This window comes from Hyphomonas johnsonii MHS-2, assembly GCF_000685275.1.
Taxonomy (GTDB): Bacteria; Pseudomonadota; Alphaproteobacteria; order Caulobacterales; family Hyphomonadaceae; genus Hyphomonas; species Hyphomonas johnsonii.
Genome location: NZ_ARYK01000006.1, coordinates 114,258 through 169,241, shown reverse-complemented (window position 1 = coordinate 169,241; position 54,984 = coordinate 114,258). Strand labels below are relative to the sequence as shown.

The 54,984-nt window shown below is 63.5% G+C and carries 58 protein-coding genes and 1 other RNA gene (2 of these 59 running past the window's edge); 24 read left to right on the top strand and 35 right to left on the bottom strand.

Annotated elements, in window-relative coordinates; all coding sequences use genetic code 11:
* Positions 1-1,985, bottom strand: partial view of a response regulator gene (locus HJO_RS13015; protein WP_084141990.1) — the 5' portion only. It extends 607 nt beyond the left edge of the window; 1,985 of the gene's 2,592 nt are visible here — the first part of the coding sequence; it begins with the start codon at positions 1,983-1,985; its stop codon lies beyond the left edge, outside the window.
* 200 nt (positions 1,986-2,185) lie between these two features.
* On the opposite strand from HJO_RS13015, the gene HJO_RS13010 reads away from it, so the two are divergent.
* The 3 genes from HJO_RS13010 (at position 2,186) to HJO_RS13000 (ending at position 5,705) form a co-directional block, all read left to right on the top strand.
* The gene (locus HJO_RS13010) at positions 2,186-4,087 is read left to right on the top strand and encodes a DUF885 domain-containing protein (RefSeq protein ID WP_035617528.1); all 1,902 of its coding nucleotides are present in this window, start codon (positions 2,186-2,188) and stop codon (positions 4,085-4,087) included.
* A gap of 4 nt (positions 4,088-4,091) precedes the next feature.
* Positions 4,092-4,736, top strand: coding sequence for a YceI family protein (locus tag HJO_RS13005; RefSeq protein ID WP_051618591.1), 645 nt, complete (start codon positions 4,092-4,094; stop codon positions 4,734-4,736).
* 69 nt (positions 4,737-4,805) lie between these two features.
* Positions 4,806-5,705 (top strand): TerC family protein, encoded by a 900-nt coding sequence (locus HJO_RS13000; RefSeq protein ID WP_241764746.1) that lies wholly within the window; start codon positions 4,806-4,808, stop codon positions 5,703-5,705.
* A gap of 10 nt (positions 5,706-5,715) precedes the next feature.
* On the opposite strand, the gene HJO_RS12995 is transcribed toward HJO_RS13000, so the two are convergent.
* Positions 5,716-6,765, bottom strand: a complete 1,050-nt coding sequence (locus tag HJO_RS12995; RefSeq protein WP_035617526.1) for a flagellar motor switch protein FliM — start codon at positions 6,763-6,765, stop codon at positions 5,716-5,718.
* A 384-nt stretch (positions 6,766-7,149) separates the two neighbouring features.
* Positions 7,150-7,566 (bottom strand): RNA polymerase-binding protein DksA, encoded by a 417-nt coding sequence (gene dksA, locus HJO_RS12990; RefSeq protein WP_035617524.1) that lies wholly within the window; start codon positions 7,564-7,566, stop codon positions 7,150-7,152.
* Positions 7,567-7,880: 314 nt separating this feature from the next.
* On the opposite strand from dksA, the gene HJO_RS12985 reads away from it, so the two are divergent.
* The gene (locus HJO_RS12985) at positions 7,881-9,116 is read left to right on the top strand and encodes a hypothetical protein (RefSeq protein ID WP_156945635.1); all 1,236 of its coding nucleotides are present in this window, start codon (positions 7,881-7,883) and stop codon (positions 9,114-9,116) included.
* A 4-nt stretch (positions 9,117-9,120) separates the two neighbouring features.
* On the opposite strand, the gene HJO_RS12980 is transcribed toward HJO_RS12985, so the two are convergent.
* The 3 genes from HJO_RS12980 to flbT are packed head-to-tail and all read right to left on the bottom strand — an operon-like array spanning position 9,121 to position 10,480.
* Entirely contained in the window at positions 9,121-9,771 is a 651-nt protein-coding gene (locus HJO_RS12980; RefSeq protein ID WP_035617520.1) for a MarC family protein, read from the bottom strand.
* A gap of 11 nt (positions 9,772-9,782) precedes the next feature.
* The gene (locus HJO_RS12975; protein WP_035617518.1) at positions 9,783-10,094 is read right to left on the bottom strand and encodes a hypothetical protein; all 312 of its coding nucleotides are present in this window, start codon (positions 10,092-10,094) and stop codon (positions 9,783-9,785) included.
* Positions 10,094-10,480: a flagellar biosynthesis repressor FlbT gene (flbT, locus tag HJO_RS12970; protein WP_035617517.1), complete on the bottom strand. Its 387-nt coding sequence runs from the start codon at positions 10,478-10,480 to the stop codon at positions 10,094-10,096. The genes HJO_RS12975 and flbT overlap by 1 nt, the downstream gene beginning before the upstream one ends.
* Before the next feature lie 422 nt (positions 10,481-10,902).
* Here flbT and HJO_RS12965 point away from each other — a divergent pair, with 422 nt between their 5' ends.
* Together HJO_RS12965 and HJO_RS12960 are read left to right on the top strand one after the other, a co-directional pair.
* Positions 10,903-11,778 (top strand): AAA family ATPase, encoded by an 876-nt coding sequence (locus HJO_RS12965; RefSeq protein WP_035617515.1) that lies wholly within the window; start codon positions 10,903-10,905, stop codon positions 11,776-11,778.
* A 108-nt stretch (positions 11,779-11,886) separates the two neighbouring features.
* A complete protein-coding gene (locus HJO_RS12960) occupies positions 11,887-12,990 on the top strand; it encodes a helix-turn-helix transcriptional regulator (protein WP_035617513.1) in 1,104 nt (367 codons plus the stop codon).
* Positions 12,991-12,997: 7 nt separating this feature from the next.
* Here the strand turns inward: HJO_RS12960 and HJO_RS12955 are convergent, their stop codons facing one another.
* Entirely contained in the window at positions 12,998-13,777 is a 780-nt protein-coding gene (locus HJO_RS12955; RefSeq protein WP_084141984.1) for a DUF2270 domain-containing protein, read from the bottom strand.
* Positions 13,778-13,840: 63 nt separating this feature from the next.
* Positions 13,841-14,599, bottom strand: a complete 759-nt coding sequence (locus HJO_RS12950) for a hypothetical protein (protein WP_035617511.1) — start codon at positions 14,597-14,599, stop codon at positions 13,841-13,843.
* A 122-nt stretch (positions 14,600-14,721) separates the two neighbouring features.
* On the opposite strand from HJO_RS12950, the gene HJO_RS12945 reads away from it, so the two are divergent.
* The 3 genes from HJO_RS12945 to HJO_RS12935 all read left to right on the top strand — a co-directional run bounded on the left by HJO_RS12945 (position 14,722) and on the right by HJO_RS12935 (position 17,669).
* On the top strand, positions 14,722-15,903 hold the full coding sequence (locus tag HJO_RS12945; RefSeq protein WP_035617508.1) for a vWA domain-containing protein: 1,182 nt from the start codon (positions 14,722-14,724) through the stop codon (positions 15,901-15,903).
* A gap of 66 nt (positions 15,904-15,969) precedes the next feature.
* On the top strand, positions 15,970-16,893 hold the full coding sequence (locus HJO_RS12940) for an alpha/beta fold hydrolase (RefSeq protein WP_035617506.1): 924 nt from the start codon (positions 15,970-15,972) through the stop codon (positions 16,891-16,893).
* Positions 16,890-17,669, top strand: a complete 780-nt coding sequence (locus HJO_RS12935; RefSeq protein ID WP_035617504.1) for a crotonase/enoyl-CoA hydratase family protein — start codon at positions 16,890-16,892, stop codon at positions 17,667-17,669. The genes HJO_RS12940 and HJO_RS12935 overlap by 4 nt, the downstream gene beginning before the upstream one ends.
* Before the next feature lie 3 nt (positions 17,670-17,672).
* Here HJO_RS12935 and HJO_RS12930 read toward each other — a convergent pair whose 3' ends face one another.
* Both HJO_RS12930 and HJO_RS12925 read right to left on the bottom strand, forming a co-directional pair.
* Entirely contained in the window at positions 17,673-18,293 is a 621-nt protein-coding gene (locus tag HJO_RS12930) for a GNAT family N-acetyltransferase (protein WP_035617502.1), read from the bottom strand.
* A 3-nt stretch (positions 18,294-18,296) separates the two neighbouring features.
* Positions 18,297-19,244 carry an energy transducer TonB gene (locus HJO_RS12925; RefSeq protein ID WP_035617500.1) on the bottom strand — a complete coding sequence of 316 codons (948 nt, stop codon included), beginning with the start codon at positions 19,242-19,244 and terminating at the stop codon, positions 18,297-18,299.
* A gap of 235 nt (positions 19,245-19,479) precedes the next feature.
* On the opposite strand from HJO_RS12925, the gene HJO_RS12920 reads away from it, so the two are divergent.
* A complete protein-coding gene (locus tag HJO_RS12920) occupies positions 19,480-20,733 on the top strand; it encodes a TCR/Tet family MFS transporter (RefSeq protein WP_035617495.1) in 1,254 nt (417 codons plus the stop codon).
* Positions 20,734-20,798: 65 nt separating this feature from the next.
* Here the strand turns inward: HJO_RS12920 and HJO_RS12915 are convergent, their stop codons facing one another.
* The gene (locus HJO_RS12915; protein WP_035617494.1) at positions 20,799-21,083 is read right to left on the bottom strand and encodes a hypothetical protein; all 285 of its coding nucleotides are present in this window, start codon (positions 21,081-21,083) and stop codon (positions 20,799-20,801) included.
* 145 nt (positions 21,084-21,228) lie between these two features.
* On the opposite strand from HJO_RS12915, the gene HJO_RS12910 reads away from it, so the two are divergent.
* Both HJO_RS12910 and HJO_RS12905 read left to right on the top strand, forming a co-directional pair.
* Positions 21,229-21,759: a D-glycero-alpha-D-manno-heptose-1,7-bisphosphate 7-phosphatase gene (locus HJO_RS12910; protein ID WP_035617493.1), complete on the top strand. Its 531-nt coding sequence runs from the start codon at positions 21,229-21,231 to the stop codon at positions 21,757-21,759.
* Positions 21,756-22,448 carry an aspartate/glutamate racemase family protein gene (locus HJO_RS12905; protein ID WP_035617492.1) on the top strand — a complete coding sequence of 231 codons (693 nt, stop codon included), beginning with the start codon at positions 21,756-21,758 and terminating at the stop codon, positions 22,446-22,448. Before HJO_RS12910 ends, HJO_RS12905 begins: the two co-directional genes overlap by 4 nt.
* On the opposite strand, the gene HJO_RS12900 is transcribed toward HJO_RS12905, so the two are convergent.
* The 6 genes from HJO_RS12900 to HJO_RS12870 all read right to left on the bottom strand — a co-directional run bounded on the left by HJO_RS12900 (position 22,445) and on the right by HJO_RS12870 (position 26,424).
* A complete protein-coding gene (locus HJO_RS12900; protein ID WP_035617490.1) occupies positions 22,445-22,882 on the bottom strand; it encodes an EVE domain-containing protein in 438 nt (145 codons plus the stop codon). The genes HJO_RS12905 and HJO_RS12900 overlap by 4 nt on opposite strands.
* 61 nt (positions 22,883-22,943) lie before the next feature.
* On the bottom strand, positions 22,944-23,762 hold the full coding sequence (locus HJO_RS12895) for a heme-dependent oxidative N-demethylase subunit alpha family protein (protein WP_084141980.1): 819 nt from the start codon (positions 23,760-23,762) through the stop codon (positions 22,944-22,946).
* Positions 23,763-23,767: 5 nt separating this feature from the next.
* On the bottom strand, positions 23,768-24,394 hold the full coding sequence (locus HJO_RS12890) for a class I SAM-dependent methyltransferase (RefSeq protein WP_035617488.1): 627 nt from the start codon (positions 24,392-24,394) through the stop codon (positions 23,768-23,770).
* Entirely contained in the window at positions 24,391-25,110 is a 720-nt protein-coding gene (locus tag HJO_RS17840; RefSeq protein ID WP_051618587.1) for a hypothetical protein, read from the bottom strand. The genes HJO_RS12890 and HJO_RS17840 overlap by 4 nt, the downstream gene beginning before the upstream one ends.
* A 126-nt stretch (positions 25,111-25,236) precedes the next feature.
* Entirely contained in the window at positions 25,237-26,037 is an 801-nt protein-coding gene (locus HJO_RS12875; RefSeq protein WP_035617486.1) for a sulfite exporter TauE/SafE family protein, read from the bottom strand.
* A 48-nt stretch (positions 26,038-26,085) separates the two neighbouring features.
* A complete protein-coding gene (locus tag HJO_RS12870; protein ID WP_035617484.1) occupies positions 26,086-26,424 on the bottom strand; it encodes an ArsR/SmtB family transcription factor in 339 nt (112 codons plus the stop codon).
* A gap of 67 nt (positions 26,425-26,491) precedes the next feature.
* On the opposite strand from HJO_RS12870, the gene HJO_RS12865 reads away from it, so the two are divergent.
* From HJO_RS12865 to HJO_RS12855, 3 genes are all read left to right on the top strand, one after another.
* Positions 26,492-27,355 (top strand): MBL fold metallo-hydrolase, encoded by an 864-nt coding sequence (locus HJO_RS12865; protein ID WP_035617482.1) that lies wholly within the window; start codon positions 26,492-26,494, stop codon positions 27,353-27,355.
* 61 nt (positions 27,356-27,416) lie between these two features.
* Positions 27,417-28,319 carry a DMT family transporter gene (locus HJO_RS12860; RefSeq protein ID WP_035617480.1) on the top strand — a complete coding sequence of 301 codons (903 nt, stop codon included), beginning with the start codon at positions 27,417-27,419 and terminating at the stop codon, positions 28,317-28,319.
* Positions 28,319-29,113: a peptidoglycan recognition protein family protein gene (locus HJO_RS12855; RefSeq protein WP_035617477.1), complete on the top strand. Its 795-nt coding sequence runs from the start codon at positions 28,319-28,321 to the stop codon at positions 29,111-29,113. The genes HJO_RS12860 and HJO_RS12855 overlap by 1 nt, the downstream gene beginning before the upstream one ends.
* Here HJO_RS12855 and HJO_RS12850 read toward each other — a convergent pair.
* Positions 29,041-29,982 (bottom strand): YihY/virulence factor BrkB family protein, encoded by a 942-nt coding sequence (locus HJO_RS12850; protein WP_035617475.1) that lies wholly within the window; start codon positions 29,980-29,982, stop codon positions 29,041-29,043. The genes HJO_RS12855 and HJO_RS12850 overlap by 73 nt on opposite strands.
* A gap of 67 nt (positions 29,983-30,049) precedes the next feature.
* Between HJO_RS12850 and rnpB the strand changes: the two genes are divergently transcribed.
* Positions 30,050-30,432: RNase P RNA component class A (gene rnpB, locus HJO_RS17885), an RNA gene on the top strand.
* Positions 30,433-30,438: 6 nt separating this feature from the next.
* On the opposite strand, the gene HJO_RS12845 is transcribed toward rnpB, so the two are convergent.
* The 3 genes from HJO_RS12845 to HJO_RS12835 all read right to left on the bottom strand — a co-directional run bounded on the left by HJO_RS12845 (position 30,439) and on the right by HJO_RS12835 (position 32,614).
* Positions 30,439-30,840, bottom strand: a complete 402-nt coding sequence (locus HJO_RS12845; protein WP_035617473.1) for a hypothetical protein — start codon at positions 30,838-30,840, stop codon at positions 30,439-30,441.
* A gap of 3 nt (positions 30,841-30,843) precedes the next feature.
* On the bottom strand, positions 30,844-31,800 hold the full coding sequence (gene pip / locus HJO_RS12840) for a prolyl aminopeptidase (RefSeq protein ID WP_035617470.1): 957 nt from the start codon (positions 31,798-31,800) through the stop codon (positions 30,844-30,846).
* A 154-nt stretch (positions 31,801-31,954) separates the two neighbouring features.
* Entirely contained in the window at positions 31,955-32,614 is a 660-nt protein-coding gene (locus HJO_RS12835) for a DUF2959 domain-containing protein (protein ID WP_051618584.1), read from the bottom strand.
* 117 nt (positions 32,615-32,731) lie between these two features.
* On the opposite strand from HJO_RS12835, the gene HJO_RS12830 reads away from it, so the two are divergent.
* The 3 genes from HJO_RS12830 to HJO_RS12820 all read left to right on the top strand — a co-directional run bounded on the left by HJO_RS12830 (position 32,732) and on the right by HJO_RS12820 (position 35,765).
* Positions 32,732-33,664: an RnfABCDGE type electron transport complex subunit D gene (locus tag HJO_RS12830; RefSeq protein WP_206741854.1), complete on the top strand. Its 933-nt coding sequence runs from the start codon at positions 32,732-32,734 to the stop codon at positions 33,662-33,664.
* Positions 33,654-35,042 carry a DUF2330 domain-containing protein gene (locus tag HJO_RS12825; RefSeq protein ID WP_084141978.1) on the top strand — a complete coding sequence of 463 codons (1,389 nt, stop codon included), beginning with the start codon at positions 33,654-33,656 and terminating at the stop codon, positions 35,040-35,042. Before HJO_RS12830 ends, HJO_RS12825 begins: the two co-directional genes overlap by 11 nt.
* Positions 35,043-35,147: 105 nt before the next feature.
* Positions 35,148-35,765, top strand: coding sequence for a TetR/AcrR family transcriptional regulator (locus HJO_RS12820; protein ID WP_156945633.1), 618 nt, complete (start codon positions 35,148-35,150; stop codon positions 35,763-35,765).
* A gap of 5 nt (positions 35,766-35,770) precedes the next feature.
* On the opposite strand, the gene HJO_RS12815 is transcribed toward HJO_RS12820, so the two are convergent.
* Genes HJO_RS12815 through HJO_RS12805 form a run of 3 tightly spaced genes read right to left on the bottom strand, consistent with a single transcriptional unit; the run spans position 35,771 to position 38,567 of the window.
* Entirely contained in the window at positions 35,771-36,793 is a 1,023-nt protein-coding gene (locus HJO_RS12815) for a threonine aldolase family protein (RefSeq protein WP_035617465.1), read from the bottom strand.
* Between the two features lie 35 nt (positions 36,794-36,828).
* Positions 36,829-37,581, bottom strand: a complete 753-nt coding sequence (locus HJO_RS12810) for an SDR family oxidoreductase (RefSeq protein WP_035617463.1) — start codon at positions 37,579-37,581, stop codon at positions 36,829-36,831.
* Positions 37,578-38,567, bottom strand: a complete 990-nt coding sequence (locus tag HJO_RS12805; protein WP_035617461.1) for a calcium/sodium antiporter — start codon at positions 38,565-38,567, stop codon at positions 37,578-37,580. The genes HJO_RS12810 and HJO_RS12805 overlap by 4 nt, the downstream gene beginning before the upstream one ends.
* Before the next feature lie 201 nt (positions 38,568-38,768).
* Here HJO_RS12805 and HJO_RS12800 point away from each other — a divergent pair, with 201 nt between their 5' ends.
* Positions 38,769-39,242, top strand: a complete 474-nt coding sequence (locus tag HJO_RS12800; protein WP_035617457.1) for an NUDIX domain-containing protein — start codon at positions 38,769-38,771, stop codon at positions 39,240-39,242.
* Between the two features lie 358 nt (positions 39,243-39,600).
* Here the strand turns inward: HJO_RS12800 and HJO_RS12790 are convergent, their stop codons facing one another.
* The 7 genes from HJO_RS12790 to HJO_RS12760 all read right to left on the bottom strand — a co-directional run bounded on the left by HJO_RS12790 (position 39,601) and on the right by HJO_RS12760 (position 48,126).
* A complete protein-coding gene (locus HJO_RS12790) occupies positions 39,601-40,308 on the bottom strand; it encodes a CDP-alcohol phosphatidyltransferase family protein (RefSeq protein WP_162173830.1) in 708 nt (235 codons plus the stop codon).
* A gap of 37 nt (positions 40,309-40,345) precedes the next feature.
* Positions 40,346-41,461: a ferritin-like domain-containing protein gene (locus HJO_RS12785; protein WP_035617454.1), complete on the bottom strand. Its 1,116-nt coding sequence runs from the start codon at positions 41,459-41,461 to the stop codon at positions 40,346-40,348.
* Positions 41,462-41,587: 126 nt separating this feature from the next.
* Entirely contained in the window at positions 41,588-43,078 is a 1,491-nt protein-coding gene (locus HJO_RS12780; protein ID WP_035617449.1) for an inorganic phosphate transporter, read from the bottom strand.
* A gap of 109 nt (positions 43,079-43,187) precedes the next feature.
* Positions 43,188-43,661 (bottom strand): NUDIX hydrolase, encoded by a 474-nt coding sequence (locus tag HJO_RS12775; RefSeq protein ID WP_051618581.1) that lies wholly within the window; start codon positions 43,659-43,661, stop codon positions 43,188-43,190.
* A gap of 112 nt (positions 43,662-43,773) precedes the next feature.
* Positions 43,774-45,819, bottom strand: coding sequence for a pyrroloquinoline quinone-dependent dehydrogenase (locus HJO_RS12770; RefSeq protein ID WP_051618579.1), 2,046 nt, complete (start codon positions 45,817-45,819; stop codon positions 43,774-43,776).
* A 72-nt stretch (positions 45,820-45,891) separates the two neighbouring features.
* Positions 45,892-47,766, bottom strand: coding sequence for an excinuclease ABC subunit UvrC (gene uvrC, locus HJO_RS12765; RefSeq protein WP_035617445.1), 1,875 nt, complete (start codon positions 47,764-47,766; stop codon positions 45,892-45,894).
* 39 nt (positions 47,767-47,805) lie between these two features.
* The gene (locus HJO_RS12760) at positions 47,806-48,126 is read right to left on the bottom strand and encodes a hypothetical protein (RefSeq protein WP_156945630.1); all 321 of its coding nucleotides are present in this window, start codon (positions 48,124-48,126) and stop codon (positions 47,806-47,808) included.
* Between the two features lie 270 nt (positions 48,127-48,396).
* Between HJO_RS12760 and HJO_RS12755 the strand changes: the two genes are divergently transcribed.
* The gene (locus HJO_RS12755) at positions 48,397-49,608 is read left to right on the top strand and encodes a pyridoxal phosphate-dependent aminotransferase (RefSeq protein WP_035617440.1); all 1,212 of its coding nucleotides are present in this window, start codon (positions 48,397-48,399) and stop codon (positions 49,606-49,608) included.
* Positions 49,609-49,629: 21 nt separating this feature from the next.
* Here the strand turns inward: HJO_RS12755 and HJO_RS12750 are convergent, their stop codons facing one another.
* Positions 49,630-50,685, bottom strand: coding sequence for a PAS domain-containing sensor histidine kinase (locus HJO_RS12750; RefSeq protein WP_035617439.1), 1,056 nt, complete (start codon positions 50,683-50,685; stop codon positions 49,630-49,632).
* 231 nt (positions 50,686-50,916) lie between these two features.
* Here HJO_RS12750 and HJO_RS12745 point away from each other — a divergent pair, with 231 nt between their 5' ends.
* Entirely contained in the window at positions 50,917-51,381 is a 465-nt protein-coding gene (locus HJO_RS12745; protein ID WP_035617438.1) for a Dps family protein, read from the top strand.
* A gap of 56 nt (positions 51,382-51,437) precedes the next feature.
* Positions 51,438-52,019 (top strand): manganese efflux pump MntP, encoded by a 582-nt coding sequence (locus HJO_RS12740; protein ID WP_241764745.1) that lies wholly within the window; start codon positions 51,438-51,440, stop codon positions 52,017-52,019.
* Positions 52,020-52,226: 207 nt separating this feature from the next.
* On the opposite strand, the gene HJO_RS12735 is transcribed toward HJO_RS12740, so the two are convergent.
* The gene (locus tag HJO_RS12735) at positions 52,227-53,132 is read right to left on the bottom strand and encodes a LysR family transcriptional regulator (protein ID WP_035617436.1); all 906 of its coding nucleotides are present in this window, start codon (positions 53,130-53,132) and stop codon (positions 52,227-52,229) included.
* 112 nt (positions 53,133-53,244) lie between these two features.
* Between HJO_RS12735 and HJO_RS12730 the strand changes: the two genes are divergently transcribed.
* Entirely contained in the window at positions 53,245-53,712 is a 468-nt protein-coding gene (locus HJO_RS12730) for an SAM-dependent methyltransferase (RefSeq protein ID WP_035617434.1), read from the top strand.
* On the opposite strand, the gene sigJ is transcribed toward HJO_RS12730, so the two are convergent.
* Both sigJ and HJO_RS12720 read right to left on the bottom strand, forming a co-directional pair.
* The gene (gene sigJ, locus HJO_RS12725; RefSeq protein ID WP_035617431.1) at positions 53,703-54,584 is read right to left on the bottom strand and encodes an RNA polymerase sigma factor SigJ; all 882 of its coding nucleotides are present in this window, start codon (positions 54,582-54,584) and stop codon (positions 53,703-53,705) included. The genes HJO_RS12730 and sigJ overlap by 10 nt on opposite strands.
* Positions 54,581-54,984, bottom strand: partial view of a hypothetical protein gene (locus HJO_RS12720; protein WP_035617429.1) — the 3' portion only. The gene runs 139 nt beyond the window's last position; only the last 404 of its 543 coding nucleotides appear in the window; its start codon lies beyond the right edge, outside the window; the stop codon is at positions 54,581-54,583. Before HJO_RS12720 ends, sigJ begins: the two co-directional genes overlap by 4 nt.

The window sequence follows — 54,984 nt, the reverse complement described above, 5'->3', positions numbered from 1 at the left end:
GGCTGGAAGATCTTGTCCATCACTTCGCGCGACATGCCGTGACCGGAGTCTTCCACTTCGATCAGCATGTAGTCGCCGTCGTCGACATAGGCGAAGCCCTTGGCATGGGCGTCCTTGCCGGTGGCCCGCGCCGTGCGGATCGTCAGCTTGCCACCATTATTGTGGCTGATCATGGCGTCGCGCGCATTGGTGGCGAGGTTGATGATCGCGGTTTCCAGCTGGTTCTTGTCGGCCTTGATGTGCGGCACGTCGCGGCCATGCTTGACCTCGAGTTCGACGCGTTCGTCGAGAATCTGGCGCAGCAGGATCGAGAATTCCGACAGGAAGTCGGTCACGTTGAAGATCTCACGCTTGAAGGTCTGCTGGCGTGCATAGGCGAGCAGCATGCGGACGAGGTCCTTGGCGCGGATCGAGAATTCGTGGATCGATTTCAGGTTGTTGTAGGACGGGTCACCCACCGGGTGGCTGGTCATCAGGTCCTCATTGTTGAGGATGATGCCCTGCAGGACGTTGTTGAAATCATGGGCGACACCGCCAGCGAGCTGGCCGATGGCCTGCATCTTTTCGCCATGCGCCAGGCGCAGTTCCAGCTGGCGCTGTTCGGTAATGTCGATGACATAGGCGACCGACGGGCGGCCATTGCTGTCGAGCGTGACGAACACGTTGACGTGGCGCGGGTCGCGGCCGGCGAGCTTCAGGCCGACCGGCTTGTCGATGGCATCGATCAGCGAGGCGTTCAGGGTCTCCTGGCCTTCCTCGGCGACGAACAGGTTCGAGAACCGGCCACCGGGGGTTGCTTCGCCGCCTGTCATTTCCATCAGGGCGCGGTTGGCATCGAGAATGATCGCTCCGTCGACCCCGTCACCTTCAAGGCGCACGGCGCCGAATGGTGCGTCATCGAACATCGGGTCGCCGTCAGGGCGCGGCGGGCGCGACGAGGAGGCGAAGTTCAGCCGCTCTTCCTGGCCGTTCATGACCTGCTGGTTGGCAAGGATGATCGTGCGGCCGGCGGCTTCAGCGCCGCGGCCTGCCCAGGTCGTGATGGCCTGGACGGGCACTTCGACGCCGTCACGGGCGCGCAGCTGGATGTCGGCCCGGCCGGGCGCACCGGACTTGCGGTCGCGCGCCAGCATTTTCACGAATTCCGGGCGCATGATGTCATCGATACGGATGTTCTTGGCCGTTTCCGGCAGGCCGAGCAGCTCGCGCAGCCAGTTATTGGCATAGGTGATGGTGCCATCCGGGCGGGCAGCGAAGAAGCCCATCGGCGCATCTTCGACATAGAGGGATTTCAGGTCGGAGGCGCCGGTCGCCTCCTGCTGGCCGGCAATGCGGCGGATACGCCACAGCACGCGGGCCCGTGGCAGCGGCGACACACCGACCTCGAACTGGGCCGGCACCTGTTCCGCGCCGATCGTGATCGGCGGCAGCACTTCGCGGCGGGCGAGGCCTGCCTTGGCCGCCTTGGACAGGCGGTAAACCGGCGCGGCAAGGCCCGGGTTGGCGCCGAACAGGCGATCGACTGTCACCGGCGCGCCGTCGGCCTGGCCGACCATCAGCGCAAGGCGGCTGAGATCATGGTAGGATTCGTTTGCCGCGACGGGTGCGCCGCCCTGGTCGGCGATGAGAACGGATTCATCAAGCGCTTCGATCCAGCCGAAACGGGGCATGTTGGCCTGCACGGCCCGCGCAGCCGATCCGCGCTCCGGGAAGAGACCGAGGAATCGACCGGCACCGCGGACGCTCCACAACAGGAACACGAGACCGCCGGATGCCATCGAAATCAGCAGGATCGGGCCGGGCGCACCGGACGCTTTCGGCCAGGCCAGCGCCACGCTGGCCGCCGCGATCGAGACCAGCAGGCAGCCCCAGAACAGCAGCTGCATCACGTCGAACCGTCCCCGCAACGCATTGAACCCGTCCGTCACGGACGGGTCTGCGTCGTCAATGGGCTGGTCGGCCTGCGTCAGTTCCAGGGAATCCATTCGCGTCACGTCTCCTGCCGCCGACTCACAAGACACCAAGTCGGAACCACTGTACACCAATCCTGCAGGTTGAGCCGACGACTCACCTGTTGCAGAATCCTAGTCGACTTACATTGCCACATCAAAGGTTAACGAAACCGAAAAAAGCGTTAATTCTCACTGTTGAAATCGCACTAACTTCATCGAATTCGGAGCCACTCATGAACCGTACAGCCGCTTCCGTTGCTGCCCTCCTTCTCCTGTCGGCCTGTGCCGGCCAGACGCCGCCTGCGACCGCCCTTGCAGGCAACGCAGCGGATACCGGCGCTCCCCTGCCCACCCACAGCGAAAGCACGCCCTCGGCCACCGAGGTCGAAAGCGCCGCGCTGAACGCCTGGTTCGAGGTCAAGTTCAAGGAAATGCTCGCCCGCAGCCCGATGAACCAGACCTATCTCGGCATCAAGGACGATTACGACAAATGGGATGACGCGTCCGACGCGCATGCGCGAGAAGACCTTGCATTGCAGCAGGCAATGGTGGCCGAAATGAAGGCCTCGTTCGATTTCGACAAGCTGGACCCGCAGGCGAAACTGTCGTGGCGCCTGGCAGAGTACGAACTGGCGCGGGAAGAGGCCGCCTTTCCTTTCCGCGATCACACCTACCTCTTCAACCAGATGTTCGGCGTGCAATCGGAAATCCCGGCCTTCCTGATCAACCAGCACAAGGTGTCCGGCGCCAGCGATGCCGAAGCCTATGTCTCACGGCTGGAGGGAATCGCAGCCTATCTCGGCCAGAATGTCGCCAATGCCCACGCGGCCGCCGAAAAGGGCATCCAGCCGCCGCGCTTTGTCTATGACTATGTCCTGTCCGATTCGCGGGGCGTGATCACCGGCTATCCGTTCACGACCGACGTGGCCGATGGCTCCGAAGACAGCCCCCTGATGAACGACTTCCGCACAAAACTGGCCACGCTGGAAAGCACGGACGGTGTCACCCCGGATGAGGCTGCTGCACTGCTGGCCCGTGCGGTGGATGCGCTGAAGACATCGGTGGGCCCGGCCTATGAGGCCGCGATTGCGGAAATGGAAGCGCAAGCTGCTGTGGCGACGACAGATGACGGGGCATGGAAGCTGCCGGACGCCGACGCCTATTACGCGATGCGCCTGAAGCAGATCACGACGACCGACATGAGCGCCGACGAGATTCACGATCTCGGCCTTGCCGAAGTCGCCCGCATCCAGGACGAGATGCGCGGCATCATGGTCAAGGTCGGTTTCGACGGCACGCTGAAGGAGTTCTTCGAGTTTACCCGCACCGATCCGCAATTCTTCAAGCCGAATACGGAGGAAGGCAAAGCGGAATACCTGGCCGAGGCCACCGCCGCCATCGACAAGATGCGTGAAGACCTGCCGATGGTGTTCAAGACCTTCCCCAAGGCCGACATGATCGTGAAAGCCGTCGAGCCCTTCCGCGAACAGTCCGCCGGCAAGGCGTTCTATTCCCGCCCTGCCCCGGATGGCAGCCGGCCCGGCACCTATTACGCCAACCTCTATCGCATGCAGGACATGCCGACCTACCAGATGCAGGCCCTCGCCTTCCATGAAGGCATTCCGGGCCACCACATGCAGATTGCCATGGCGCAGGAACTGGAAGGCATTCCGAGCTTCCGCAAGTATGGCGGCTACACGGCCTATACCGAAGGGTGGGGCCTGTATTCGGAGCTGCTGCCGAAAGACATGGGCTACTACACGGACCCCTATGATGATTTCGGGCGGCTCGCGATGGAAATCTGGCGTGCGGCGCGACTCGTCGTGGACACGGGCATTCATGACAAGCGCTGGACGCGTGAACAGGCCATCCAGTACCTGATGGACAATACGCCGAACCCTGAAGGCGACTGCCGCAAGGCCATTGAGCGCTATATCGTGATGCCGGGACAGGCGACCGCCTACAAGATCGGCATGTTGAAGATTGTCGAACTGCGCGAAATGGCCAGGGCCGAACTTGGCGACAAGTTCGACATCCGCAGCTTTCACGATGTTGTGCTCAGGGACGGTGCGGTTCCGCTGGATATCCTCGAACAGAATGTGCAGGCTTGGGTGGCTGAAACCAAAGGGACCTGAGATCATGCGGCATGGATGGCTGAAGGCGGGCGTCGTGGCGTTCGGGCTGGTCTCGCTCGGATCGTGCGCGTCGCTCGTCGCCCCGTTGCTGAAGCCCGCCGTCAGCACGGACCTCACCAAGGTGGCGGCCGGCGATTATGCGCTGGACCCTGCGCACGCGGCCCTGCTGTTCCGGATCAACCATCTTGGCTATTCCGACCTGATCGGCCGGTTCGAAACCTTCGATGCGAGCCTGACAGGCGACGCCGCCGATCCGGCACAGGCCCGGGTCGAGGCGACGGTCGACATGACCTCGCTCGACATTGCCAATGACAGCTTTGCCGAGGAACTGATGGGGCCGGACTGGTTTGATGCCGCGGCCTTTCCGCAAGCCGTGTTCAGATCGACCGCCATCAGCGTGACGGGCCCCACGACCGCCGATGTGACGGGAGACCTGACGCTGCACGGGACGACCTTACCGGTGACACTGCAGGTCACGTTCAATGGCGCTGCCCATGACCAGCTGCGCGGCGCCGAGGTTGCCGGCTTTTCGGCGACGACCGAGATCGACCGGACAGCGTTCGGCGTCAGCAAGTATTCCGGGTTGGTGACCGATACCGTGGGCATCGAGATCCAGGCCGAATTCGTGAAGCAATCATCGGGGTCCTGATGACCGGCTCTTGATTGCGACCGCTGAATGTTCCTTACAGGAGTTGGATACAACTCCGGGGGGCGGCGCATGCTGAACGAATTCATCCACGAAGTCTTTTCGATATCGGGCCTTTTCACACTGCTCATGCTGCTGCTGCTGCAGGCGGTACTGGGCTTCGACAACCTGCTTTACATCTCGATCGAGTCCAAACGGGTGGGCGAGGCGCAGGCGCCGATGGTCCGGCGCTGGGGCATCGGGCTGGCGATCATCTTCCGCATCGTCCTGCTGTTCATTGTCGTGGGCCTGTTTGACGCCCTCGCCGCACCGCTGATTTCAGCGCATTGGCCCGGCTTCTTCGAGGGGTCTTTCACGTTCCAGAGCCTGATCACGCTCGCGGGCGGCTCGTTCATCATCTACACGGCGGTCAAGGAGATCAATCACCTGCTGACGGTCGAATTCATCGAGCACAGTGAGGGGGGACGACCGAAATCGGTGTTCCAGGCGATCTCGATGATCGTTGCCATGAACCTGGTCTTCTCGTTTGACTCGATCCTCTCGGCCATGGCGATTGCCAATGAAAGAACGGTCGATGCTGCGGGCCATATCAGCGTGCATTACGATGTCTGGCTGATGACGATCGCGATCGTGGTTTCAGGCATCGCGATGGTGCTGATGGCGGACGCCGTTGCCGACTTCCTGAAAAAGAACAGGATGTACGAGGTTCTCGGCCTGTTCGTGCTCTTCCTCGTCGGCGTGCTGCTCGTGACGGAGGGCGCGCACCTTGCCCACCTCACGCTGTTCGGCTTTGCGATCGACGCGATGAGCAAGTCCAGCTTCTACCTGGTGATCTTCGTGCTCGTCGTGACCGATATCATCTCGACAAACTACCAGAAGCGCCTGTGGGTGCAGAGGGAAGCGGAGCTTCTCGGGAACGGCACGGAGGCGGCATCGCGCGATGCCGCCGAGGCACACATGCGCGGCGACTAGGCCGGTCGGCCTAGCCGAGGTCGCGGATCGCCGGGCCGCGCCGGGTGATCCGCAGGGCCATCTGGGCGCCCTTGCGGCCGATCTGGGCCTCGGCTGCGACCGGCCCGTTACGGCCGCCCGACAGCAGTTCCACCGGCTGGTCGGCAGGCAGGCCGAGCAGCAGGGTTGAGCCTGCCTTGAGGTCCGAGAGGCGTGACAGCGGCACGCTGAGACTGGCGATGCGCGCCGTCAGGACGGCGGTCACACCGGCAGCAGCGGCGACTGGCGCGGGTGTGGCAGGGGTGCGGTGCGGGTGTGGTTCGGGGGCGGCAAGGCCGCCCGCAGGCGCGCTGTCGAAGAGATCGTCAGCCGCAAGGATAAGTCGCGCGCCCATCCGTCCGTGATCCAGCCTGATGTCGAGGTCGATGATGTCGGCGGCGCCCGGTCGGGCGAGCGCGGCGGCGAAATCAGCATCCGTCTCGATGCGCGCAAAGCTGAGCGACGGCGAAATCGCCGTGCCCAGTGGGCGCACCAGGCCTTCAAGCAGGGCGCCGTCGAGCGGTGTCAGTTCACGCGGCGCAGAGTCGGTGGGCTGGCCGCCGCAGGCCGTTTCGATCAGCGCGCCGGACAAGGGGGCGCTGAGGCTGAGCATGGCGACGATTTCGCCGGACGGTGCGGCGAAGCAGGCGATCGCCCGTCCGATCTCGTCGGCGTGCGTGGCAAGGCCCGCCAGGAACGAGCCCTCCCCTGTTCCGGCCACCGTGGCAGCAGCCCGCAGGCCGCAGCGCTGGCGCAGGGCCAGCGACAGGCGGGCGGCAAGGCGCATGGCGTCTTCCGGGATGGCTGTGCTGGTGGTGGGCGCAGCGGGCGCGTGGAAGTCCGGGATGTCCTTGGGCGTGATCGCGACCGGCTCGGGCGGCGGCGGATCGTCAGGCATGTCCGAAAGGTCCGGCCGCAGCAGCGCTTCGATCTCGGCCGGGCTGAGCTTGTTGCGGACAAGCGGTGCCTCGGCGACGGGACTGAAGCCTTCGAAACTGGTCGGCATGTCAAGCATGATGGCGGTTTCACGTCTCGGCGACATGTCCCATCCGTCATCGGAAGCGTGAGGCAGAGGCCTGTCCATGAGCGCGGTACGGAATCCTTAAGAAGCCAAACGCCAGTCTGGCCCAGAGAGAGTTAACGGGTGGTTAGGACTTTCGGGCTGGTAGCCGCATTTACTGCGGTTCGCCTTCGCCGGATACGGAAAACCTTAACCGATTACGCCACGGATTTAAGCAAGCGAAGATTGCATTAAGCTCCTGATTACCATCAGGTAAGGGAACATTTGGACCTTGATGCGATCATGTCTTCAACGCTCGGGGTACAATGCACTTCGCCGCGGCGTTGGGTTGATGGGCAAAAAAGCGGCGGTACTTCCAGGATTGGAGGGCCGCCGCTTTGATATGCGGAAAGCACAGGCAGGCGCCTAGTCGTCGCGCAGCGTGCGCTCCTTGCGCTCGTGACGCTCCTGCGCCTCAAGGCTCAGCGTGGCAGTCGGGCGGGCTTCGAGGCGGCGCAGGCCGATCGGTTCGCCGGTCGCTTCACAAAAGCCATAGGTTCCATCGTTGATGCGGCGCAGTGCGCTGTCGATCTTCGAGATCAGCTTGCGCTGGCGGTCACGCGTGCGCAGCTCCAGGGCCTTGTCACTCTCCGCAGAGGCCCGGTCGACGACATCGGGAAGAGATCCGGACTCGTCCTGCAGGTTGTGAATTGTCTGTTTGGCGCCGTCGAGTATTTCGGCTTTCCAGTTCTCGAGCAACCGGCGGAAAAAGGCCAGTTGACGCTCGTTCATGAATTCCTCGTCTTCTGACGGACGGTAGTCGTCTGATAGTTCTATCGTCATAGCAGACACCTTTCACCAGGATTGGCCCGATATAGATCGGCAAGTGATTCACCGCAATTGGCATAGCTGAGATAATAAAGCCAATAATTTCAGAAGATTGCGCCTAAATCACACAAATTTCATGATATTATTACCCTCACTTAATGCCATTCGGCCCGCAAACCGGCTGCAATTTGCAGGCCGAGGCTTGATCTTTAGACCAACGCCGCGCTCAATGGAGTTTCGCCCAGAGTGCAGCTTTCGCAACGGTTCCACTGCCCATGGCCCGCCGCCGAAAAAGATCGATACGTTCTTCCGGCTGGATGCAGGCGGTGATGTTCAATTCACTGTTGATCCTGATTCCGGTGATCGCTGCGCAGATCCTGGCAGGCGCGTTTTCCGGGGCAACATTCTCTGAATCACCAGCCGTCGAATCGATCGACCAGACCCGCCGCAACATGGACGAGACCTTTGCCGCAATGGCGCCGCGCAACGCCGCCGACAAATACAAGTTCTGGCACGACATCATTTCGCGTGAACTGGCCGCACGCGACGTGACGGCGGCACGCGGCTTCCTGCTGACGGCCCCACAGATGCTGAGCCGTGAGGACGTCAAGGAATTGATGGTGGCCGCCGGTTCGGAAGAATCCGGTACCGAGGACGAACGCATCGCCCGGGTTGCCCTGCGCAAGCTGCCCCTCGACGTCAGCCAGCGTTTCAACGAGGCGATGGGAACAGCTCACAACCTGGAGACCCGTCCGGATGAAATCGACCCGGACGCCCCGGTGATCGACACGGTCGACAGGGCCGTGGCGGCGGCAACCGACGCGCCGGCCGAGACCGTTCCCGCAGACGTTGCCGCGCCGGTCATTGAACAGAGATTTGCCATGCTGGGTTCGCTGGTCGACCTGGCGAACCATTCCGAGCGCTGGATAGCCGGCGACCGGGTCGACGAGATGGTTCTCAAGATCACCGGCATCGGCCTCACCCGCGCCGAAACGGAAGGCGGCGACGCGGACGCGAATATCCGGGCGCTGTCGATCCTGAAATCGGCCCGCAGGTCGCGCAGGATGTCGGAGGAATTCACCGAGTACATGACCGACCGTCTGGATGACGCCCTGCCCGATGACGCCCTGAAGCCCGCCCTCGAAGAGGCCTTTGGTGACCTTGCGACGACCAAGGTACGTGTCCAGCGGGTGCAGGCTGCCTATGCCGGGGCGATCAGTCCCAAGGGCATGGCCCGGCTGGAAACGGACCTGGCCCAGATCGCCCGGATTGGCGCGCTGACGGATCCGACAGCGGCCGTCGCCCTGATCGAACAGGTCAAGGATGGGGCCGACCTTCGCCGGGTTCGCCTGATTGCCGAAGCGGGCGGTGACCGGTCCGTGGCGCTGGTCAAGCAGATGGGACCGAGCGCGATGCGCATTGCCGACACGGGCGTGCGGTGGACACGGGCACTGGTGCTGCAGTTCATGGGCCTGACTGCAGCCGGGCTGGTCCTGTTCTGGGTGACGGTTTCGACATTCCGGCGCAACGTGCGCCGCCGCACGCGCCTGGAAGCACCGCAATAGGCTGTCAGGCCAGGCCGAATGCGCCCTTGATGCCGTCGATCAGCAGCTGGACCGAGAGGGCCGCGAGGATCACCCCGAGGATACGGGTCAGCGCACCCGCGACGCTGGCCCCCATCATCCGGACCAGCGGCCCGGCAATCAGGAATATTCCCAGCGTGATCACCAGGTTGAGACCAATGGCCGCCAATACGACGGCCTTTTCGGTCCAGCCGCCGGCACCTGACATGTAGAACATGGCTGTCGCGATGGAGCCCGGCCCGGCAATCATGGGAATACCGATCGGGAAAACGGAAATGTCGTCCGGTTCCTCGGTATCGTCGTGGCCTTCCATCAGTTCTGACGCCCGGTGTTCGCGCCGCTCGGTGCGTTTCTCGAACACCATGTCGAGCGCGATCAGGAACAGGAGCACGCCGCCGGCCGCCCGGAACGCGTCGATCGAGATATGCATGGCGCCGAGCAGCCACGCGCCGCCGAACGCAAACGCGAACATGATCAGGCTGGCAACCACTGTGGCCTTGAACGCCATCTTGCGGCGATAGGCCGGGCCGCCCTGCGCCGTCAGGGTCGCAAAGATCGGCGCGACACCCAACGCATCGATCAACACGAAGAAGGTGACGAAGGTCGCCGTGAAAAGGGAAATCAGTTCTGCGCTCATGCGCGAGGCCCCTAGTCCCTCTGGACCGCAGCGTCGAGTATTTCCTGCACAAGCGGGGCGACATTCACCGTACCGGGTGAGGTCGAGAACTGGGACAGGTCTGCCGCACCGGACGCCAGGGCGACCAGCATGCGGTGCCCGCGCAGGCGCTGGAGCAGGCCGTCATCGCCGCGATGGCCGTCAGCGACGGCCGTGCGCCCCTCGCCGAGATCGACGACCACGCCTTCGCCCTTGCCCGCCTCGAGACGGGAAATGGCCTCGTCGAGGGTGAGCCTGACCGGGCCGGGGTCGCTTCGCGCGCGCATGACACTACCGTCCGCCATCAGCCGGCACCGTTTGTTTCGAGCGCCATGAGCTTGCGACAGCGGCTGAGCGCCCGGTAGAGGTCGGCGGCGGCCACATCAGCGGATATTTCAAGGACGGCCTCACGTTCGGCCGGGCTCTGCACCGTGGCGAGCAGGGTCGTGATCGCCTCTGCCGCCTGCGTATAGGCCGGCCCGTCAATCTCGCCGAGCAGGTACATCTGCATCACGGCGAAATAGGCGCGCCGCACCGGCGTGGTGGCATCCGTCGGGCGCAGGATGTCCTTTTCGCGCAGCACACGGGCCTGGTTTTCCAGCAACAGCACGCCGCGGCGGTCGCCATTGCGAACGACCGCGCCATTGACGACAAACGTCTCGCCGGGCTTGAGGGAAAGCTTCAAGGGCATCGTGCGCGAATCCGATTCCTGCCAATTTCCATGAAAATTGCAGAAAGGCGTTAACGCATGATTGCGATCCGTTAAGGCGCACACGGACCAACCACGGAATTTCCGGGGAGATTAGCGCCATGCGCCCGTTATCATCGGGCATTTTGGATCATACGGCCTGCACCTGCCCGGAAGCGCCTTTCCTGCATAGGAATGGCAAGTCATGGACAGGCGCGACGCTAAGCTGAAGCTGGTGCTCTGTGGCGGCGCGCATGGCACATTCTCTATACCACAGTGCAGTGGCGGCGCGAAGCGCGTTTCCGTAGGGGAATGCGTCAATTGCGCATTTTTCACCGAATGACAGTCCTCTCGCCACGTCAGAGCTTGCCCCACCGGATCGGACCCCTATTGTGGCGCCAACGTTTCAAAGAGGACCCGGCCCCATGCGTTTTGAAGGCACCAAGGACTATGTAGCGACCGACGACCTGCGGGTGGCGGTTAACGCTGCCATCGCGCTGGAGCGTCCGCTCCTGGTCAAGGGCGAACCCGGCACCGGCAAGACCGTGCTGGCCATCGAGGTCGCCAAGTCCCTCGGCTGCGAGCTGATCGAGTGGCACGTCAAGTCCACGACCAAGGCGAACCAGGGCCTCTACGAGTATGATGCGGTCAGCCGCCTGCGTGACGGCCAGATGGGCGAAGAGCGCGCCAAGGACGTCAAGAACTACATCAAGAAAGGCAAGCTGTGGGAGGCCTTCACCGCCAAGAAGCGCCCCGTCCTGCTGATCGACGAGATCGACAAGGCCGACATCGAGTTCCCGAACGACTTGCTGCAGGAACTCGACCGCATGGAGTTCTATGTCTACGAGACCAACGAGGTCGTGAAGGCCAAGGTGCGTCCGATCGTGATCATCACGTCGAACAACGAGAAGGAACTGCCGGACGCGTTCCTGCGCCGCTGCTTCTTCCACTTCATCAAGTTTCCCGACGAGGAAACGATGCGCGAAATCATCGACGTGCACTTCCCCGAAATCAAGAAGAAGCTCGTCGGCGATGCCCTCACCACGTTCTACGCCATGCGCGAACTGCCCGGCGTGAAGAAGAAGCCATCGACCAGCGAGTTGCTCGACTGGCTGAAACTCCTGATGAACGAGGACATCGACCTCGAGACATTGCGCGAGAAGGATCCCGAGCGCCTGACGCCGCCGCTGCACGGCGCGCTGTTGAAGAACGAGCAGGATGTCGCCCTGTTCGAACGCCTCGCCTTCCTGTCACGCAGGCAGGACGGTCCCGGCGGCGGACGCCGCGGCCCGGCGGGCTGAGGTTCGGTTCCGGGGCGCTCGCCGATTGACACGGCTGGTGCCCTCGCCGCCGGCTTGCATTTCATGGTTGAAAGCGCATAATCCTCCGCCTGAAAGGGGGATAAGCTGGTGCTCACCGGCCTGTTGGATTCCATCTACGATTCCGCATTCGATGACCAGGCATGGACACGAACGGTCGGAACGCTCGAAAGCATGTTCAATGCACACTCAAGCGCGCTGGTGGTGGTAAGTCCCAGCCGAACGCTCCTCCAGCAAACGAGTGTCGATGAGAGCGTCACCAGCGCCTACAACCTGCACCATTGGAAAAACGACATCTGGATGCAGCGGTTTGAACGCGCCAGGTCAGGAACCGTTGTCACAGGATACATGCTGGCTCCTCTGGATCAGATCGATCCAGACTACAAAGCGGATATCCTGGATGCATCCGGAACCGTGGATTCCTTGGCATCCCAGATTATCCAGTCACCCAGGCACATTGCCTGCTTCAGCTTGTACCGCTCTCCATCGATCGGCTTGTTCTCACCAGAAGACGTGATGCGCATGGAGACCATCACGCCGCACATGTGCCGCGCGATGCGTCTTCGAGAACGGTTGGGGAATCTGTCCGACGACATGACTCTTCTGGAAAGTGCATTCCAGAGCCTGCCGACAGCCTGCATGATCATGTCAGAAACGGGGAAAATCCGATGGATGAACCGGTCGGCTGAAAAAGTGATTTCAGACCAGACACTCCTTTCATCACGATCCGGAGACATTCGCGCATTGGATGCCCCGTCTGCTCAGAGATGGCGCACGACGCTGCGTCACTGCGTCGGCACCGGGCAGTCTGGTACGTGCCTGATGCGAGATGTACGCGGCGCATTCTGGATGGTGCAGGCGAGTGTGCTCAGAAACGAGATCCGGCAGGAAGTGGAAGACCAGCTCGTGGAAGGCGATGCCGAGACCCTGGTGCTGGTCGTCCTGCACCCGAGTGCGAACCTGGCGGACGTTCAATCGCAAGCGCTGGCGGAAGCCTTTGGATTGACGGCACGTGAGGCGGAACTTGCCATGGAACTCGCTCAAGGCCTGGATTTGCGCCAAGCCGCCAAGAACCTGAAAATCAAGCTGGCAGCGGCCCGGAGCCACCTCAAAGCCGTCTTCAGCAAGACCGGGGTCACCCGTCAAGCGGCCCTTGTTGCGATGATCGTTGGGATACTGGCGGCGCACCATTGACGCCACTCTAACGCCCGAGGATATCCATTTCGGCCTGGACGTCTTCGCGTTCGAGGGCGTTTGCGCGTTGGTTCACGTCTTCGCGGCTTTTCAGGAAGTCGGCCATCTTTGACTTGTCGTAGCGCTCGTCGAGCCAGGTCTTGACGGCAATGCCGATCCAGGTGGCATGGAAGACAAGGCCGCCCGTAATGGCCAGCCAGCCCGGGATCGGGCCGATATGGGCGCGGCGCATGTATTGCGTCCAGGTGTCGACATCGGTGGGGTGGATCGCGATCTTGGCGAAATAGGCCGCGCCGAGAATGGCGAACAGCCAGCCATAATTGCGGCGCAGGCGCCGGCCGACCGCCCGGATCATCGAGATGCGGTATTTCGGTTTTTCGTAATCGTCCGACAGGGCGGTGCCACGGTCGAGCGGGATGCGCGCCCCCTCCCCGCGCAGCATCGGCACGTAGAACGCAATTTCCAGCACACGCGCGCGGAAGCGCCAGACGTAGAAGAAACGGTAGCGCCGCGATTCCAGCGTCAGGAACACGATACACAATGCCCCGACCAGGACGATCGGAAAGGGCGAAGCCTGCGCGTTGGCAAAGGCGACCGACAGGCCGATGCCGGTCGAGATGACGGCCCAGTTCGTGGTCTGGTCAAGCCGCTGGCGCCAGACCGTCGACCGGTACACCTCGGCACGGTAGAGGTGCGCAAGGGCACCGACTTCCTTGTTGCCGCAAATCGCTTCGGGCGGGTCGCCGTCAGGATCGACGGCATCATGATCATCATTAAACTCAGTCATCGGCGCCTCTTATGGACCTGTTCACCGGACACGGATAGGGGGCGAAGCAACGTGCCATGACGATTACCGGTTGCAGTATCCGAGGGCCAGGATGGGACGATAGCCTTCCAGCGCCTGGCGCACATGGCGGGTGTCGTCGGCATCCGCATTATACGCGATGCGGGACGCCAGCGCAGACGCCCCACCGGTGATGCGGGCCCGCCACAGCGCGTAGCGCAGGCCATCCGGCGCTGCGGTAAGGGCGACAGCGCGATCGAACGCCACGAGATCACAGCGCTGCATCGACAGCTCGGCCAGCGCGTGGCCGAAATCCTGCGTTTCGAAATCGCCCTCCAGACGGGAATGCGAAGCGCCGGACACGGCAAGATCGAACATCGCATCGATCAGGCGGCGCGCGGTTGCCGCGTCGGGGGCCAGGCGTACGCCGGCGGCCATGATTTCCGGCCGCCCCAGATTGAACGGCGCACCGCCTGCCCGCGCCCGGGCCGTAAAGCTGGCCCAGCCAGTTTCCGCGATCACCGCCCTGGCCTGGTCTTCGGCATAGTTTGCGGCGCGCGGCGCGGCCGGCTTCACGCCGGGCAGGCGTGCCTGCCACGTCTGCACGAGGGCAGAATCAGGGCTGAGGCGCACCGTATCGAGAAACAGGGGTGCGAGGCGCTGCTGCTTCGTGGCCGGCAGGGCGCCTGCGGCCGTCCAGATCGTTTCAAACAGGCAGGCCTGTTCGGGTTTGCCCGCACACGTGCCGACGCCGGCGGCAGGCGCAGCCAGGCTGGCCGGCGCGGCGGAAAGGCCCGCGAGCAGGATCAGGAACGCTTTTAGCATGGGCTTTGTCTACCTTCCGCCGGGTGAATGGAACATGAGCGCAGGCCTTTTCGCTGCGTCAGCTTGGACATGGCTGCCGAGGCGGGCTATCTTCGCAGCATATTCAAGCGAAAGACTCCGCCATGTTCCTCAACTTCTTCAATGAACTGCGTGAAGCCAAAGTGCCTGTGACGCTGAAGGAATACCTGATGCTCATGGAAGCCATGGACAAGCAGGTCATCGACATGGAGGTGACGGATTTCTACTACCTCTCGCGCGCCGCGCTGGTGAAGGACGAACGCAATATCGACAAGTTCGACAAGGTGTTCGGCCACGTCTTCAAGGGGCTCGACAGCATGGCGGACGCCGTGGACGTCACCGACCTGCCGGAAGAATGGCTGCGCAAGATGTCGGAAAAATTCCTCTCCAAGGAAGAGATGGAAGAGATCGAAGCCATGGGCGGGTTCGAAAAGCTCATGGAAACGCTGAAACAGCGCCTCGAAGAGCAGAAGAAGCGGCACGAAGGCGGCAACAAGTGGATCGGCACGGGTGGCACCTCTCCCTTCGGCGCCAATGGCTACAATCCGGAAGGCGTGCGCATCGGCCAGGAAAAGTCGCGCCACCGCCGCGCGGTGAAAGTCTGGGACAAGCGCGAATTCAAGAATTACGACGACAATGTCGAACTCGGCACCCGCAACATCAAGGTCGCCATGAAGCGCCTGCGTAAATGGGCCCGCAAGGGCGCGCCGGATGAACTCGATCTCGATGCCACCATTCGCAACACCGCGCGCCAGGGCTATCTCGACATCGAGATGCGCCCGGAAAAGCGCAACGCGGTGTCGGTGCTCCTGCTGCTCGATGTCGGCGGTTCGATGGACCCCTATGTGCGGATCATGGAAGAGCTCTTCTCGGCCGCCAAGTCCGAGATCAAGACGCTCGAATACTACTACTTCCACAACTGCCCCTATGAGGGCCTTTGGAAGGACAATCGCCGCCGCATGAACAATCGCATCCCGACCTGGGACGTGCTGAACAAGTTCCCGTCCGACTACAAGGTCATCATTGTCGGCGATGCCACGATGAGCCCCTACGAGATCACCTATGCCGGCGGCTCGGTGGAGCACTGGAACGAGGAAGCCGGCGGTATCTGGATCCAGCGCTTCGTCGAGCGCTTCCCGCACCTTGTCTGGCTGAACCCGGTCAAGGAGGGCGCCTGGGACTATACCGGCTCCATCCAGCTGATCCGTGAACTCATCGGCGGGCACCGCATGTTCGAGCTGACACTGGGCGGCCTTGACGAAGCGATGAAGGAACTCGGCCGCTAGCATCAACGGGCCCGGCACCCTGCCGACTATTCTGCCGGAAGCACTCGCAGACACAGGGAGGCCAGCATGGCGCGGATCAAGGCGAACGGTATCGAGATCGAATATGAGGAAACCGGGTCGCCCAATGACCCGATGATGCTGCTCGTGTCGGGGTTTTCGGGCCAGCTGACCCGTTGGCCGGAGAGCCTGAAACGTGGCCTAGCCGATGCCGGACGCCGCGTCATCACATTCGACAATCGCGACATCGGCCTCAGCACGGAATTTACCGGCCAGGTGCCGCCAGCCCCGCGCGACATCCTGAAGGCGGTCGCGGAGGGCAAGGCGCCGCGCGATGTGGTGCCTTACCTGCTGGATGACATGGCCGCCGATGCCGCTGCGCTGATCTCCGCCCTGGGCGCGCAGCAGGCAGACGTGATGGGCGCGTCCATGGGCGGCATGATCGTGCAGCTGATCGCCCTGAACCATCCAGAGCGTGTCCGCACGCTTGTCCCCGTGATGACCACGTCGGGTGCGCCGGGCCTGCCGCCGTCCGATCCAGCCGCACAGGCCGCCCTTACCGCCGTGCCCGAGATGCGCACCGCCGACGCCATTGCCGACCTCGCCGTCGCCTCGCGCCGGGCCATTGGCTCGCACGACGACATCCGCGCCAGGGACAACGAGATACGCGCCCAGACCAAGGCGGATTTCAACCGCTCCGACCGGCCATTCGGCGTCGCCCGGCAATATGCGGCGATCCTTGCCCAGCCACGCTGGCATGAACGACTGGCATCGGTCACCCAGCCGACGCTCGTCCTGCACGGTGCGATGGACCCGCTGATCAAGGTCGACTGCGGGCGCGACATTGCCCGGCGCATCCCCGGTGCCGAGATCGAGGTGATCGAGAAATGGGGCCATGACCTGCCCGACCGCATCGTGCCGGCTCTGCTGGACCGGCTGGTCCCCTTCCTTGGCCGCCACGCGCCCGCAGACGCAGAGGCTGGCGCGTCATGACCGATACGCAGGGCAGCGTCGACGTCCGCCAGGAAGGCAACGTCCTTGTTGTCACCATCAACCGGCCGCATGCCCGCAATGCCGTCGACCGGGACTCGGCAGTGGCACTGTACGACACGTTCAAGGCGTTCGATGCGGATGCTGCCCTGTCGGTCGCCATCCTGACTGGCGCGGAGGGAAATTTCTGCGCCGGCGCTGACCTGAAAGCCGTCTCGGCCGGCAAGGGCAACCCCGTCCGCGCGGAGGGTGACATGGGACCGATGGGCCCGACACGGTTAACCCTGTCAAAGCCCGTGATTGCGGCGGTCGAAGGCTTCGCCGTCGCCGGTGGCCTGGAGCTGGCGCTGTGGTGCGACCTGCGGGTTGCATCCGACACGGCCCGGTTCGGCGTGTTCTGCCGACGCTTCGGGGTACCGCTGATCGACGGCGGCACGATCCGCCTGCCCCGCCTGATCGGCGCCTCGCGTGCCATGGACCTGATCCTGACCGGCCGCGAAGTCGGCCCCGACGAGGCAATGGCCATCGGCCTGGCGAACTATGCGGCGCCATCCGGCAAGGCGCTCGACCGCGCGCTTGCGCTCGCCAGGGACATTGCCGCCTTCCCGCAGACATGCATGCGGGCCGACCGCCTGTCGGCGATGCGCCAGTGGAGCCTCGACATGGACGCGGCCTTGCGCGCGGAAGTCGAAGGTGGCCTCGGCGTATTGAGGTCGGGCGAAACGCTGGACGGCGCGACAGCCTTCGCCGCGGGCAAGGGCCGCCACGGCGCCTTCTGACCCTCAGGCCGGATGCAGGCGGAACCAGTCGGTCTGCGTGATTTCCCAGACCAGCGATGCGCGCGGCGTGCCGTCCGGACGCATGCTTTCCACCTGCCCCTTCCGCGTGAAGCCGAGCGCATCCAGCATGCGGTGCGTCGGCTTGTTTTCGAGGCTGGCGGTTTCGCAGATCACGTCCAGGTGCAGCGTCTCGAACATCCAGGCGAATGACTGCTCTGCGCCACGCGTCCCCTTGCCCTGATGATGGAGGGAGGGGTGCAGCGCGCCGCCGAGTTCACCTGCGGCCCAGTGCGGCCAGACCTGGATGTCGCTGTAGCCGAGAATCCGGCCGTGCGGATCATCGCGCATGAACAGCATTCCCTCTCCGGCGGCATGCTGGGCCATGTGGTCCGCGATGAAGGCCCGCACGCTCGCCTCTGTCAGCGGGCGCGGCAGCGTATAGATCGGCGCGTGCACGACAGGATCGGAAAGGAATTCGAGGAAGGCCGTGGCATCGTCGGCCCGCACGAGGCGCGACGCGTCTGCCGTGTCGCCAAGGTGGGTCACGGCCCGCACCGCCGCCCGGATCGCATTCACCCGGCTCAGCGGCACTTCAATACGGGTCACCGGAATACCGTCAGCCATGGCCTACTTGCTTCCCCACCATGTCCCGAGGCAGGCCTGCTTGGCGCCATAGGTCGACGCATTGTCGAGGCAGGCCTGATGCGGACCCGGCCCCTGCTCGTAGAAGAATTGGTCGGCGGCGGTCCATTCGTGCTCCGTCAGGCCCGGCTCGCGATAGGTGGGCACAACTTCCCGCTCTGAAGGCGATCCAGGGTCCGCACTTCCCTGATCCTGCAAGACCTGTTCGCGGCGCACGATCTGGCCTGCGTAAATCTTCATGAATTTCAGGTCGTGACGATAGCGGGAGCGCTCGCCCGCGATCAACCGATCCATTTCGCTGCCGGTCCAGTGCTCGATCCGGTTGGCCGGGGCGGAATCATATTCGGCATGCCAGGCGACGGCCTGTTCGGCATAGGCCTTGAGCATGTCGTCCCGGCAGTTCATCCAGGCGAAGACCTTTTCGAAAGCCGCGCCTGTCTGGCGCAAGGCGTCCCAATCCATTGTCTCGATCTGCTCGGAGTCCTGGATGGACGGCACATAGCCCGGATGCGGCCCGCACGGCGTCTCGAAATCCAATGTCGTGTAATAGGCGGCCCAGCCCCGCGCGACGCCGACGGCGCGCAACGCGTCCGTCGCATAGGGCGCCATCGTGCCTGTATCCATTGTCAGGAAGGGAAAGGCTTCTTCGCCCAGGGCGATCAGGTTGTTCCATGCGTGATTGCCCTCCGCGCATATCCCTGTCTCGCCCGGCATCTCGAACGTCACCATGTGCGACTGGCCGGTTGTGCGGATCGGAAGTCCCAAGATCCGCGCCGGCTTGAATGTCGCCGATGCAATTGCATCGATCGCCGCAGAACTGAAGACGGGTGACGTGCACTCCACCGTGATGTCGCGCGCCCGGCCGTCAGTGTCGACGGTGTAGCCGGTGCGGCAGCACCCGCTGAAATGCTCGCGGATGACCGCGTCAGGCACTACCGGGTGCAATTCGCCTTCGAGCCTGGGAGGGGATGCCTGCGCGGACGCGAGCGGAGCGGCCAGACAGCCAGCCACCAAAAACGCACTTGCCCAGACCAGAGCCCTCGACACTATGGACCCATCCCCATCTGCCTGCCCTCCGTGTCACCACAAAGTGACTCTGCCTATCATAGCACGTAACGGAGCCGTGGTGGCAATTGACCTTTGAGTGTTTCCAGCCCAAAGCGCGACCATGACTGTTGCGCCCGCTACCCGAAAGCACGGAAAGAACGCCTTTCTGTTCGTCCTCGTGACCGTGGCAATCGACATGCTCGGCTTCGGCCTGATCATCCCGGTGATCCCGAGCCTCGTCCAGGACCTGATGAATGTCCCCCCTGAAGACGCGACCATCTGGCTCGGCCTGCTGGCGGCGACTTACGCCCTGATGAACTTCATGTTCGGCCCGACGATCGGCGCGCTCTCGGACCGGTTCGGGCGCCGGCCGGTCCTGCTGATCTCTGTCGGGACGCTGGTGATCGACTTCCTGATCATGGCGCTGGCGGGATCGATCTGGCTGCTCTTCATCGGGCGGGCGCTGTCGGGGATATCGGGCGCGACCTATTCGACTGCAAACGCCTATATCGCCGACGTGACGGAACCTGAGGCGCGCGGCCGGGCATTCGGCATGATCGGGGCGGCGTTCGGGTTTGGATTCGTGTTCGGGCCGGTGATCGGCGGGTTCCTGGGTGAAATCGACCCGCGCGCGCCGTTCTTTGCGGCGGCCGGACTGGCCGCGCTGAATTTCTGCTATGGTTTGTTCGTCCTGCCGGAATCGCTTGATGCCGACCAGCGGCGCCCGTTCAACATCAAGCGAGCCAATCCGCTTGGCGCGGCGAAACATTTTTCGAAACTGCCGCAGGTATCCTGGTTCCTGGTTGCCGCCGGAATCTACTTCCTGGCACATACAGTGTTTCCGTCGACGTGGTCGGTCCACGGCGAGATCCGTTACGACTGGAGCCCGCGGGAAATCGGCTTCTCGCTGGGGCTTGTCGGGATTGGAGCGGCGGTCGTGCAGGCCGGCCTGATGGGCCTGATCCTGAAACGGCTCGGCACCGTGCGGACAGCCCTGCTCGGCATGACTGTCACATCCCTGTGCCTGTTCGCCTATGCCTTTGCCAGCCTGCCCTGGATTGTCTACGCCATCATCCCGATCGGCGCGCTGGGGGGCGTGACGGGGCCTGCAATCAATTCCCTGATGTCGACCCTGACACCGCGCAACGCGCAGGGCGAGCTGCAAGGGGCGAGTTCGAGCCTGAATTCCCTGGCGATGATTGCCGGGCCGCTGACGATGAACGGCGCCCTGTTCTACTTCACGCATGACGGTGCGCCGTTCCGGTTCGCTGGCGCCGCCTTCTTGCTGGCGGCGATCCTGACCGTGATCGCCATCATGCCGTTCATGCGCGGCGTGCGCGAGAACCGCGCGGCGATTCCGGCACCTGCGGAATAGAAAAAGCGATCCGGCAGGGCCGGATCGCTCGACTTTTCAAGCAGTCCATTGAAGCTGCCGGGGCGTTAGCCCTTGTTTTTCATGAGCATGCCGGCAACCACGCCCAGCACACCGCCGCCAACGCCGCCTTCGAGCAGGCTGTTGATGATGTTCATGGGCGACGTCGCCCCGGCTGCGGCGTCGCCCAGCACTTGCACACCGGCGGCATCAAGGCCGAAATGCGCGCCAAGCCCGCCGATGATGCCACCGACGATGCCGCCCGTGCCGCTGCCACCGGTCAGCTTCGAAATGATCGGTCCGAGCACGGTCCCGCCAACTGCGCTCAGAATGAGCGGTAGATATTGTTCCATAGTTTTGCCCTCCCATGGGTCTCGAAAAAGGGCTCTAACCGGCCCCTCCACCCCGAGACAACGCGGTTTTGCCGGGCACGTCCAGTCGTTTCGCCACTGCGGCAAGTGTTGCAACTTGCCGGACACAGGGGCAAACAGCGCCGAGATGACCTCCCAGCGCCCTGCCCTCTTCCTTGACCGTGATGGCGTGATCAACGTCGACAAGGGCTATGTCAGCCGTGTCGCGGATTTCGAATGGATCGAGGGAGCCGCCGAAACGATTGCCGCCTTCAAGGCGCGCGGCTGGTTCGTTTTCGTGGTGACCAACCAGTCGGGAATCGCCCGTGACTATTACAGCGAACACGACATGCACACACTGCATGACTGGATGACGTCAGAACTCGCCGCACGGAATGCCATCATCGACCGCATCTATTATTGCCCGTATCATGAAGCGGGCGAAAATCCGCGCTACCGGCGCGACAGTTTCGACCGTAAACCCAAGCCCGGAATGCTGCTGAAGGCGATGGCCGATTTTCCCGTGAAACGCGAATCGAGCTTCCTGATTGGTGACAAGCAGGCCGACATCGACGCAGCCCGTGCGGCCGGTGTTGCGGGTTTCCTGTTTACGGGCGGAAATCTCGCGCACTTTGCCGAATGGACACTTGCGAGCTTTGAGGAAGGAAATCGTGGATGAAAAAGATCGGCATCATCGGCGGCATGGGGCCGGCCTCGACGATGATCTATTACGAAACGCTGTGTGAACTGGCCCGCGCCCGTTCGGGCGGCAATGCCAGCGCGCGCGTGATGATCGACGCGCTCGACTTTGGCGAAGTGCAGGCGCTGCAGCAATCGGGGGCCTGGGACGAGGCCGGACGCCAGCTTGCCGAGGCAGGACAGCGGCTGGAGCGCGCGGGGGCAGAGCTTGTCCTGCTGGCAACCAACACCATGCACAAGGTTGCCGGGCCGCTCCAGCAGGCCCTGTCCGTGCCCTTCATCCACATCATCGATGCGGCAGCGGCCCGCCTGCGCGCTGACGGACGCCGCGCTCCGGCCCTGCTCGGCACGCGCTACACGATGGAAGAACCCTTCTATCCGGACTATCTCGCCGACGCCTTCGGCACGGCGCCGCTCGTGCCGGACGCGACCGACCGTGATGATGTCCACCGCATCATCTTCGACGATCTCGTGAAAGGCATCGTCACACCCGCGACGACGCAGCGCTATATCGCCATCACCCAGGCGCTCGCCGCACGCGGGGCAGACAGCGTCATCCTCGGCTGTACGGAAATCGGCCTCGTCCTCAACCCGGCGAACAGCCCCCTGCCTGTCTATGACACGGCCCGCATCCACTGCGAGGCGGCGATGGAACTCGCCAGCGCCTAGACCGGCTTCAAGGTCTTCGGATCAATCCCGCCCATCCGGCAGACTTCCTTCCATTCGCTCGCCAGCACCGGCTGCACCGAAAGGCGGAAGGATTTGACCAGGCTCATCTCGGCGAGCTTCGGATTGGCCTTCACGTCTTTCAACGTCACGGGTTTCGGCATGTCGGCCAGCGCGCGGATATGGACACAGTCCCAGCGTTCGTCATCGGTCGTGGAGTCCGGCGCGCTGAGGGCGCTGACTTCGGCGATCCCCACCACTTCCAGCCCCTTGTTCGAATGATAGAAGAACACCCGGTCACCCAGCTTCATGTCACGCATGAAATTGCGCGCCGTGTAGTTGCGGATGCCTGACCATTCTTCGCCGGCCTGGCCCTTGGCCTTCTGCTGCTCCCAGCTCCATGCGTCGGGTTCGGATTTCATCAGCCAGTATTTCATGCGTGTCTCCGGTATTGCGCTGTGCCTGATCTAGGCGGCACCGCCCGGCCCGTCCACCCGTTCAGGCAAGCTGGCGAAGCGCGGCCTTGACCAGCCGCTCATAGGACGGCCAGCCCTTGTAGGCTGCAAGGGCCGGATCGATGCCGTCCCAGGCGGCCGCAAACTCCGCCACGTGGTCCGTGTCGGGCAGCGCTGCCTTCAGTGGATCAACGCAGATGCGGATCGTGAAAATGACGGCGCCGGTCTCCGGCAGTTTCATGATGGTCTGGCGTTCGACCCGCAGGTGCAGCACGTCGAGCGCGGCCGTGTCCGGGGTGGCGGCCGCCAGTGCCTTCAGCGGCGCCGCAAGCGGTGTGAAGCGCGTCGGCCCTGCCTGAACCGTCCAGTTGAACCGCTCCAGCACCATGCCGGGCCGCAACGCGTCGAACATCCGCCCGATGCGCGATACAAGGTCCGGATTGGCATCCGGCACCGCGCTGTGGATGCCGGCCAGCGCCTGGCCCGCCTTTTCCTCCAGCGACCAGAATGTCGGCGTCACGAGGCTGGCAGCGCGCAATACCCACTGGCCGTCATCGTCCGGCAGGAGAAGGCAGAGATCGTCGGACACGCGCGAGGCTGCCAATTCCAGCGGGCTCTCCCAGACCATGTCGCCTGAACCAGTCACCGCAAGCACCGCCGCTGCGGCTTCGTCAATCGCATCGGGCACACCGGTATCGGCGAAAACCTGGGCGCGGTGTGTGCGCATCAGCTCGGTCTTCTCCGGCAGCCAGGTGGCGGCCTCCGTATCGGGTGTCAGCCATTGGGCGACAGGGATCGGCGCAAGGCCCGGCGCAAGTGTCGGCGGGCCTGTCAGGAAGGGCAAGTGTGGGGGTGTGCGCATGGCGCTCAGGCCGCCCGGGCCGCGCCCCAGCTGACAAAGCCGGCCACTTTGGGCGTCGACGGAAGGTACATGGTTTCGGCGTCCTCCAGCGTGAAGCCGGATTCGGTAAACATCGCCGCGACATCGCGGGTCAGGTGGCATCCACCGGCCAGCGGCTTCCACACCGGTTCGATCCGACGCTGCCATTTGGCGACGCCCTCATCCGGTGCCAGCCCGTGTTCTGAGAACAGCACGCGGCCATCAGGCTTCAGCACACGGCGCGTCTCGGCCAGCGCGCCACGCCAGTCAGGGATCGTGCAAAGGACGAACGTGATGACGGCCGTATCGACGGAATTGTCTTCGAGCGGGATCTTTTCAGCACCGGATTCGAGGAATTCGATATTGTTGCCAAAGCCGAGCGTGCCGGCGGTCCGGCGTGCCTTGGCCAGCATGCCGGCCGAAGGTTCGAGCGCGAACAGGCGGTCTACCTTGCTGGAATCATACATGGCGAAATTGGTGCCGGACCCGCAGCCCAGCTCGAGCACGCGGCCTTCCGCCTTCGGAATAACCTTCTCGCGTTGCTTCATGATCGGCTTGGTGCCGCAGGCGCAAGCAATCAGGTTGGGGACAACGTACCGTTCCCAGGGATTCATTTCGTGCCACCATTCGTCGCCTGGAAACCGGGATACTCACCGCGCTGGATGAGCGACTTGGTCGCCTCCGTGGGGCGGGCCACCAGTGCGTCCTGTGTAAGGTTCACATTGTATTCGAAGCGATCGCCCATCGGCTGGTAGGTGGCTGATCCGTACTCGGCATCAAAGCCGAAGCGGTTACCTTCCTTCTCGGCCAGGGCGTGCACGTCGAGGCCTGGATTCTGCGCCAGCGCGATGCCGTTGGTGGTCGCTTCCGTGACGGCCTCGGACGAAAACCGGCGCGCTTCGCGCCCTTCGAGATAATCGAGGCGATAGATCGAGTCATAGCCGAGCATGTTGGCGACAGGCTGGAACTTGATGATCTGGGCACCAATCTCGAACTGGTCTCCCGTCAGCACCGGCTGTGCACCATTTGCCTCGAGCAGTTTGCGGCCGTCGGAGAATGTCAGGTCGACATGATAGGTATCCGGCACGCCGTCCACGGCGGCGAACTTGATATTCGCAATGTCGCGCTCATAGGTCAGGCGCTTGTACGTCTGCAGGTTGAGGCCGGCAAACGCGACAATGCCGGCAAGCCCCAGAAAGCCGACGCCGAACAACAGGCGCGTACCGCCTGAAACCGGTTTCAGGCTGGCCAGTTTGCCGAAACCCGCAAACAGCAGCATCAGGCCAACGACACCTGCAATTGCTGGTAAAATCCACCAGATCAGTCCCATCGCACCTTTTCCCCTTTCATTGCAGGCCAGTCGCCCCCTGCACCAACTTCCTAACACTGACCTATATCAGCTTGATGGCAAGAGTTTAGCAAGCTTGTGCAGGTCGACTGTTGTTCCTGCGTCACCTCATGCAGCTGTAACGGCCATCGCCCCCACAGCGTTCCATGCGACATAGACCGCGACGACGAGAATCATCGCCGCAAAGCCGAACCGGGCGGTGCGCACACGTGTTTTCAGCGCCCGCGCGATGGCGATGCCGGCAAGCCCGCCCAGCGCGCCGCCTGCCAGAAGGATCAGGACAAGCCAGCCATCAACCATGCCTGACAGGGCATAATTTGCTGACGTTGCCCCGCCGAACAGGGCGACCGAAACCAGCGAGGACGCCGTGGCGTTCGCCATTGTCATGCCGGTCGCCAGCATCAGGCCGGGCACGATCAGGAAACCGCCACCGATACCGAAGAACCCCGCCGCCATGCCGACGGCAAGTCCGAGCGGCGCCAGGCGCAGGACCATGGTCGGCGAGAGTTGCACGTCCGGGTTGCCTGCCGAGCGCGGTTTGCGGAACATCGACACGGCAATCACTGCCATGGCGACGGAGAAGGCGAGCAGGAGCTGGCTGCCATCGATCTGTTTGGCGATGGTCGAGCCGGCGAGCGAGCCGACAAACCCGCTTGCCGCGAACACACTGGCACACGGCCACTTCACCGCGCCGCCGCGCCAGTGGCCGAGCAGGCTGAACAAGGCGATGGCCGCAACCGCCGCTGCAGACGTGCCGATCGCAATGTGAGGATCTGTCACGCCGACAAAATACAGCAGCAGCGGCGCTGCGAGGACTGATCCGCCGCCCCCGAATGTTCCGAGGAAGACTCCGACGATTGCGCCGCTGGCCAGCGCTGCGAGAATGACGGCAGGTGTGAGTTCGAGCATCAGTCACCCCCCCGCGACAGGGTTCGGCCAGCAGGATGCTGTGTGACGTCAGGCCTGGTGAGTCGGATCATCGTGAATCTCCGGACAGTAGATTGCCGTCAACGTCGCGATCACCTCGACGACCGCCGGATCGGCAATGGAATAGAAGATGGTCTGGCCTTCGCGGCGCGTTGCCACCCGCCCTTCCTCGCGCAGGATGGCGAGGTGCTGGGACAGGGCTGATTGGGAGAGGCCGATATGGGACACCAGTTCGCCGACCGACATTTCCCCGCCGCCGAGACGGCAGAGGATCATCAGGCGGTGTTCATTGGCCATGCTGCGCAACAGGCGTGCAGCCTGTGCCGCTTTGTCCCTGAACCGGACGGGGTCGAGAAATGCAGCAATCATGGCACCTTTATATTAGGTCTTGCTAATTTAGCAATACTTAATATATAAATTCCGAAAGGACAGCTCCATGCCCCAACTCAAAGCCTTCTTCGACACCGCGACCTCCACCGTCACCTATCTCGTCTGGGACCCGGCAACCCTCGAGGCTGCGATCATCGATCCTGTGCTCGATTACGAGCCGCACGCTGCCGCGCTCGGCACGGCCTCGGTCGACCATATCCTGAAAACCGCCGACGCTCTTGGGCTCACGCTCAAATGGGCCCTCGACACCCATGCGCATGCCGACCACCTGTCAGCCGTCCATCATGTCCGGGAAGTGACCGGCGCGAAAGTCGGCATCGGCGCACGCATCACGGAAGTGCAGCGGGTTTTCGCATCCATGTTCCACGCCACGGATGTGTGCCCTGACGGCGGCGCGTTCGATGCGCTGTTTGAAGACGGGGAGACATTCGCGCTCGGCGAGCTGACCGTCCGTGTCATGCACACGCCTGGCCATACCCCGGCCTGTGTCACCTATGTCATCGACGGCATGGCCTTTGTTGGCGACACCCTGTTCATGCCGGACTACGGCACTGCCCGCGCCGATTTCCCGGGCGGGGACGCAGCCACACTTTACCGCTCGATCCAAAGGATCCTGGACCTGCCAGGCGACACGCGCGTCTTTGTCGGCCACGACTATCTGCCGGCCGAGCGCGACCATTCGGCCTGGGAATCCACAGTGGCCGAGCAACGCGCCGCAAACATCCACGTGCATGCCGGCGTGGACGAGACGGCCTTTGTCACCATGCGCAAGGCCCGCGACACCACGCTCGGCGCGCCGCGCCTGATCCTGCCCAGCCTGCAGGTGAATATCCGCGGCGGGGCGATGCCGCCGCCGGAAGACGATGGGCAGGTCTACCTGAAAATTCCGGTCAACCGACTCGGCAAGTAACTGACCGGCAGCAGGCGAAATCCCCCTGCCCTTCACGGGCAAAGCCTGATAACCGGCAAGTATGTCGTTTCGCGATTTCCTGCTGCTCTTTGCCGTCTGCCTCGTGTGGGGGCTCAATATCGTGCTGACCCGCTGGGTCGTCGCCGATGTGGGGGTCCCGCCTCTGTTCTTCGCGGCTGTCCGTTTTACCGGTGTGGCAGTGTTCCTGATCCCGTTCCTGCGGCCCAAGCCGCCGGAGCTGAAGACCCTCTTCGTGATCGCGTTACTGATCGGCTCCCTGAACTTTGCGCTGCTCTTCGTCGGGCTGAAAAATGCAGAGGCCTCCGCGGCCGCCGTGACCGGCCAGCTGGGCGTGCCGATCTCCACCCTGATGAGCATGGCCTTTCTCGGAGAGACGATCGGCTGGCGGCGCGGGCTGGGCATCATGCTCGCCTTTGCCGGCGTCGTGCTGATCGCGGTCGACCCCGGCAGTTTCGGCGTGTCGGTCGGCCTGCTCTACATCGTCGGCTCGGCCTTCATCGGCTCGGCAGGCGGCATCCTGATGAAGCGCATGGCACCGATTTCCGGCCTCCAGCTGCAGGCTTGGGTCGGCCTATTCAGCTTCCTGCCCCTGTTCCTGTTCTCCTACCTGTTCGAGACAGGACAGGTCGCCACCTATATTGGCGCCGGCTGGCCCATCTGGCTCGCCAGCCTGTTCGCCATTGTCGGCGTATCCATTTTCGGCCACGGCGCTTTCTACACGCTGATCAAGAAATACGATGTCTCGTTGCTGTCGCCCCTGACACTGATGACGCCGATCTGGGGGGTGATCTTCGGCATCGTGCTGCTCAACGAGCCGATCACGGCGCGCCTCGTTCTCGGCTCGGTCATATCCCTTTCCGGCGTCTTCGTGATTGCCATCCGCCACAATACACGCATGCCGGAAGCCGCCTTCGGCAAGAAGCTTGGGCCGGGAGACAGCTGATGGACGCAGACCAGGCGCCGAGCCCCAATTTCAACGACCGGAAGCATCCCGTCGACATGCTGGTCCTGCACTATACCGGCATGGAAAGCGGCGACGCCGCGCTGGCCCGCATGTGCGACCCGGCCGCGGAAGTCTCGGCCCACTACATGGTCTGGGAAGACGGCCGCATCACGCAGCTGGTCGCGGAAGACAAGCGGGCCTGGCATGCCGGGGTGTCATCCTGGCAGGGTGATGACGACCTGAATTCGCGCTCGATCGGCATCGAGATCGTGAATGGGGGTCATGACGTGCCCCTGCCTGACGGCACCCTGCCTCCCTATCCGGACCAGCAGATCACCGCCCTCATCGCGCTCTGCCAGGGTGTTCTCGCGCGCCATGCCATCCCGGCCGACCGTGTCGTCGCGCATTCCGACATTGCGCCGACCCGCAAGACCGACCCCGGCGAGCATTTCCCCTGGGCACGGCTGGCGGCGGCGGGGATCGGCCTGTCGCCGGTCAGTGGCGACGCCATGGCCGCGACAGACGAACTCTCCACCGGGCACACCGGCGCGCAGGTGTCAGCCCTTCAGCACGCTCTCAAGGCCATCGGCTACCGTCTCGAGGCAAGCGGAACCTATGACGCCGCCACGCGGCTTGTCGTGTGTGCGTTCCAGCGGCGCTGGCTGCCTGACCGGCTGACGGGCAATGCCGACCGGAACACGCTCGCGCGCGTCCGCGACGTCTATGCGGCAGTCACCGCTTCGTCCGGCCCGCCGTCTTCGGCGTCGTCATCTTCAGCGAGCAGGCCTTCCTGAGGCAGGCGGCTTGCCCATTCGACCGCAAGCGCCGCGCCGAGCAGCAGGGACGACACAGTCACCGACAACCAGATGAAACCGAGAATGACCGACGCGAGAGCGCCGTAGAACGAGTCCAGCGCCGAGAACTTGAGGTAGATGTGAAAGCCCCAGGTCGCTGCGAGCCAGGCCAGCGCCCCCGCGGCGGCGCCAGCGACCTTCGCCCGGTGCCCCTTCATGCGGCCGTGCAGGGACAGTGCAATGATCATGTAGAAGATCGCAAAACAGGCGAGGCCCTTGCCCAGCCATAGCTGCGAGGCGAGCTCCGACAGGCGCTGCGCAAGATCAAAGGCAATGAACCCGCGATTCTCGGTGATGAACGACGCCATCAGCTGCAGCGCGCCAAGCAGCCAGACCGCCAGGATAAGCAGGGCCGTCATCAGGATGGACACGCCGTTGAAGCGGATGATCTTGCTGCGCCGTTCGCTGCCCGTCACCATCCGGATGCCGGTGATCGCGGCCTTGGCACCGGAACTGGCCGTATAGAACACCACGATGACCGCGCCGATCGCCTGCAGGGTCAGGCTGCGCGCCGTTGCCCCGCGAATGGTGTCGAGGTCGGCCTTCGACAGCGGCGCCACCGCCGAGACGAGGACCTGGTCGATCGTGTCGGACAATTGCCGGCTCAGGTCGGCCGGCAGCAGCGCAAACAGCAGGGTGACGGTCAGGTAGACAAGCGGGAAGATCGAGAACAGCGCATAGAACGAGATACCGCCCGTCACGATGCGCACTTCGGGCTTGGACAGGCGTACCAACGCGCCCCATAGCGGCACCAGCAGCCAGTATTTGACCAGATGAGGCAGCGGCAATCGGTCGATCAGGTTGCGCATACAGCCTCCGGGAGGAATCGATCAGGCTTTGTGCCGACGCCAGTGTGCGCTATATGCGCGTCCATGACCAGACGGCCGGGCAATCGCGGGTGGTGGGGTAACCTGCCATCGGAGGAAAGTCCGGGCTCCAGGGAGACAAGGCGGCGGATAACTTCCGCCCGGCGCGAGCCGAGGGAAAGTGCCACAGAGAGCAGACCGCCTGCCGCTTCGGTGGCAGGTAAGGGTGAAAGGGTGGGGTAAGAGCCCACCGCGGGCCTGGTAACAGGCCTGGCAAGGTAAACCCCGCCTGGAGCAAGACCAAGTAGGGGGCGCATATGGGATGTCTTCAGCCCGCGCCCCGGGTGTGTCGCGAGAGGCAGGCTGCGAGGCCTGTCGCAGAGGAATGGTTGCCGAACCGATGTCCCGAGAGGGCGCGGGGAACAGAACCCGGCTTACAGGCCGTCTGGTCATATATTTTCAGGCTTTCCGCCGCAGGAACTTGAGGCCCGACCAGTCGGCGTCCACGGCGCAGACTTTCACGTCGACCCAGTTCATCGGCAGGATGACGGTTCGCAGGTCGTCCTCGGTCAGGTCCCTGAACAGTTTCGACGATTTCTTCGGCCACGAGATCCAGAGCATGCCCCTGTCTGCAACATGGCCGATAGCCTTGCCGATTTTCTGGTCCAGCGTGCGCCGATCCGGACAGAACAGGTGCACCAGGTCTGCCGCACCCGCGCGTTTCAGGAAGCGTACGCCCTCTGCGCCTGCCACAAGTGTCTCGTATTCGACTGGCGACCCGATCGGCAGGCACGTCATGCCGGGCTTCAGTCCGAGCTTCTGGAACAGCGGCTTTCCGGAGTAACCGTGGGTCTCAGCCAAGCCTCACCCCTTCCCCGCATACCTGTCTGTCGCGCGGATCAGCTGGTCCAGGATGCCGGGTTCGGAATAGGCGTGGCCCGCGCCCTCGATCAGGTGGAAGTCTGCCTTCGGCCAGGCCTTGTGCAAGGCCCAGGCGTAGCGCGCGGGGCATGGCATGTCATAGCGGCCATGAACGATCGTACCCGGAATATCCTTCAGCTTGCCAGCATCGCGCAGCAGCTGGTTGTCCTCCAGCCATCCCTTGTGGGTGAAATAATGGTTCTCGATGCGCGCAAAGGCGAGCGCGAAATCATCCTCGCCAAACACGTCACTGGTGGATGGCTCGGGCAGCAATGTGATCGTCTGGCCTTCCCACTGGCTCCACGCCAGCGCGGCCTCGATCTGCACGGCGCGATCATCACTGGTCAGGCGCTTGCGATAGGCCGCCGTCAGGTCGCCGCGTTCGGCTTCCGGGATCGGCGCAAGGAAGCGCTCCCACTTGTCCGGGAACATTTCCGAGACGCCAAACTGGTAATACCAGTCCATTTCGGCCTTGGTCAGCAGGTAGATGCCGCGCAGCACCAGTTCGCTGACGTGTTCCGGGTGCGTCTCGGCATAGGCCAGCGCCAGCGTCGAGCCCCACGAGCCACCGAACACCTGCCAGGTGTCCACGCCCATCATCTCGCGAAGGCGCTCAATATCTGCCACCAGGTGCCAGGTCGTGTTGGCCTCGATCGACGCGTGCGGCGTGGACTTGCCACATCCGCGCTGGTCGAACAGCATGACGTCATAGAGTGTGGGATCGAACAGCCGCCGATGGCTCGCCGAAAAGCCGCCGCCCGGCCCGCCATGCAGGAACACGGCCGGCTTGGCGCCCTTTGTCCCGGAGCGTTCCCAATAGATCACATGGCCATCGCCGACATCGAGATGGCCGGCATCATAGGCCTCGATCTCGGGATAGAATGTTCTGAGTTCAGGCATGGATTGAGTCCTCTGGTCCCACAGTGTCACGTCGCGCCCATGCCGGTCACAGGCTCGCCGTCCCAGGCAGCATAGGACCCGATCTCGGCGGCATTCAAGCCCGGCGGGCCCAGCCCGAACACGATTCCGGGCGGCAAATTGGCATACCGCCTCGCTACACGCCGCCGCGCATCTGGGCCATGAAGGCGTCGGCTTCCGCGATGGAGGCTTCCATGTCCCTGATCAGGCTGTCGACATCCGCCTCCAGGCCGGCCGTCTCCGGGCCGAGCGCGGCAATCGCCATGGCATTGAGATTGTGCTTCAGGAACAGGACACGGTCATGGAAGACGGCGAGCACCGGGTCCATCGACGCGGCGGCCTTGTCCATCTTTTCGACCAGCGTGGCGTAGCGCACCTTGGTGGCCTCCAGCTGGATTCTCGACGCGCGCTGCAGGGCCGGATCGGAATACTGGTAGAGTTCCTTCTCCCATTCCTTGAACAGATCGCTGGCCACGCCCTTCACTTCACGGATCCTGTCGCGCACCTTGTCGGCACGGTCAGCGGACCGCTCATAGGCAGCTGTCAGCTTGTCATACGTGACTTCAAGTTCACCGGCATCGACCGTCACCACGGCGCGGAACGCCTCCAGCGCGTTGGCAAATTCGGTCTTCGCATGTGCCTGACTGACCGCTGCATCGTTGACCCGCTGAACCAGCAGGTCGCGCTTTTCCAGCCCGATCTGCTCCATCGCGCCATAATAGGCCGAGGCGCACCCCGCCAGCGTTGCTGTTGCGAGAAGCACGCCCATCAGGCCCGCGCGAAGTGTGTGTCTCATGGTCAGTCCCCCTCTCTGCCGCCAGCCAGTCATGCCGCTTGCCGGCGCTGCGGTCCAGACTTTCCCACGCAATCCTTTCATGAACCTGCCGTAATGTGATCGTATTTGGCATGTCGTATGTCTCGCATGGACATCGCGGCACGTTCTCCCCTGTCCCTCTACCGGCGGCTCGATGCCGACCCGCGCCATTGGCAGGTCATTGCGCTGTCGGGCCTGTTCCTGTTGTCCTGGACAACAAGCAGTTTCGGCGCCGGCCCGGTTGCGCTGGCGCTTGCCTTCAGCGGCGCGCTCCTCGCCCAGGCGCTGGGCACGCTGGTGGTAAACGCACGCGCCAGGCAGGCGCTGCTCAGCGGGTTCGAGTGGAAGTCCGCCCTGATCACGGCCATCGGCGTCGCCGTTCTGCTACGTGCTGCCGATCCCTGGATCTGGTTTGCGGCGGCGTTCATGGGGATCAGCCTGAAATTCATCGTCCGCGTGAACGGCAAGCACATCTTCAACCCCGGCTGTATCGGCATCGTCGCCATGATGCTGCTGGTCAGCCGTGACGCCTGGGTCTCGCCCGGCCAGTGGGGCGAGACGCCCCTGATCGCCGGCTATGCCCTCGCGCTGGCCGCCCTGACACTCTCCAGCGCCCGACGCCTCGATATCGCTCTCGGCTTCCTCGCCACGTTCGCAGCGATCCTGGTCGCGCGCGCCATCTGGCTGGGCGACCCGATGGCCATTCCCCTTCACCAGATGTCGTCCGGCGCGCTGCTGATCTTCGCCTTCTTCATGATCACCGACCCCCGCTCGACACCCGACAGCCGCCCCGGCCGCATCCTGTTCGCCATCGCGGTCGCCAGCCTCGCGGCCTGGTTCATCATCGGCCCGAACCAGCGCGGGGCGCCGCTGATGGCGCTGGCCGCGCTCGCCTGGCTGACACCGGTCCTCGACCACGTATTGCCCGCACGCCGGTTCGAGTGGACACGCCACGGTCCGGCCCGCCCCGCTTTCACGCCTGTATCGCTAAACCCTTGGGGGACGAAGGAGACACCCAGTCATGAAACTTAAGCACCTTGTCGCAGGCCTTGCCCTTCCCTTCTTCGGGCTGGCCTTCGCCGCGCCCGCCAGCGCCTTTTGCGGTTTCTATGTCGCCAAGGCCGACACGGACCTGTTCAACGAGGCATCGAAAGTTGTCTTCGCCCGCGACGGCGAACGCACCGTGATTACCATGTCATCCGACTTCCGCGGCGATGTCTCCGAATTCGCCATGGTCGTTCCCGTGGTTGATATTCCCGAGCGCGAACAGATCAATGTCGCCAACCCGGCGCTGGTCGAGCACCTCGATGCCTACACTGCCCCGCGCCTCGTCGAATATTATGACGAGAACCCGTGCGAAGCGGAGCGCCGCGAGAAGATGATGCGTGACATGGTCGCCTCTGCCGCCCCGGAAATGGACGCCATGATGGACGATGCCGAGTCCCTTGGCGTCACCATCGAAGCCCAATACGAAGTCGGCGAATATGACATCCTCATCCTGTCGGCCGAGGAATCCGACGGCCTGATCCAATGGCTGAACCAGAATGGCTACAGGATTCCGGATGGCGCCGAAGAGATTGTCGGTGCCTACCTGAAGCGCGGGATGAAGTTCTTCGTCGCCAAGGTAAACCTCGAACGCCATGACGGCTCGGCCATGCTGCGCCCGCTTCAGGTGGCCTACGAGGACGAGGATTTCATGCTGCCGATCCGGCTCGGCACCGTCAACGCGGAGGGCAAGCAGGAACTCTTCATCTTCGCCATGACCCCCGAGGGCCGCGTCGAGACCAGCAATTACCGGACGGTCAAGCTGCCCTCCAACATGGATGTACCGATCTATGTGAAGGACGAGTTTGGCGAGTTCTACAAGGCGATGTTCTCCCATCAGGTGGAGAAGGAAAACGGCAAGGCCGTGTTCATGGAATATGCCTGGGACATGGCCTGGTGCGACCCGTGTGCGGCAGAGCCGCTCAAACCGTCAGAGCTGCGCGAGCTGGGCGTGATGTGGCTGGACGAGGACGCCGACGCGCCGGATCAGCGCGGATTCGGCCCGGCGCCAGTCGACGTCTTTGTGACGCGCCTGCACCTGCGCTACGACGCCAGGACCTTTCCGGAGGACCTGACGTTCCAGGTCACGGGCGACCGGGAAAATTACCAGGGAAGATACATCCTGCGCCATCCTTGGCGGGGCGACTACCAAGAGTGCAAGGCCGCCGGCGAGTATGCCAACACGCTCGTGCAACGCTGGGACACAGAAGCCGAATCTCTTGCCAGGCTTACAGGATGGAGCATCGACGACATTCGTACGAAAATGGCCGAAGGCGGGTACTCAGCCGCGGCGCTCAAGGGTGTAGACCTCGCACCGTCGCCGGAACGCAAATCCTGGTGGCAGCGGCTTTGGGGAAATGGTTGATCTGCAATAGGCGTTGTAGGTTGCAACAAAACCAGAATGCATTAGAACACGCGCAGGGAGCGGCTGTGGGGGTAAGTCGGCCTTCCTGTCACTCAGGGGTTAAAAATGGCGCGACCAGCGGGCGCACGTAATCACGACTTTGACGAAAAGCGGACCAAACTACTCGATACATTGACCAATCACGCACTCGATGCAGACCTGCGCCGGCCCTCTCTTCGCCAGTTTGCGATTGCTGCCGGGGCCTCCGAACCGACCCTTCGCCACTATTTCGGAGACCGCCAGGGCGTTGTCGTGGCAATCCTCGAGAATATCGGCCGCCGCGGCACGCCGATCTGGAACATGATCGCCGAACCTGCTGAGACCCCGACCGAGGCGCTGGAGCAATATTTCCGCATCGCCGAAACGGGCATGCGTCACGCCAATTTCACCCGCGCGCATGCCTTCGGCCTGATCGAAGGCATTGCCGAGGAAAAGGCTGGCAAGGCCTACCTGCGGCACATCCTGGAGCCCGCCCTGAAGTCGATCATGGACAAGCTGGGCAATACGCCGAACGGCCCGACATCCGAAAACGCCCTGCGCGCCGCGGCCATGGCGGCAATGGCGCCGCTTCTTGTCATGTCGATCCATCAGGACCTGCTCGGCGGAGACACCGAAGCGCCGATCGACAGCCAATCCATGATCAGGAACATTCAGGCATGGCTGGGCGCAGGCATCACGACCTGACTGCGTCAGTTCGCCGCCCGCACGAGCGCGTCGATATCAGATCCCGTCGTCATCCATGAACAGACCAGCCGATGGCTGCCGTCGGGCCCGGGATAGAAGACAGCGCCCGCGTCGAGCAGTTTACTGGCGACTCCGTCAGGCAGCACCACGAAGACTTCATTGCCCTCGACATCCTGGGCCAGCGCTACGCCCGGAACCGCCACCAGCGCGGCCGCGAGCCGCGTTGCCATCGCATTCGCGCGCGCGGCAAGGTCCAGCCAGAGACCGCCTTCCAGCATGGCTTCAGCCTGGGCAGCCAGGAAACGCATCTTGGGTGGCATGTGGCCAGAGCGTTTTGCCCGCGCCTGCAATTCGCCCCACTTTTCCCGCGCGCCACCAAACAGGAGGATGATCTCGCATCCCATGGCGCCGGTCTTGGTCAGGCCAAAGGTCAGCACATCGACGCCCGCTTTCCAGCTCATCTCGGCCGGGCTGGCGCCTGTGGCCACCAGCGCATTCCCGAGACGGGCCCCGTCTAGGTGCACCGTCAGCCCGGCAGCATGCGCGCGCGCCGCATAGTCCGCGACGTGATCGACGCCATAGGCCGTGCCGTTTTCCGTCAGGTTCGTCAGCGACAGCACGTGGGCAGGGGTTTCGTGCACGAAGGCATGGTTGATTCCAGCCAGCGCTTTCGTCAGCGCCGCGTCGGCAATCTTGCCATCCGGTCCCGGCAGGAGCTGCAGCTTGCCGCCGCCCGAGAAGAATTCCGGTGCGCCGCGTTCATCCACTGCGATATGGGCGTCCGCGTGGCACAGGATCGCCCCGGTCGCCGGGCAGAAGCAGGACAGCGCCAGGGCATTCGACGCCGTGCCCGATGCCGCCATCCAGTAGTCGAAATCATCCGTCTCGAATGTCTCGGACAGCGCCTTGCGCACTTTTTGCGTCACGCTGTCAGCGCCGTAGCTCGACTCCATCCCGGAATTTGCCCTCGTGATCGCTTCAATGACGCGCGGATGGGCAGGGGCGGACGTGTCGGAAGAAAAGTTCATGGGGTCTCACTGGCGCTTGGCAGGGGGATGCCTGTTCAGAGCTGGGTGTCGGGCGTCTGCCACATCAGGTGTTGCCCGCCATCTGCGGCGATCATCTGGCCGGTCACGCTGGACGCCGCGACCAGGTAGCGCAACGCGCGGACGATCTCGTCCGGGCTGGAGCCCTTCTGCGTCAGGGTTGCGCGCTGTTCGGCGGCAAACGTTTCATCGGTCTGATGCACGCTTTTCAGTGTCGGGCCCGGCCCGATGGCATTCACCCGCACCGCGGGCGCCAGGGCCTGCGCCAGCGTCTGCGTGGCCTGCCACAGCGCCGCCTTGGAGAGGGTGTAGGTGAAGAATTGCGGTGTCAGCTTCCACACGCGCTGGTCGATCAGGTTGACGACAAGGCCGGCCTCCCCTGCCGGCAGGCCGGCGGCGAGCTGCTGCGCCAGGTGCACCGGCGCGCGCAGGTTGGTCTCCATGTGCATGTCCCACGTGCGGCGCTGATGGTCTGCGGCGCTGTCTTCGGCAAACACCGAGGCCGAATTGACCAACAGGCTGACAGGCTGCACGAGTTCCGCGCCGGCATGGGCCACCAGCCCCTCCGTCTCGGTTTCGTTGGCGAGGTCTGCCTGGACCAGGACAGCGGATCCGCCTGCGGCTTCGATTGCGTCCTTGGTCGCCCGGGCGGCGTCTTTCGAGGATCGGTAATGAATGGCAACCGCCCAGCCGTCCGCCGCCAGCGCTTCGGCCATCGCCTTGCCAAGGCGCGTGCCGGCACCGGTGACAAGGGCCGCGCCGGGAGTCATGTCCCGGACGCCTGGAACAGCCCAAGGATGTTGAAGCCATTGATCAGGCCGTAAATGTAGACCGCGTACAGCAGCAACAGACAAATCCCCACAAGTCGGCCGATCCGGGCCTTGGTCAGGATCAGCAGCGCGATGATCGCGGCCGCAAGGCCCATCGCCCAATGGTCATACTGCCTGAAAGTGGGCGCCACTTCTATGGGGCCGAAAAGGGAAATGATGCCGCCGGCACCAAGGATGTTGAAGACGTTCGACCCGAGGATATTGCCGATCGCGACATCGCCGCGCTTGCGCAGGGCGGCCGCAACGCTTGCTCCGATTTCCGGCATCGACGTGCCGACGGCCAGCAGCGTCAGGCCGATCCATTCCTGCGGGACACCGTAGAATTCCGCAACGCCGACACCGCCGGCAATGATCAGCTGCGCGCCCAGCAACAGGCCGAGGATTCCCAGCGGCACATAGACAGACGCCCGGGCAATGCTCAGTGACGGCGCATCCTCGATCGGGACGCCGGGGTCGACGCCGCGTGCCACGGCCCGGCGAGCCGCAATCAAGGTGTAACCGCAATACCCGATGAGGGTGAGGAGGAAGAGGATGCCGATGGCCGTGGTCAGCGGCATCGTCGCGGTCAGGGCAATCCAGAGCGCGGTGGCCAGCAGCATGGCAGCAAGCGCCCGCCCCTGCCCGGTACCGCCTGCGACAAAGGGGAAGATCAGGGCCGGAACGCCCAGGACCAGGCAGACATTGGCGATATTCGACCCGACAATATTGCCGAGTGCCAGGCCAGCACGGCCTTCAAGGGCCGCATCCAGCGACACGAACATTTCCGGCGCCGACGTGCCGAAGCCGACAATGAAGATACCCGCAATCAGCGGGGACACGCCGAGCCTTCGGGCCAGCACGACGGCGCCATTGACCAGGAAATCCCCGGCAAAGGCCATGATGACGAGCCCGCCAAGGAGGGCTGCGATCAATGAAATGTCCGGCATTACGCCTCTCGCGCCTAGTCGAGACGCTTGAATTCAATGAGGTTCAGAATACCGAACACAAGCACGATGGCACCGATGGCCAGGAGGGAGGGATGGATCATTACACCGTCTCGCTTTTCTTTTGTCTTTGACTACTAGTGCCCCGTCCTTAACGCGCGTCGACATGATTGGCGAGACTCATTCGACACGATAGGAAGGGCAATGGCCTCCCTGCGCACCCAGCTGTTCCACACCTATGCCCGCCTGCGCCGTCCAATGACGCTCGGCGTCCGTGCGGCCGTCGAAAATGCGAGCGGCCAGGTCTTTCTCGTCCGCCATACCTATGTGAAGGGCTGGTACATGCCGGGCGGCGGCGTCGAGCGCGCAGAACCGGCGATCGAGGCACTGGCGCGCGAACTGGTCGAAGAGGGCGGCATCCGGCTCACCGGCACGCCAGACCTGGTTGGCGTCTATTCGAACCATCCCGTGTTCCGCAATGACCACGTCCTGCTGTACCGCGTTCCGCACACCAGATGGGAAGAGACACGCGCCACATCGGTCGGCGAGATTGCCGAGACGGCCTGGGTCGATCCGCTGCGCCTTCCTGACGGGGCAAGCCCCGGCACGATCCGGCGGCTGGCGGAGATCTATGGAAGCGAAGGCACCAGCCCCTATTGGGGCGCCCGCCCTGCCTAGGCGCCAGCGAAGGCGAACAGGGCCGGCAGGCAAAGAAACAGCAGCGCCGCCAGAAGAAAGGCGAGGAGTTTCATCTCGGGGCGCACACGTTGTTTCATGTGCCAATAATTCAGCGCCGAATAAGGCTGATCGCGGGCAGAATGCGGGTCGTCCTGAGAATTCTGTGCCTCAATCACGCCACGAATGTTAACGGCCCGTTAAGCGATTTCGCCTAGCCTCCTGACATGGCTGGGAATTTCCTCTCTCCGTCATGTGTATGACCCAATAAACGGCAACCCGGCCCTTCCCCTTGACCGGTGCGCCACTTCAACGGAACGCCGGTCCTACTTCCCCTGGGGCCGGCGTTTTCGCGTCAGTGTCAGGCGCGCGCGGCGCGGACATAGCGCCAGCCCGTCAGCAGCGACAGGGCGGCCGCCACCCACAACAACCCGACGAGCAGGCCAGCGCCCAGCTGGAAGGCGAGCGGCGTCGTGCCGCCGACATCGGGGGCAAGGTCCACCGGCGAGAGCGCCAGCGGCAGCATCAGGCCGATGATCGCGACCATCTCGAACCCGGTCTTCCACTTGGCCAGGTTGGACGGATCGACCACCACCTTGCCGGCCGGAGTCGTGCGCAGCCAGGTCATGAACACGTCCCGCGCAATGATGGCGGCAGCGGGAATGTAGATGAACCAGGACTTCAGGATCATCGCGAGCCCGAGCAGGGCCGCACCCACCAGCAGCTTGTCGGCAATCGGATCCAGCCAGACGCCGAACCGGCTTTGCGCGTCGAACTTGCGGGCCGCCCAGCCATCAAGGAAATCGGTCAACGCCCCGGACAGGAAACCGAGCAGGGCAAACTGGTACCAGAGCTGCTGCCTGACCGTGAGGCGGACAACATCAACCTCCGCCGGACTGGCCTCGGACAGGCGCGCAAGGTCCTGGTCAAGCAGGAGGGCCTGCCAGATTCCCCACAGGACAAGACCCGCAAACACACAGCGGGCAATCGTCAACGCATTCGGCAGCCATTTGTAACTCATCGCGCTGGTGTGCCAGCGCCCGGCCTTCTGGGCAATGGGCGACGGCACAGCCGCCGCCTGTCGCCCAGAAGGCCCGCCACCTGATCTATTCCGCTGCGATCTCGCGGATCGGGCCGATTTCGAGCGGGCGCTCGAGCGAGGCCCAGTCGATTTCTGCGTCAGTGGCGGCATTTTCATATTGCAGCACGCCAAGCGCCTCGAATTTCGGCTTCACGCTGTCGGTCAGCAGGCCGACACGCTTCAGGTTCGGGATCATCCGCTCGAACAGGAAGTTCCGGAACGCCTGACCACCCTGCGAGTCGATGCTCATGCGCCGGGCTTCCGCCGCATCGAAGCCGAACTCCTCTTCCACGACTGTGGAGAACAGGCGCTCGCGCATGATCGCGCAGGCCTCGTAGGCAAACTGCGCCCGCTCCTCGATTTCCTCTTCGGACAGGGCCTTGATCCAATCTTCAAGGTAATTCACGCCAAACGCGACATGGCGGCCCTCGTCACGCATCACCAGCGTCAGGACCTGGCGCAACAGCGGGTCGCGGGTCGTCTGCGCCATGGTCTGGAAGGCCGCCAGCGCCAGCCCTTCGATCAGCACCTGCATGCCGATGAATTTCAGGTCCCAGCGCTCATCCGTCAGGATCTTGTCGAGCAACAGCTTCAGGTTCGGATTGACCGGATATTCGACATTGCAGCGATAGCGCAGGTATTTGTTGAACACTTCAACATGCCGTGCCTCGTCGAATGTCTGCGACGCTGCATACAGCTTCGCATCATAGGTCGGCGCGCACGTGACAAGCTGCGAGGCCACCATCAGCGCCCCTTGTTCGCCATGCAGGAATTGCGACAGGACCTGCGCCAGCGACCGCCACGCATATTCGGTCTTCTGCTCCTCGCTCAGCGCGAGATATACAGGGTGGTCATGGAACGGGTTGAGGCCGGCCTGCGAAGGCCCGTCGCGCTTGTCGAAGGCAACCTCCCAATCGACATCCATCTGGGCATCCCAGTTGAACTTCTTGCCGAGTTCATAGAGGCGGCGGATCTTCGAATTGGCGATCTCGTAATCCCAATTGTAGGACCCCGTCAGCGACGTGTTGAATATCTCGCGGACGATCTCGACATCCTCAGGCGACAGCTTGTCGGCCAGGTCGCCGGGGTCGTCGAATGTGCGGGCTGTAGTGGGCGGGCCCGAAACCAAATGTACTTTCATCGTTTCCTCCTTTTCATGCGCTGAAAAGGCTCAGATCACGACTGGAGGCCTTCGCGCCTCACCCACAATACGCGCCTGAAGCGTGGGGAAAATAAAAAAATGACGGGGGCGTCATTTTTTCGCACCTCATCCCAAGGCTTCAAACAGCAGGAAAATTGCGGCCGACAGCGCGCCCGCCGCCGGCACGGTGACGACCCAGGCGGCAATGATGGTCATGAAGTGGTGCCGGCGCACCAGGCGGCGATAGCGCGGCTGGTCGCCATTGATGGGCTCGTCCCGATCCGGATTGCGCGGGTTGCGGGCGATATAGTCGCGCCGGCGTTTGGAATTCGCAGTGTACCATTCCCGGAAGAAGCCGACGCCGAACACGGCACCGACGGCAATGTGTGTCGAGCTCACCGGCAGGCCGAGCGCCGATGCGAAGATCACCGTGATCGCCGCCGACAAGGCCACGCAGAAGGCCCGCATCGGGTTCAGCTTGGTGATCTGGGCGCCGACCATGCGGATCAGTTTCGGCCCGAACATGATCAATCCGAGCGAGATGCCGAGTGCCCCGATCGCCATCACCCAGAGCGGAATACCGACCTTGGCAGCCACCGCGCCCGACTGCGCGGTCGACACGATCGCGGCCAGCGGCCCGATGGCGTTCGCCACATCGTTCGCCCCATGTGCGAATGACAGCAGCGCAGCCGAAAAGATCAGCGGCAGCTTGAACAGTTCCCGCAACGACTTGTTGCGGTTTTCCATGCCCCGCGACTGACGCTTGATCAGCGGGCTCGAGATCAGCCAGGTCAGCGCCGCCATGCCGAGACCGATCAGGCACGCCGTCGAGAGGTCGATCTTGATCAGGTGCTTCAGCCCCTTGGTGGCGAGGTAGGTTGCAAACGCGCCCGCCATCACGGCCACCAGCAGCGGCACCCAGCGCCGCGCCGCCGCGATCTTGTCATCCTGGTAGATGATCGCCGTCTTGATGAAGGCCAGGAAGGCTGCCGCGATGATCCCGCCCAGCAGGGGCGAGATCACCCAACTGGCCGCGATCTGCCCCATTGTCGGCCAGTTCACCGCCATCACACCTGCCGCCGCAATGCCCGCGCCCGCCACGCCGCCGACGATCGAGTGCGTCGTCGAGACCGGTGCGCCGAACACGGTGGCAATGTTGATCCACAGGGCCGCCGCGATCAGGGCCGACATCATCAACAGGATGAACGTGTTCGCGTCGCTCAGGCCCGCCGGGTCGATGATCCCTTTTGACACGGTGCCGACAACGTCACCGCCTGCCAGCAGTGCCCCTGCACTCTCGCAAACCGCAGCGATCGCCAGCGCCCCGACCAGCGAGAGCGCCTTGGAGCCCACTGCCGGCCCGACATTGTTCGCAACATCATTGGCGCCGATGTTCAGTGCCATATAGGCGCCGATCGCGGCGGCCACGACAATGATGACGGCGCCCGGCGTGCCGTGGATGATGCTGTTGACGACCATCGCGCAGACCGCGATGAACACCAGCGCCAGGCCCGGCATCAGCAGGGATCGCGCCGCCGAATGGGACGCCTGCTCGATCTGTCCAACCTTCGAGAGGTCCTTGTCGAGGGTTGGCTTCATTCCGCTGGACTGGGGCATGCTGGGCGTATTTCCGTCTGACTTGGCGGCGCGTTAGCACGCCCTGACCATCCGATACAGGATTCGCCTACAGATTTCAGGAGGAATCTCGGCACGCAGGCCGGCAGGGTCAGGGTTCGAACCGCGTCAGCAGGGCGCTCAGCTCCGGACAGGCCACTTTCGCCGCCGCCTCGCCCGGCGAGAACCAGGCGACTTCACGCTCGCCCGCTTCCGGGAAAGTACGCGCGTGTTCGTGCACTTCCAGTGCATAGACCGTCGCCGCGCATTCCATCACCGTGCCCGAGGCGATCCGTTTCTCGTAGTGGAAGGTGCCCACTGGCACGGGGTTCAGTGTGCCGCGGACACCGGCCTCTTCATACGCCTCTGCCGCTGCCATCTCGGCATCCGGCACCGCCGCCTTGGGCCAGCCCTTCGGCACCATCCACTGGCCCCGCCCGCGCGTCGTCAACAGCAGCACTTCATGCCCCTCGCCTGCACGCCGCCAGCACAGCGCAGCCACCTGATGCGCCACGGGCGGGCGCAGCCAGGCACCCGTCACCAGGGCCGTCAATTCACGTTTGAGACTGAACTCGGCAGCTTTCATGACACTAATGTGACGATATTCGCCGCCTGCGGCAATGGCGCGCCTGTAGCGGCAGCGCCCATTGGCATCAGATCTCCGTGACTCCACGACGCCGGGACGTCACGGTTGTCCCTCAACGCGACGGGCTGCCCCGGTCCGGCAGCGCAAAGGCAACCAGCGAGTCGCCCTGCTTTGTGCCGAGCGAACTGTGTCCGCCTGCTGCGATCACCACATATTGCCGTCCGTCATAGTCATAGGTCATCGGTGTCGCCTGGCCGCCTGCCGGCAGGCGCCCCTTCCACAGCTCGCGTCCGGTCGAAACATCGAACGCCCGCAGGTAATCGTCCATGGTCGCGCCAATGAACACGAGCCCCCCCGACGTGATGATCGGCCCGCCAATGTTCGGCGTGCCGGTCTTCAGCGCCATGCCACCCGGCGCCAGGTCCTGAGACGTACCGATTGTCTGGCGCCAGACAATGAGCCCCGTGTCGAGATTGATTCCGGCAATCACGCCCCAGGGTGGTGGTGTGCAGGGCAGGCCCAGCGGCGACGTCAGGATGCCCCGCGACATGCCGAACGGCGCACCTTCCATCGGGGCATATTCGGCATCGTCGCTCAGTGTTTCCGTCGTGGACTCGTCGGCATTCTTCTTCGTCAGTTTCACGAAGGCCCCGATCGAACTCATGTTCACCACCAGCAGGTTGCGCGCCGGGTCGTAAGCCGTGCTGCCCCAGTTGGCGCCACCCCCCTGGAACGGATAGGCGAGCGTCCCCTGCTCGGTCGGCGGCGTGAACAGGCCATCTCGGCGCAGGCCCCTGATCTGCTTTGCGCAGGCCAGCTTGTCCCACAGCGTGATGCCGAACGCATTGCCCGGCTTCAGCGTGTTGGGCACGATATTCGGTGTCACCGCCGGGAATGGCTGCGTCGGCGAGGCCACTTCGCCCGCAACGGCCCCTTGCGGCACGGCCCGCTCCTCGACGGGCAGGAAAGGTTCGCCCGTATCGCGATCCAGCACGAACAGGAGGCCTGACTTGGTCACCTGTGCCACCACGTCATGCACCACGCCATCACGCCAGACCGTGTAAAGCCCCGGCTGGGCCGGCAGGTCGAAATCCCAGAGATCATGGTGCACGGTCTGGAAACTCCACACCACGTCCCCGGACTCGCCATTCAGGGCCACAACCGAATTGGCATAGCGATTGTCGCCGGCCCGGTTGCCGCCATAGTAATCGGGGCTCGGGCTCGATGTCGGCAGGAACACCAGGCCGCGCGCCTCGTCCACCGAGATTGTCGACCAGACATTGGCGTGCCCGGTCCGCGCCGCCGAGCCGTCCGCCCATGTCGCCATTGCCGGATCGGCCGCGTCCTGGGGTACCGGATTGAACCGCCATTTGACCTCGCCCGTGCGCGCATCGAACGCGTGCACCGTGCCGAGCGGTGCCTCTGTCCGCAGGTTGTCGCTGATCGCAGAGCCCGTGATCACCGTGTCCCCGATGATCGCCGGGGCCGATGTGATCTGGTATTCGCCCGGCCAGCGCAGGTCCATGCTCGGCTTGACGTTCACCGTCCCGCCTTCGCCAAACTCTGCACACGGCGCCCCCGTCCGGGCATCAAGCGCGATCAGCCGCGAGTCCACCGTGCCCACGTACAGCCGCGATGCGCACGCTGATCCTGATTCCGCCGCGCGGTCCTGCCAATAGGACACGCCCCGGCAGGTGAACTGGTTCGCCGGACGGCCGGTTGCATCCACGCCGGGGCTGTAGCGCCATTTTTGCGTGCCATTGCCCGGGTCGACCGCGATCACGTCCTGGAACTGCGTGCAGAAAACCAGCGATCCCTCAACGAGGATCGGTGTCGATTCAAAAGCCGCACGTTTCCTGGCCTCTTCCCGGCCTTCGAATACGCCCGTCTCGAGGGACCAGGCGATTTCCAGGTCCTTTACATTGTCAGGCGTGATCTGGGCGACCGCCGCATAGCGCGCGCCGCCCTTGTCGCCGCCATAGGCCGTCCAGCCCTGCCCCGTTCCGTCGGGAACAGGCCGCAATACCGGCGCTTCGCCCTCGATCGTCAGGTCCGGCGCCAGTCCGAGCACCGACCACATGGCCGATCCACCGATGAAACTGATCGCAATGAAGGTCCCGATCACAAGCGAAACCGTACGAAGCAGCGTGAATTTCATGTCGAGGCTCCCGAAACCAATTCCGGGATCATCAACCGGATGTTCCGGCGCCGCAAGCCGCGGGTCCGGGGCCTAGCCGCTGTGGAAATGCCCGTAAATGCGTTCGGCCAGCGCCTCATTGACGCCTTCAACAACCATCAGGTCGGCCACCTTGGCCCGTGACACGCCGCGCGCCGAGCCGAAATACTGCAGCAGCGCCTTCTTGCGCGCCGGGCCGATGCCCTCGATCTCGTCAAGCGGCGAGCGGGCAATCTCGGCCGACCGCTTGGCCCGGTGGGCGCCGATGGCCCAGCGGTGCGCCTCGTCGCGCAGGCGCTGCAGGTAGTAAAGCACAGGCGCCGTCTCCGGCAGCTTGAACGGCGCCCGCCCCGGCCGGAAGAATTGTTCCCGCCCGGCATTCCGGTCGACACCCTTGGCGATCGACACCAGTGTCACATCCTGCGGGCCGAGTCCGAGATCGGCGAGCGCCTCAAGCACGGCATTCAGCTGCCCAAGCCCGCCATCGATCAGCACGAGGTCCGGCCAGTTGCGGTCATTACCGACCGCCTTCTCCTTCAGGCCGCGCGCAAACCGTCGCCGCATCACTTCGCGCATCATGCCGTAATCGTCGCCCGGCTCGATGGTCGTGTCCTTGATATTGAACTTGCGATAGGCCTGTTTCATGAACCCGTCCGGCCCGGCCACCACCATGCCGCCGACAGCGTTCGTGCCCTGAATGTGCGAGTTGTCGTAGATCTCGATGCGTTGCGGCGGGCTGTCCAGTTCGAACACTTTCTGCACTTCGTCCAGCAGCCGCGCCTGGCTTGCCGTCTCGGCCAGTTTGCGGGTCACCGCTTCGGTCGCGCTGCGGGCCGCCTGGGTGACAAGGTCCCGCTTGGAACCGCGCTCCGGCCGGCGAATCTCGATCTTCCGGTCGGCTTTCAGTTCCAGCGCCTCAGCGATCAGTTCGCCCTGGTCGGGCCATTCATTGACCAGTATGAGTTTCGGCGCAGGCCGCTTGTCATAGAACTGCACAAGGAACGCGCCGAGCACTTCCTCCGCTGTCTCGCCGCCGTCGTGACGCGGATAGTGCGCTGTCGCGCCCCAGTTCTGCCCGGCACGGATGAAGAAGACCTGCACGCACGACACGCCGCCCTCCATGGCGATGGCAAAAATGTCCGCCTCCTCGAGGCCATCCGGGTTCACGTCCTGCGTCGCGCGCACATGCGCCAGCGCCCGGATCCGGTCGCGCAGCCGCGCCGCCGTCTCGAACTCCATCGCCTCAGCGGCGGCATCCATCTCTTCCGCCAGCCGCTTCTGCAGGTCGGCCCCCTTCCCGCGCAGGAAGTCGGCCGCCTCATCGGCCAGTGCAGCATAGTCCTCTGTCGAGATCAGCCCGACGCACGGCGCCGAACAACGCTTGATCTGGTGCAGCATGCAGGGCCGCGCGCGGGCATTGAACACGCTGTCCTCGCAGGTGCGCAGCAGGAAGGCCTTCTGCAGCGTGTCCAGCGTCTGCATCACCGCCCCGGCACTGGCGAAGGGCCCGAAATAATCGCCCTCATTATGCTTGGCGCCGCGATATTTCTTGATCTGCGGTGCCTCATGATTGCGGCGGATCAGGATATAGGGAAACGACTTGTCGTCGCGCAGCAGCACGTTGAAGCGCGGCTTCAGGCTCTTGATCAGGCTTGCTTCCAGCAGCAGCGCCTCGGTCTCGCTCTCGGTCACGACGAATTCCATCCGCCGCGTCAACGAGATCATCCGCGCAATCCGCTGCGTATGCCCGCCAAGGCGCGCATAACTCCCCACCCGTGCCTTCAGGTTGCGCGCCTTGCCCACGTACAGCACCTCGCCGCCATCGCCGAACATGCGATAGACGCCAGGCTTGCCGGGCAGGCGTTTCAGGTTGTCCTTGATGACATCCACACCGCGAATGGCTGGGACATCGGCATCATGCGAATCCATGAGTGTATAGATAGCGCCTGCCAGCCCGCCTTGCGAGGCCTAGAACCAGGCCCGCACTGTCGACATGTCCGGCACGCTCAGCGTGCCATCGAACATCCAGCCGACGCCGAAGCCCAGCACGACGATAATGATGAGCGCGAACCCGAATTCCCGCCCGGTGCTGGATGTCCGGTTCCGCTCCTTCGGTGGGCGCAGCATGAGCAGCATGAATATGAAGGCGAACAGGCACAGGCCAATCGTCCGCTCCGTGTCGCTTGCACGCGACAACAGGAGCAGCAGGTCTGCCAGACCATCCTTGGATTCCTGGACCATCGCCTCCCAAATTGGCAGGAAGGGACTGTTAACTGACTGGGTCGCCATTTTCCTACGTCCTTTGTGTCCGGAGCCGAAATGCCGCACACGTTCACGATCCCGCATCATCGCAGCTTTGGTTCAAAAACGGATAAACAAACCTGTTAAAATTGATCCATTTGGCAGAATATTGCGGCAATCGGCTGCTTGCGGGCACATTCCCTGCGTTCTGTAATATTCAGTGCGGCATGGGGGATATACTTGCCGCCGGAAGCCGCGCAGACTAATGCCTTCGCAGGTATGAAATATTTTTAATCGCCAATCCCGGAACCCAAGATCATGGCCGCAGACATCCTCCTCAGCGACGCCCTCGCGCGCGTCAAACCGTCCGCCACGATCGCGGTCACAACCAAGGCGGCAGAGCTGAGACGGGCCGGTCATGACGTGATCGGCCTTGGCGCAGGCGAGCCGGATTTCGACACGCCGGACAATATCAAGGAGGCCGCGATCCAGGCCATCCGCGACGGCAGGACCAAGTACACGCCGGCTGACGGGATTCCGGAACTGAAGGAAGCCATTTGCGCCAAGTTCGCCCGCGAGAACGGCCTCACCTACACCCCGTCCCAGGTGCATGTCGCTCCCGGCGGCAAGCCGGTCATTTACAATGCCCTTCTGGCCACGCTGAATCCCGGTGACGAAGTCATCGTCCCGGCCCCCTACTGGGTGTCCTATCCCGAGATGGTGCTGATGGCCGGCGGCGAGCCCGTCATCGTGCCATGCGGCCCGAACACGCAATACAAGCTGACCCCGGACGCCCTGGAAGCTGCGATCACGCCGCGCACCCGCTGGATCATCCTGAACTCGCCGTCAAACCCCACCGGCGCCGCCTATACAAGGGCTGAGCTGAAGGGTCTCGCCGGCGTCCTGATGCGCCACCCGCAGGTGATGGTGCTGACCGACGACATGTACGAGCACCTCGTCTACGACGATTTCGACTACTGGACGATCGCGCAGGTCGAACCCGGCCTTTATGACCGCACGCTGACCATGAATGGCGTCTCAAAAGCCTATGCGATGACCGGCTGGCGCATCGGCTATGCCGCAGGTCCGGAGAAACTGATCAAGGCCATGGCCAAGGTGATCAGCCAGACCACGTCCAACCCCTGCTCGATCAGCCAGTACGCCGCCGTCGAAGCCCTCACCGGCACGCAGGACTTCCTCGAACCCCGCCGCAAGGTCTACCAGCAGCGCCGCGACCTGGTCGTCGCCGGCCTCAATGCCTGCGCCGGCTTGCACTGCCCGACACCGGAAGGCGCCTTCTATGTCTACCCGTCCTGCGCCGGCGTCATCGGCAAGACTGCCCCTTCCGGCAAGGTCATCGGCAACGATGCAGACTTCGCCACCGAACTCCTCGAAACGGAAAAGGTCGCCGTCGTCTTCGGCGCTGCCTTCGGCATGTCGCCGGCCTTCCGGGTCTCCTATGCCACGTCGACCGAAGCGCTGACCGAGGCTCTCAGCCGGATCCAGCGTTTCTGCGCCGCCTTGGTATAGTCCACGTCGGACACGGACGGGTCAGGCGCGCCGCGGCATCCGGAACTCAAACACCGTTTCGCGCGGGTCGGACCTGGCGTCGAGACGGCCGCCATGCGCCTTGGCGATTTCGCTGGCGATGAACAGGCCGAGCCCCAGGCCCTGTTGCGATGCCTGCATTTCGCCGCGAACGAACGGCCTGAACAGGTTCCCCATGACATCGTCAGGAATCATCTCGCCGGAATTTGCCACCGACAGGACGAAATCGTCCGCCTGATCGATCGCATGCACGCGGATCGATCCACTCGTATCGCCATGCTTGACCGCATTGGACAGCAGGTTGGACAATAATTGCTGCAACCGGTCGGCGTCGCACATCACGCCTTCGGTGAAAGAGAAGGTCTCCTCGATTGTCACCCCGCGGTGCGCCAGGCGGATCTCGTCAACGGTGCGACGAAGCGAGTCCGCGAGCGCCTGCTGCGCGGCTTTTTCAAGCGAGATGCCGTCGCCCAGGCGTGACCGGGCGAAGTCCATCAGGTCGTCGATCAGGCGCGCCATTCGTGTGACGGAACCGCGCGCACTGTCGAGCACCTGGGTCGCCTTTTCCGATTGCGGTTCGCGTGACACGATACGGATTGCCGACGAAATCGCACTCAGCGGATTGCGCAGGTCGTGCCCCAGCACGGCAATGAACTGCTCGCGGAATCTGGCTTCCTCTTCCCGGCTGGACAGCGCAGACAGGTTGTCGTGATGCCGCGTGACATCTCTGGCGCTACAGTAGAACAGGCCTTCTTCCGGCACACAATTCCACGACAGCCAGCGATAGCTGCCGTCCTTGTGCCTGTAGCGGTTCTCGAACATGAGAATGGGTTCGCCCTGCTGGATGGCAACGAAGGCCTCCCGGGTCCTTGCGTGATCATCCGGGTGGACAAAATCCAGGAACATGTGCTGCTCGATTTCTGCAGGTGTCCACCCAAGCGTGGCGTACCAGGCCGGATTGGTCCCCTTGAAATAGCCTTCACCATTGAGCACACCGAGAAGCTCGGGAGTCACCAGCCATGTCCGGCTGGAGAAATTATTTGCAGTGACCAAGGGCATACGTCTTCTCCGACAGGCGCGACAAACTCTTCAGGTCGGTTCTGCATTCACTATGTTGGACCAAAGAAGAACTGACAAACTCCAGTTCCTCCCGGCGGCTTGATCCGGAACGAACCACACCATTCCTTTGCCATTGATTAGACCTATATCAAGTGAGGACAAAATAGATTGGTGTAATGGGATCAAATCACCATCTGCAACGTATGGAATGCATCTATACAGGAGACACACATGCCCATTGATATCGGCCTCAACGAAAAAGCCCGCGAATCTTCCGCCCAGGCGCTGCGCGTTCTGCTCGGCGACACCTATGCGCTTTACGTCAAGACTCATGGCTACCACTGGAACGTGACAGGGCCGCGCTTCAATTCGCTGCACACCATGTTCATGACCCAGTATACAGAGCTCTGGACCGCCCTCGACGAAATTGCCGAACGCATCCGTGCCCTTGGCCACTTCGCGCCCGGTTCCTCGGCGGAAATGATGGCGAACGCGACCATCAAGCCCGACAATGGCGTGCCGGACGCCGACGCGATGCTGGCCAATCTCGTCAAGGGTCACGAAGCGATCAGCCGCGCCGCCAAGGCAGGCCTCAAGATTGCCGAGGACAATAACGACATTGTCACCGTCGACCTGATGACCCGCCGCGCCGACATTTCGGAAAAAACGGCATGGATGCTGCGCGCCAACCTCTAGCGTCGGCGCCAGACCTGTGACAATCGGGGGGCGGCCCCTGATCTGGAGACCGCCCCTTGATTCACGCTTTTCTGACGCTGGCGCTGGTCTGCCTTGCCCTGTCGACAGATGCGTTCGCCGCCGCCCTGGCGCGCGGATCGCGCCAGCGGACGCACAATATCGGCCAGGCCGTCCGCGTCGGCGCCGTCTTCGGCCTCAGCGAAGGCCTCATGTTCCTGCTCGGCTGGGGGCTCGCCCGCAGCGTCGCGGCGTATGCCGAAGTCGTCGACCACTGGATCGCCCTCATCCTGCTTGCCGCCATTGGCGCGCACATGATCCGCGAAGGCCTTGGCGATCATCCCGACGAGGTGCCCGGCGAGCCCGCCGCACAGCAGCGCGCCTCCCCCCTTCTCACCCTCCTCACCGCAATTGGCACCAGCGTCGATGCCGCCGCTGTCGGTGTCGCCATGGCACTTGCCGGCACCAGCGCCTGGCTCGCCCTCGCCATCGGCCTCACCTCGTTCGTCATCAGCACGCTCGGCTTTTCCATCGGTCCGGCGCTCGGCGTCCGCTTCGGTCAGCGCGCCGAGATCGGCGGCGGCCTTGTCCTGGTCGCGATCGGGGTGTCGATCTTCTACAGCCACGTCACGGGAGGCTGAGTGGCAGGCAAAAAAAAAGCCCGGCAGCGAAGGATCGCGCCGGGCTTGAGTATCGGGTCCCGAAGGGGGAGGAAACGCCCAATCGGAGGAAGGATCGGGAAATGCCCGGGACCCTTGGCATGCACCCTACATAATCATTGCGACTCGCTGCGCAAGTTGCGTCGCCGCAGTTCACCCATGCATTTCTGCAGCCTTACAGAATTGGCACTACCGGTGACGCATGGGTGATTTGCGCAGGGGTTCCGTTTCCTGGGTCACGAAATCCCGGAATGCCGCAACCCGCTTGGACCGGCGCAAATCGCTCGGATAGACGAAATACAGATCGAAGATCGGCCCGATATGCTCGGGCAGCAATTTCACCAGGCGCGGCATCGCGGCCACCATGTAGTCCGGCACATCGGCAATGCCGAGCCCGGCATCGACGGCCCGGAGCATGGCGAACACGTTGTTCACCTTCAGGGCCGCTGGCCGCGGCGGGCTGTCATCACGCCCCACCCGTCTGGCAAAGCTCATCACGTGCAGCAGCGAGGCCTCGTCGCCATACGCGATGATGCGGTGATTATCGAGGTCCTGCGGGGTGCGCGGGACGCCCTTCTCCTTCAGGTATTCCGGCGAGGCGTACAGGCTTGTCGCCACCGTGCCGAGCTTGCGCTGGATCAGGTCGGCCTTGTCGGCTGCCCAGAGCCGGATCGCACATTCGGCTTCCAGTTTCAGGAGGTCGTATTCCTTGTCGTCGAGGCGCAGGTCGAGGTGAAGGTCCGGGTGCTTGCGGGCAAAGCCGCCGAGGCGTGGCACCAGCCAGGTCGAGCCGAAGGCCACCGGGGCCGACACGATCAGCTCGCCTTGTGGTGTTTCCTTCTGGTCCTTGAGCGCGGTCGTCGCCAACGCCTCTGCTGCGGCCATTTCCATCGTCGACCGGTACAGCGTGTGCCCGCTGTCGGTCATCACCAGCCCGCGGGCATGGCGCTGGAACAACGAAACGCCGAGCTGCTCTTCCAGCGCGGCGATCTGACGCGAGACAGCCGACTGCGAAATGCCAAGCCGATCGCCCGCGGAGGTCAGGCTGCCGGCTTCCGCCGCAGCATGAAATGATCTTAATTTTCCCCAATCCATGGGGAGCGCTTGTGGCGCGTCTCTGACCTTACGGCAAGTGGATATTGGGACGGATGGTGGAATTCACCGTTTATGCCTAGACTGGCACGGGCGCCCCACAAGGAGAATCGCGATGGCAGGCTCGTTCACGCTCAAACCGGTCGGCATTGTCCGCTGCGACCGGTCAGACCCGATCGATGATGACTGGGACGCCGTTCCGACCCGTATCGAACTCGATACGGCCGTGTTCGACCACGAGGCGCTGATGGGCCTCGACACGTTCTCCCATGCCGAAGTGATCTTCCTGTTCGACCAGGTGCCGGACGAGAAGATCGTGACCGGCGCGCGCCACCCGCGCGGCAACACGGACTGGCCGAAGATCGGCATCTTCGCCCAGCGCGGCAAGAACCGTCCCAATCGGCTCGGTGCCACGGTCTGCGAGATCCTGTCCGTTGACGGGACCGTCCTCCACCTCAAGGGGCTCGACGCCATTGACGGCACGCCTGTGCTCGACATCAAGCCTGTCATGTCCGGCTTCCAGCCGCGCGGGGTCTTGCGCGAACCCGACTGGGCGAAGGCGATCATGGAAACCTATTGGTAGGCTGGCGCACCCTGCAGCTTGTCGGGGTTTCGCATCATGTAGAACCAGGCAATCCGCCCGGCGCTGTCCGGCGAGAGCGTCAGCACCATGTCCACCCGCCCTCCCAGCCAGCGCACCAGTGCCGGTGCGCCATTGACCTTTGCCATCTCCAGCCGCCAGCCAACCTCGGCGCCGGATTTGCGCATCACCGACGCGAACACGGTTATGATTTCCTCCGCGCCAATCAGGGGGCGCAGCGCCGCCCGCGCCTTGCGCCCGCCATCGCTGATCGCAACGGCATCAGGCGCAAGCAACCGGGTGGCGGTCTCGAAATCCTCATTGGCGACAGCCGCCAGGAACCGGGCGATCAATTCACGCACCTGGGTGTTCGGCGCGTCGAAGCGCGGACCGCTTTCCTGCAGGCGCCTGTGCGCCCGGCTGACCAGTTGCCGGCACGCCGCCTGCGACTTTCCAAGCGTCGCCGCGATCTCGTCATATCCTGCATCGAATGCTTCGCGCAGGATAAAGGCCGCGCGCTCGGCAGGGCTCAGGCGCTCCATCGCCCACAACAATGCCAGCTCGCATTCCTGTGCGATTTCGAACCGCGCACCAGCGTCCTGCGCCTGACCGTGAAACAGGGGTTCGGGCAGCCACGGCCCCGGATAGACCTCCCGCTTGGCGCGCGCCGATCGCAGGGCATCTATCGCAATATTCGTCGCTGCGCGGCGTAACCAGGCCGCCGGATTGTCAATCGCATCAGGTTCAACTGCAGACCACCGCAACCACGTGTCCTGCACCGCATCCTCGGCGCCGGCCTGCTCACCCAGCATCCGGTAGCAGAGCGCGGTCAGCTTCGGTCGTTCCGCCTCGAAGATCGCCGTCGCCGTATTCATGACACCGTGAGCACATTCACTGATCGATCACCGAACCGCAGCCGTGTGCAGGCTGCGCCGTGACCCAGGCCGCGTTTGAACACAGGATACCACCTCCCCGTCGCTGCCGCGAACGCTGCGGCGATGACCGCCTCCTTCCCGAACCGGGCTTCGATCTCGGCGCGCAAGTCATCCGCCAGCGGATCACCGGAGATCGCCGCTTTCGCAAAGCGAAATCCCATGCCGACATCACCAGCTTCTGCATCCATGCCCTCGGCACACAGCCTCAGCTTTCCCGGGTCGCCACCCGCCTGCGTGACCATGTCGACAACCAGTTGCGCGCACGGCCCGCAATCACCGTCCAGCGTCGATGCCAGCATGGCGCCGGCAACAACCTCACCCGCCTCCGGTGGTCCGCGAA

Coding starts and splice junctions, on each gene's coding strand:
- HJO_RS12750 (WP_035617439.1), bottom strand. CDS start 50,685: ATGCCCTTGGTCACTGCAAATAATTTCTCCAGCCGGACATGGCTGGTG.
- HJO_RS17840 (WP_051618587.1), bottom strand. CDS start 25,110: ATGGGACTGATCTGGTGGATTTTACCAGCAATTGCAGGTGTCGTTGGC.
- HJO_RS12855 (WP_035617477.1), top strand. CDS start 28,319: ATGGACGCAGACCAGGCGCCGAGCCCCAATTTCAACGACCGGAAGCAT.
- HJO_RS12995 (WP_035617526.1), bottom strand. CDS start 6,765: ATGTCGCCGAGACGTGAAACCGCCATCATGCTTGACATGCCGACCAGT.
- HJO_RS12785 (WP_035617454.1), bottom strand. CDS start 41,461: ATGAAAGTACATTTGGTTTCGGGCCCGCCCACTACAGCCCGCACATTC.
- HJO_RS12760 (WP_156945630.1), bottom strand. CDS start 48,126: ATGGCGACCCAGTCAGTTAACAGTCCCTTCCTGCCAATTTGGGAGGCG.
- flbT (WP_035617517.1), bottom strand. CDS start 10,480: ATGCCCTTGAAGCTTTCCCTCAAGCCCGGCGAGACGTTTGTCGTCAAT.
- HJO_RS12945 (WP_035617508.1), top strand. CDS start 14,722: ATGTTCCTCAACTTCTTCAATGAACTGCGTGAAGCCAAAGTGCCTGTG.
- HJO_RS12930 (WP_035617502.1), bottom strand. CDS start 18,293: ATGGCTGACGGTATTCCGGTGACCCGTATTGAAGTGCCGCTGAGCCGG.
- HJO_RS12920 (WP_035617495.1), top strand. CDS start 19,480: ATGACTGTTGCGCCCGCTACCCGAAAGCACGGAAAGAACGCCTTTCTG.
- HJO_RS12870 (WP_035617484.1), bottom strand. CDS start 26,424: ATGATTGCTGCATTTCTCGACCCCGTCCGGTTCAGGGACAAAGCGGCA.
- HJO_RS13005 (WP_051618591.1), top strand. CDS start 4,092: ATGCGGCATGGATGGCTGAAGGCGGGCGTCGTGGCGTTCGGGCTGGTC.
- HJO_RS12735 (WP_035617436.1), bottom strand. CDS start 53,132: ATGGATTGGGGAAAATTAAGATCATTTCATGCTGCGGCGGAAGCCGGC.
- HJO_RS12940 (WP_035617506.1), top strand. CDS start 15,970: ATGGCGCGGATCAAGGCGAACGGTATCGAGATCGAATATGAGGAAACC.
- HJO_RS13000 (WP_241764746.1), top strand. CDS start 4,806: ATGCTGAACGAATTCATCCACGAAGTCTTTTCGATATCGGGCCTTTTC.
- HJO_RS12780 (WP_035617449.1), bottom strand. CDS start 43,078: ATGCCCCAGTCCAGCGGAATGAAGCCAACCCTCGACAAGGACCTCTCG.
- HJO_RS12830 (WP_206741854.1), top strand. CDS start 32,732: ATGTCTCGCATGGACATCGCGGCACGTTCTCCCCTGTCCCTCTACCGG.
- HJO_RS12895 (WP_084141980.1), bottom strand. CDS start 23,762: ATGCGCACACCCCCACACTTGCCCTTCCTGACAGGCCCGCCGACACTT.
- pip (WP_035617470.1), bottom strand. CDS start 31,800: ATGCCTGAACTCAGAACATTCTATCCCGAGATCGAGGCCTATGATGCC.
- HJO_RS12810 (WP_035617463.1), bottom strand. CDS start 37,581: ATGACTCCCGGCGCGGCCCTTGTCACCGGTGCCGGCACGCGCCTTGGC.
- HJO_RS12835 (WP_051618584.1), bottom strand. CDS start 32,614: ATGAGACACACACTTCGCGCGGGCCTGATGGGCGTGCTTCTCGCAACA.
- HJO_RS12980 (WP_035617520.1), bottom strand. CDS start 9,771: ATGAGCGCAGAACTGATTTCCCTTTTCACGGCGACCTTCGTCACCTTC.
- HJO_RS12900 (WP_035617490.1), bottom strand. CDS start 22,882: ATGAAATACTGGCTGATGAAATCCGAACCCGACGCATGGAGCTGGGAG.
- HJO_RS12770 (WP_051618579.1), bottom strand. CDS start 45,819: ATGAAATTCACGCTGCTTCGTACGGTTTCGCTTGTGATCGGGACCTTC.
- HJO_RS12860 (WP_035617480.1), top strand. CDS start 27,417: ATGTCGTTTCGCGATTTCCTGCTGCTCTTTGCCGTCTGCCTCGTGTGG.
- HJO_RS12755 (WP_035617440.1), top strand. CDS start 48,397: ATGGCCGCAGACATCCTCCTCAGCGACGCCCTCGCGCGCGTCAAACCG.
- HJO_RS12800 (WP_035617457.1), top strand. CDS start 38,769: ATGGCCTCCCTGCGCACCCAGCTGTTCCACACCTATGCCCGCCTGCGC.
- HJO_RS12955 (WP_084141984.1), bottom strand. CDS start 13,777: ATGACTGAGTTTAATGATGATCATGATGCCGTCGATCCTGACGGCGAC.
- HJO_RS12825 (WP_084141978.1), top strand. CDS start 33,654: ATGAAACTTAAGCACCTTGTCGCAGGCCTTGCCCTTCCCTTCTTCGGG.
- HJO_RS12935 (WP_035617504.1), top strand. CDS start 16,890: ATGACCGATACGCAGGGCAGCGTCGACGTCCGCCAGGAAGGCAACGTC.
- HJO_RS12910 (WP_035617493.1), top strand. CDS start 21,229: ATGACCTCCCAGCGCCCTGCCCTCTTCCTTGACCGTGATGGCGTGATC.
- HJO_RS12965 (WP_035617515.1), top strand. CDS start 10,903: ATGCGTTTTGAAGGCACCAAGGACTATGTAGCGACCGACGACCTGCGG.
- HJO_RS12975 (WP_035617518.1), bottom strand. CDS start 10,094: ATGGCGGACGGTAGTGTCATGCGCGCGCGAAGCGACCCCGGCCCGGTC.
- HJO_RS12815 (WP_035617465.1), bottom strand. CDS start 36,793: ATGAACTTTTCTTCCGACACGTCCGCCCCTGCCCATCCGCGCGTCATT.
- HJO_RS12730 (WP_035617434.1), top strand. CDS start 53,245: ATGGCAGGCTCGTTCACGCTCAAACCGGTCGGCATTGTCCGCTGCGAC.
- HJO_RS12915 (WP_035617494.1), bottom strand. CDS start 21,083: ATGGAACAATATCTACCGCTCATTCTGAGCGCAGTTGGCGGGACCGTG.
- HJO_RS12775 (WP_051618581.1), bottom strand. CDS start 43,661: ATGAAAGCTGCCGAGTTCAGTCTCAAACGTGAATTGACGGCCCTGGTG.
- HJO_RS13010 (WP_035617528.1), top strand. CDS start 2,186: ATGAACCGTACAGCCGCTTCCGTTGCTGCCCTCCTTCTCCTGTCGGCC.
- HJO_RS12905 (WP_035617492.1), top strand. CDS start 21,756: ATGAAAAAGATCGGCATCATCGGCGGCATGGGGCCGGCCTCGACGATG.
- uvrC (WP_035617445.1), bottom strand. CDS start 47,766: ATGGATTCGCATGATGCCGATGTCCCAGCCATTCGCGGTGTGGATGTC.
- HJO_RS12850 (WP_035617475.1), bottom strand. CDS start 29,982: ATGCGCAACCTGATCGACCGATTGCCGCTGCCTCATCTGGTCAAATAC.
- HJO_RS12865 (WP_035617482.1), top strand. CDS start 26,492: ATGCCCCAACTCAAAGCCTTCTTCGACACCGCGACCTCCACCGTCACC.
- dksA (WP_035617524.1), bottom strand. CDS start 7,566: ATGACGATAGAACTATCAGACGACTACCGTCCGTCAGAAGACGAGGAA.
- HJO_RS12820 (WP_156945633.1), top strand. CDS start 35,148: ATGGCGCGACCAGCGGGCGCACGTAATCACGACTTTGACGAAAAGCGG.
- HJO_RS12950 (WP_035617511.1), bottom strand. CDS start 14,599: ATGCTAAAAGCGTTCCTGATCCTGCTCGCGGGCCTTTCCGCCGCGCCG.
- HJO_RS12890 (WP_035617488.1), bottom strand. CDS start 24,394: ATGAATCCCTGGGAACGGTACGTTGTCCCCAACCTGATTGCTTGCGCC.
- HJO_RS12875 (WP_035617486.1), bottom strand. CDS start 26,037: ATGCTCGAACTCACACCTGCCGTCATTCTCGCAGCGCTGGCCAGCGGC.
- HJO_RS12985 (WP_156945635.1), top strand. CDS start 7,881: ATGTTCAATTCACTGTTGATCCTGATTCCGGTGATCGCTGCGCAGATC.
- HJO_RS12805 (WP_035617461.1), bottom strand. CDS start 38,567: ATGCCGGACATTTCATTGATCGCAGCCCTCCTTGGCGGGCTCGTCATC.
- HJO_RS12745 (WP_035617438.1), top strand. CDS start 50,917: ATGCCCATTGATATCGGCCTCAACGAAAAAGCCCGCGAATCTTCCGCC.
- sigJ (WP_035617431.1), bottom strand. CDS start 54,584: ATGAATACGGCGACGGCGATCTTCGAGGCGGAACGACCGAAGCTGACC.